At 69.3% G+C, this 48,234-nt stretch carries 49 protein-coding genes and 1 riboswitch (1 of these 50 cut by a window edge); of the genes, 26 read left to right on the top strand and 23 right to left on the bottom strand.

Features of this window, described 5'->3' with window-relative positions; all coding sequences use genetic code 11:
• Positions 1 to 103 precede the first annotated feature (103 nt).
• Positions 104 to 1,540, bottom strand: coding sequence for a type I glutamate--ammonia ligase (gene glnA / locus ACFSJG_RS12835; protein WP_378485603.1), 1,437 nt, complete (start codon positions 1,538 to 1,540; stop codon positions 104 to 106).
• A 190-nt stretch (positions 1,541 to 1,730) separates the two neighbouring features.
• Here glnA and ACFSJG_RS12830 point away from each other — a divergent pair, with 190 nt between their 5' ends.
• A complete protein-coding gene (locus tag ACFSJG_RS12830) occupies positions 1,731 to 2,204 on the top strand; it encodes an RDD family protein (RefSeq protein WP_378485602.1) in 474 nt (157 codons plus the stop codon).
• Positions 2,205 to 2,331: 127 nt separating this feature from the next.
• Here ACFSJG_RS12830 and ACFSJG_RS12825 read toward each other — a convergent pair whose 3' ends face one another.
• The 4 genes from ACFSJG_RS12825 to sucB all read right to left on the bottom strand — a co-directional run bounded on the left by ACFSJG_RS12825 (position 2,332) and on the right by sucB (position 6,905).
• Positions 2,332 to 3,087: a DUF4191 domain-containing protein gene (locus ACFSJG_RS12825; protein WP_378485601.1), complete on the bottom strand. Its 756-nt coding sequence runs from the start codon at positions 3,085 to 3,087 to the stop codon at positions 2,332 to 2,334.
• 59 nt (positions 3,088 to 3,146) lie between these two features.
• Entirely contained in the window at positions 3,147 to 4,178 is a 1,032-nt protein-coding gene (lipA, locus tag ACFSJG_RS12820; RefSeq protein ID WP_378485969.1) for a lipoyl synthase, read from the bottom strand.
• Positions 4,179 to 4,222: 44 nt separating this feature from the next.
• A complete protein-coding gene (gene lipB, locus ACFSJG_RS12815) occupies positions 4,223 to 4,987 on the bottom strand; it encodes a lipoyl(octanoyl) transferase LipB (protein WP_378485600.1) in 765 nt (254 codons plus the stop codon).
• Positions 4,988 to 5,156: 169 nt separating this feature from the next.
• Positions 5,157 to 6,905: a 2-oxoglutarate dehydrogenase, E2 component, dihydrolipoamide succinyltransferase gene (gene sucB, locus ACFSJG_RS12810; protein ID WP_378485599.1), complete on the bottom strand. Its 1,749-nt coding sequence runs from the start codon at positions 6,903 to 6,905 to the stop codon at positions 5,157 to 5,159.
• A gap of 270 nt (positions 6,906 to 7,175) precedes the next feature.
• On the opposite strand from sucB, the gene ACFSJG_RS12805 reads away from it, so the two are divergent.
• Complete coding sequence (locus ACFSJG_RS12805) at positions 7,176 to 7,511, top strand: oxidoreductase (protein ID WP_378485598.1); 336 nt, start codon at positions 7,176 to 7,178, stop codon at positions 7,509 to 7,511.
• A 71-nt stretch (positions 7,512 to 7,582) separates the two neighbouring features.
• Here ACFSJG_RS12805 and ACFSJG_RS12800 read toward each other — a convergent pair whose 3' ends face one another.
• A complete protein-coding gene (locus ACFSJG_RS12800; protein ID WP_378485597.1) occupies positions 7,583 to 9,094 on the bottom strand; it encodes a leucyl aminopeptidase in 1,512 nt (503 codons plus the stop codon).
• A gap of 151 nt (positions 9,095 to 9,245) precedes the next feature.
• Here ACFSJG_RS12800 and gcvT point away from each other — a divergent pair, with 151 nt between their 5' ends.
• Positions 9,246 to 10,346: a glycine cleavage system aminomethyltransferase GcvT gene (gcvT, locus tag ACFSJG_RS12795; RefSeq protein ID WP_378485596.1), complete on the top strand. Its 1,101-nt coding sequence runs from the start codon at positions 9,246 to 9,248 to the stop codon at positions 10,344 to 10,346.
• 88 nt (positions 10,347 to 10,434) lie between these two features.
• Positions 10,435 to 11,538, top strand: coding sequence for a branched-chain amino acid aminotransferase (locus ACFSJG_RS12790; RefSeq protein ID WP_378485595.1), 1,104 nt, complete (start codon positions 10,435 to 10,437; stop codon positions 11,536 to 11,538).
• A 7-nt stretch (positions 11,539 to 11,545) separates the two neighbouring features.
• Here the strand turns inward: ACFSJG_RS12790 and ACFSJG_RS12785 are convergent, their stop codons facing one another.
• From ACFSJG_RS12785 to ACFSJG_RS12770, 4 genes are all read right to left on the bottom strand, one after another.
• Positions 11,546 to 12,307 carry an adenosylcobinamide-GDP ribazoletransferase gene (locus ACFSJG_RS12785; RefSeq protein ID WP_378485594.1) on the bottom strand — a complete coding sequence of 254 codons (762 nt, stop codon included), beginning with the start codon at positions 12,305 to 12,307 and terminating at the stop codon, positions 11,546 to 11,548.
• A gap of 3 nt (positions 12,308 to 12,310) precedes the next feature.
• A complete protein-coding gene (gene cobT / locus ACFSJG_RS12780) occupies positions 12,311 to 13,414 on the bottom strand; it encodes a nicotinate-nucleotide--dimethylbenzimidazole phosphoribosyltransferase (RefSeq protein ID WP_378485593.1) in 1,104 nt (367 codons plus the stop codon).
• 31 nt (positions 13,415 to 13,445) lie between these two features.
• Positions 13,446 to 13,907, bottom strand: a complete 462-nt coding sequence (locus ACFSJG_RS12775) for a bifunctional adenosylcobinamide kinase/adenosylcobinamide-phosphate guanylyltransferase (RefSeq protein WP_378485968.1) — start codon at positions 13,905 to 13,907, stop codon at positions 13,446 to 13,448.
• A gap of 78 nt (positions 13,908 to 13,985) precedes the next feature.
• Positions 13,986 to 14,966: a GlxA family transcriptional regulator gene (locus tag ACFSJG_RS12770; protein ID WP_378485592.1), complete on the bottom strand. Its 981-nt coding sequence runs from the start codon at positions 14,964 to 14,966 to the stop codon at positions 13,986 to 13,988.
• An 84-nt stretch (positions 14,967 to 15,050) separates the two neighbouring features.
• On the opposite strand from ACFSJG_RS12770, the gene ACFSJG_RS12765 reads away from it, so the two are divergent.
• Positions 15,051 to 15,239, top strand: coding sequence for a hypothetical protein (locus tag ACFSJG_RS12765; RefSeq protein WP_378485591.1), 189 nt, complete (start codon positions 15,051 to 15,053; stop codon positions 15,237 to 15,239).
• Between the two features lie 238 nt (positions 15,240 to 15,477).
• Here the strand turns inward: ACFSJG_RS12765 and ACFSJG_RS12760 are convergent, their stop codons facing one another.
• On the bottom strand, positions 15,478 to 16,143 hold the full coding sequence (locus ACFSJG_RS12760) for a DUF3043 domain-containing protein (protein ID WP_378485590.1): 666 nt from the start codon (positions 16,141 to 16,143) through the stop codon (positions 15,478 to 15,480).
• Between the two features lie 103 nt (positions 16,144 to 16,246).
• Between ACFSJG_RS12760 and ACFSJG_RS12755 the strand changes: the two genes are divergently transcribed.
• From ACFSJG_RS12755 to ACFSJG_RS12745, 3 genes are all read left to right on the top strand, one after another.
• A complete protein-coding gene (locus ACFSJG_RS12755) occupies positions 16,247 to 17,308 on the top strand; it encodes a glycerate kinase family protein (RefSeq protein ID WP_378485589.1) in 1,062 nt (353 codons plus the stop codon).
• A 96-nt stretch (positions 17,309 to 17,404) separates the two neighbouring features.
• A complete protein-coding gene (locus ACFSJG_RS12750; RefSeq protein ID WP_378485588.1) occupies positions 17,405 to 17,785 on the top strand; it encodes a HesB/IscA family protein in 381 nt (126 codons plus the stop codon).
• A 127-nt stretch (positions 17,786 to 17,912) separates the two neighbouring features.
• Positions 17,913 to 18,878, top strand: a complete 966-nt coding sequence (locus ACFSJG_RS12745; RefSeq protein WP_378485587.1) for a carbohydrate kinase family protein — start codon at positions 17,913 to 17,915, stop codon at positions 18,876 to 18,878.
• Positions 18,879 to 18,947: 69 nt separating this feature from the next.
• On the opposite strand, the gene asnB is transcribed toward ACFSJG_RS12745, so the two are convergent.
• Complete coding sequence (gene asnB / locus ACFSJG_RS12740) at positions 18,948 to 20,873, bottom strand: asparagine synthase (glutamine-hydrolyzing) (protein WP_378485586.1); 1,926 nt, start codon at positions 20,871 to 20,873, stop codon at positions 18,948 to 18,950.
• 213 nt (positions 20,874 to 21,086) lie between these two features.
• Here asnB and ctaC point away from each other — a divergent pair, with 213 nt between their 5' ends.
• Both ctaC and ACFSJG_RS12730 read left to right on the top strand, forming a co-directional pair.
• Positions 21,087 to 22,157: an aa3-type cytochrome oxidase subunit II gene (gene ctaC, locus ACFSJG_RS12735; protein WP_378485585.1), complete on the top strand. Its 1,071-nt coding sequence runs from the start codon at positions 21,087 to 21,089 to the stop codon at positions 22,155 to 22,157.
• A 75-nt stretch (positions 22,158 to 22,232) separates the two neighbouring features.
• Positions 22,233 to 22,649 (top strand): cytochrome c oxidase subunit 4, encoded by a 417-nt coding sequence (locus ACFSJG_RS12730; protein WP_378485584.1) that lies wholly within the window; start codon positions 22,233 to 22,235, stop codon positions 22,647 to 22,649.
• 89 nt (positions 22,650 to 22,738) lie between these two features.
• On the opposite strand, the gene ACFSJG_RS12725 is transcribed toward ACFSJG_RS12730, so the two are convergent.
• Entirely contained in the window at positions 22,739 to 23,134 is a 396-nt protein-coding gene (locus tag ACFSJG_RS12725) for a tautomerase family protein (RefSeq protein ID WP_378485583.1), read from the bottom strand.
• A 149-nt stretch (positions 23,135 to 23,283) separates the two neighbouring features.
• Between ACFSJG_RS12725 and ACFSJG_RS12720 the strand changes: the two genes are divergently transcribed.
• Complete coding sequence (locus ACFSJG_RS12720) at positions 23,284 to 23,520, top strand: RNA polymerase subunit sigma-70 (RefSeq protein ID WP_378485582.1); 237 nt, start codon at positions 23,284 to 23,286, stop codon at positions 23,518 to 23,520.
• 391 nt (positions 23,521 to 23,911) lie between these two features.
• Here the strand turns inward: ACFSJG_RS12720 and qcrB are convergent, their stop codons facing one another.
• From qcrB to ctaE, 4 genes are all read right to left on the bottom strand, one after another.
• Positions 23,912 to 25,600, bottom strand: coding sequence for a cytochrome bc1 complex cytochrome b subunit (gene qcrB, locus ACFSJG_RS12715; protein ID WP_378485581.1), 1,689 nt, complete (start codon positions 25,598 to 25,600; stop codon positions 23,912 to 23,914).
• Entirely contained in the window at positions 25,597 to 26,739 is a 1,143-nt protein-coding gene (qcrA, locus tag ACFSJG_RS12710; protein ID WP_378485580.1) for a cytochrome bc1 complex Rieske iron-sulfur subunit, read from the bottom strand. Before qcrA ends, qcrB begins: the two co-directional genes overlap by 4 nt.
• Complete coding sequence (gene qcrC, locus ACFSJG_RS12705; protein ID WP_378485579.1) at positions 26,736 to 27,587, bottom strand: cytochrome bc1 complex diheme cytochrome c subunit; 852 nt, start codon at positions 27,585 to 27,587, stop codon at positions 26,736 to 26,738. Before qcrC ends, qcrA begins: the two co-directional genes overlap by 4 nt.
• Before the next feature lie 63 nt (positions 27,588 to 27,650).
• The gene (gene ctaE / locus ACFSJG_RS12700) at positions 27,651 to 28,262 is read right to left on the bottom strand and encodes an aa3-type cytochrome oxidase subunit III (RefSeq protein WP_378485578.1); all 612 of its coding nucleotides are present in this window, start codon (positions 28,260 to 28,262) and stop codon (positions 27,651 to 27,653) included.
• A gap of 126 nt (positions 28,263 to 28,388) precedes the next feature.
• Between ctaE and ACFSJG_RS12695 the strand changes: the two genes are divergently transcribed.
• Together ACFSJG_RS12695 and trpD are read left to right on the top strand one after the other, a co-directional pair.
• Entirely contained in the window at positions 28,389 to 28,838 is a 450-nt protein-coding gene (locus tag ACFSJG_RS12695; protein WP_378485577.1) for a hypothetical protein, read from the top strand.
• Between the two features lie 44 nt (positions 28,839 to 28,882).
• Complete coding sequence (gene trpD / locus ACFSJG_RS12690; RefSeq protein WP_378485576.1) at positions 28,883 to 29,917, top strand: anthranilate phosphoribosyltransferase; 1,035 nt, start codon at positions 28,883 to 28,885, stop codon at positions 29,915 to 29,917.
• A gap of 45 nt (positions 29,918 to 29,962) precedes the next feature.
• On the opposite strand, the gene ACFSJG_RS12685 is transcribed toward trpD, so the two are convergent.
• A complete protein-coding gene (locus ACFSJG_RS12685; protein WP_378485575.1) occupies positions 29,963 to 30,238 on the bottom strand; it encodes an Lrp/AsnC family transcriptional regulator in 276 nt (91 codons plus the stop codon).
• Between the two features lie 7 nt (positions 30,239 to 30,245).
• Positions 30,246 to 32,003, bottom strand: a complete 1,758-nt coding sequence (locus tag ACFSJG_RS12680; RefSeq protein ID WP_378485574.1) for a DEDD exonuclease domain-containing protein — start codon at positions 32,001 to 32,003, stop codon at positions 30,246 to 30,248.
• 530 nt (positions 32,004 to 32,533) lie between these two features.
• A riboswitch (cyclic di-AMP (ydaO/yuaA leader) is annotated at positions 32,534 to 32,698 on the top strand.
• 12 nt (positions 32,699 to 32,710) lie between these two features.
• Between ACFSJG_RS12680 and ACFSJG_RS12675 the strand changes: the two genes are divergently transcribed.
• The 4 genes from ACFSJG_RS12675 (at position 32,711) to ACFSJG_RS12660 (ending at position 37,105) form a co-directional block, all read left to right on the top strand.
• Positions 32,711 to 33,280 carry a C40 family peptidase gene (locus ACFSJG_RS12675; protein ID WP_378485573.1) on the top strand — a complete coding sequence of 190 codons (570 nt, stop codon included), beginning with the start codon at positions 32,711 to 32,713 and terminating at the stop codon, positions 33,278 to 33,280.
• Positions 33,281 to 33,506: 226 nt separating this feature from the next.
• Complete coding sequence (locus tag ACFSJG_RS12670) at positions 33,507 to 34,550, top strand: C40 family peptidase (protein WP_378485572.1); 1,044 nt, start codon at positions 33,507 to 33,509, stop codon at positions 34,548 to 34,550.
• 74 nt (positions 34,551 to 34,624) lie between these two features.
• Positions 34,625 to 35,902, top strand: a complete 1,278-nt coding sequence (locus ACFSJG_RS12665; RefSeq protein WP_378485967.1) for a peptidase MA family metallohydrolase — start codon at positions 34,625 to 34,627, stop codon at positions 35,900 to 35,902.
• Between the two features lie 78 nt (positions 35,903 to 35,980).
• Positions 35,981 to 37,105: a glycosyltransferase family 4 protein gene (locus ACFSJG_RS12660; RefSeq protein WP_378485571.1), complete on the top strand. Its 1,125-nt coding sequence runs from the start codon at positions 35,981 to 35,983 to the stop codon at positions 37,103 to 37,105.
• 71 nt (positions 37,106 to 37,176) lie between these two features.
• Here ACFSJG_RS12660 and ACFSJG_RS12655 read toward each other — a convergent pair whose 3' ends face one another.
• On the bottom strand, positions 37,177 to 38,985 hold the full coding sequence (locus ACFSJG_RS12655) for an AMP-dependent synthetase/ligase (protein ID WP_378485570.1): 1,809 nt from the start codon (positions 38,983 to 38,985) through the stop codon (positions 37,177 to 37,179).
• Between the two features lie 115 nt (positions 38,986 to 39,100).
• Between ACFSJG_RS12655 and ACFSJG_RS12650 the strand changes: the two genes are divergently transcribed.
• From ACFSJG_RS12650 to ACFSJG_RS12625, 6 genes are all read left to right on the top strand, one after another.
• Entirely contained in the window at positions 39,101 to 39,493 is a 393-nt protein-coding gene (locus tag ACFSJG_RS12650; RefSeq protein ID WP_378485569.1) for a polyketide cyclase / dehydrase and lipid transport, read from the top strand.
• A gap of 44 nt (positions 39,494 to 39,537) precedes the next feature.
• Positions 39,538 to 39,975, top strand: a complete 438-nt coding sequence (locus ACFSJG_RS12645) for an SRPBCC family protein (RefSeq protein ID WP_378485568.1) — start codon at positions 39,538 to 39,540, stop codon at positions 39,973 to 39,975.
• 29 nt (positions 39,976 to 40,004) lie between these two features.
• On the top strand, positions 40,005 to 41,255 hold the full coding sequence (locus ACFSJG_RS12640; RefSeq protein WP_378485567.1) for an ArsA family ATPase: 1,251 nt from the start codon (positions 40,005 to 40,007) through the stop codon (positions 41,253 to 41,255).
• Positions 41,252 to 41,674, top strand: coding sequence for a hypothetical protein (locus ACFSJG_RS12635; RefSeq protein ID WP_378485566.1), 423 nt, complete (start codon positions 41,252 to 41,254; stop codon positions 41,672 to 41,674). Before ACFSJG_RS12640 ends, ACFSJG_RS12635 begins: the two co-directional genes overlap by 4 nt.
• Entirely contained in the window at positions 41,671 to 42,633 is a 963-nt protein-coding gene (locus ACFSJG_RS12630) for an ROK family protein (protein ID WP_378485565.1), read from the top strand. The genes ACFSJG_RS12635 and ACFSJG_RS12630 overlap by 4 nt, the downstream gene beginning before the upstream one ends.
• 96 nt (positions 42,634 to 42,729) lie before the next feature.
• On the top strand, positions 42,730 to 43,443 hold the full coding sequence (locus ACFSJG_RS12625; RefSeq protein ID WP_378485564.1) for a lysophospholipid acyltransferase family protein: 714 nt from the start codon (positions 42,730 to 42,732) through the stop codon (positions 43,441 to 43,443).
• On the opposite strand, the gene ACFSJG_RS12620 is transcribed toward ACFSJG_RS12625, so the two are convergent.
• Entirely contained in the window at positions 43,444 to 44,808 is a 1,365-nt protein-coding gene (locus ACFSJG_RS12620) for a glycosyltransferase 87 family protein (protein WP_378485563.1), read from the bottom strand.
• A gap of 64 nt (positions 44,809 to 44,872) precedes the next feature.
• Here ACFSJG_RS12620 and ACFSJG_RS12615 point away from each other — a divergent pair, with 64 nt between their 5' ends.
• The 3 genes from ACFSJG_RS12615 to ACFSJG_RS12605 all read left to right on the top strand — a co-directional run bounded on the left by ACFSJG_RS12615 (position 44,873) and on the right by ACFSJG_RS12605 (position 47,731).
• Positions 44,873 to 45,364, top strand: a complete 492-nt coding sequence (locus ACFSJG_RS12615) for a polyadenylate-specific 3'-exoribonuclease AS (protein WP_378485562.1) — start codon at positions 44,873 to 44,875, stop codon at positions 45,362 to 45,364.
• Positions 45,365 to 45,447: 83 nt separating this feature from the next.
• Positions 45,448 to 46,833, top strand: a complete 1,386-nt coding sequence (locus ACFSJG_RS12610) for a class II 3-deoxy-7-phosphoheptulonate synthase (RefSeq protein ID WP_378485561.1) — start codon at positions 45,448 to 45,450, stop codon at positions 46,831 to 46,833.
• Positions 46,834 to 46,969: 136 nt separating this feature from the next.
• Positions 46,970 to 47,731 carry a VOC family protein gene (locus ACFSJG_RS12605; protein ID WP_378485560.1) on the top strand — a complete coding sequence of 254 codons (762 nt, stop codon included), beginning with the start codon at positions 46,970 to 46,972 and terminating at the stop codon, positions 47,729 to 47,731.
• Between the two features lie 2 nt (positions 47,732 to 47,733).
• Here ACFSJG_RS12605 and ACFSJG_RS12600 read toward each other — a convergent pair whose 3' ends face one another.
• The gene (locus ACFSJG_RS12600; RefSeq protein WP_378485559.1) at positions 47,734 to 48,150 is read right to left on the bottom strand and encodes a hypothetical protein; all 417 of its coding nucleotides are present in this window, start codon (positions 48,148 to 48,150) and stop codon (positions 47,734 to 47,736) included.
• A gap of 71 nt (positions 48,151 to 48,221) precedes the next feature.
• Positions 48,222 to 48,234: the final stretch of a Stk1 family PASTA domain-containing Ser/Thr kinase gene (pknB, locus tag ACFSJG_RS12595; RefSeq protein ID WP_378485558.1), read on the bottom strand. The gene runs 2,000 nt beyond the window's last position; only the last 13 of its 2,013 coding nucleotides appear in the window; its start codon lies beyond the right edge, outside the window — the gene reads right to left on this strand; it ends in the stop codon at positions 48,222 to 48,224.

The raw sequence follows: 48,234 nt of genomic DNA, 5'->3' as shown, positions 1-48,234 counted from the left end.
TCGACCCGCCCGACGATCGTCGGGCGGGTCGACTCGTTGACTGTTCACCGGACCGAATCAGGTCCCGTGAGCCGAAGCCACATGACCTGATTCCGTTACCGACTTACACGTCGTAGTACAGCTGGAACTCGTAGGGGTGCGGCCGCAGGTTGACGGGCGCGATCTCCTGCTCACGCTTGAGCGAGATCCAAGTCTCGATCAGGTCGGACGTGAACACGCCACCCTCGGTGAGGTAGTCGTGATCCTGCTCGAGCCGGTCGATGACGGCGGACAGGCTGGTGGGGGCCTGCGGGATGTTCTTGGCCTCCTCCGGCGGGAGCTCGTAGAGGTCCTTGTCGACCGGAGCCATCGGCTCGATCTTGTTCTTGATGCCGTCCAGGCCGGCCATCATCTGCGCGGCGAAGTTCAGGTACGGGTTGCCCGAGGAGTCCGGCGCGCGGAACTCGAGGCGCTTGGCCTTCGGGTTGTTGCCGGTGATCGGGATGCGGACCGCGGCGGAACGGTTGCGCTGGCTGTACACCAGGTTGATGGGGGCCTCGTAGCCCGGCACCAGGCGGTGGTACGAGTTGATCGTCGGGTTCGTGAACGCGAGGAGCGACGGCGCGTGGTGCAGGATGCCGCCGATGTACCAGCGAGCCAGGTCGGACAGGCCCGCGTAGCCGGCCTCGTCGTGGAACAGCGGCTTGCCGTCCTTCCACAGCGACTGGTGGACGTGCATTCCCGAGCCGTTGTCACCGAACAGCGGCTTCGGCATGAAGGTGGCGGACTTGCCGTGCTGCCATGCGGTGTTCTTGACGATGTACTTGAACAGCTGCAGGTCGTCGGCCGCCGCGAGCAGGGTGTTGAACTTGTAGTTGATCTCCTGCTGGCCGCCGGTGCCGACCTCGTGGTGGCCGCGCTCGAGCTCGAAGCCCGCGTTCTGCAGGTTGGTGGAGATCTCGTCGCGCAGGTCGACGTAGTGGTCGTACGGGGCGACGGGGAAGTAGCCACCCTTCGGGCGAACCTTGTAGCCGAGGTTCGGGCTGCCGTCGGCGTTGCGCTCGTTGCCGGTGTTCCAGGCGCCGGAGACCGCGTCGAGCTTGTAGAACGCGCCGTTCATGTTCGACTCGTAGGAGACGTTGTCGAAGATGTAGAACTCGGCCTCGGCACCGAAGAAGGCGGTGTCGGCGATGCCGGTCGACTTCAGGTACTCCTCGGCCTTGCGCGCGACGTTGCGGGGGTCGCGGCTGTAGGACTCGCGGGTGAACGGGTCGTGCACGAAGAAGTTGATGTTCAGCGTCTTCGCGGCACGGAACGGGTCGATCTGCGCCGTGGTGACGTCGGGGAGCAGCATCATGTCGGACTCGTGGATCGACTGGAAGCCGCGAACCGACGAACCGTCGAACGCCAGGCCGTCCTCGAACACGTCCTTGTTGAACGCCGAAGCCGGGATCGAGAAGTGCTGCTGGACGCCCGGCAGGTCACTGAATCGGATGTCGACGTACTCGACCTGTTCGTCCGCGATGTACTTGATGACCTCTTCGGCCGTGCTGAACGCCACGCTTGTGCTCCTTCACTTGGGTCCCAGCCAATGTTGATGCGGCGGGTTCGTCGAGGTGACGGTAAGGACTCGGTGTTGCCCAACAATCAAGTCCATGTTTCGCCGGTGTTACGCGTCCCGTATTACAACCTAGGTCACATCGGCGGAGTGGTCGCGGTGAGTAGGTTCGCGCACCGCCTATCCTGGACACATGGCGCGCATGACTGGTTCCTGGCTCTCCGGCCCCACGGCCGCACTCCCGCTCGACGACGACGGCACGCCCAAGTATCGGGGTGAGCGTCTCGGGCTGCCCGAGATCGGACCCGGATCGCTCGTCGGCACCGGCCGGCGACTCGGCGCACTGATGCTCGACTGGCTGATGGCGGGCGGTGTCTCGATCCTGATCCTCGGCGGCGATGCGCTCGACAGCAGGCTGTCGAGCGTCGTGCTCCTGGTGTGGTTCGTCGTGGGTGTCGTCACCGTGACGCTGTTCTCGTTCACTCCGGGGCAGTACATCGTCGGGTTGCAGGTCGCACGCATCGACAAGCCGGTTGGCGTCGGCATCGTGCGCGCACTGGCCCGTCAGGTGCTGCTGGTGTTCATGGTGCCGCCGCTGATCACCGACATCGAGGGGCGCGGCATGCACGATCGTGCCACCGGTACCGCCCTGGTCCGTTCCCGCTGACCCTCGCTGCGCCACCTCCCAGAACAGGCCGAAGGGGGCCTTCGTGCGATCGGATCGCACGAAGGCCCCCTTCGGTCGTTCAGGGTGCAGCCTCGGTGTGAGTGCCCGGGGACGCCGGGTGGGTGACTCAGCGGCGGCGGATGGTGCGCTGCACGCCCTTCATCTTCGCGCCGCCGGGGAGCGGGCCCTTGGGCATCGCCGGGCCGCTGCGGGAGCCGAGCGCCGACAGTCGCGACTCGATGGAGTCCATCCGCTTGGTGTCGATGTTGCGCGGCAGCTTCGTCAGGTACTTCTGCAGCTGTGCGAGCGGCACCTGGCCCTCGTCGTTGCCGACGACGATGTCGTAGATCGGGGTGTCGCCGACGAGCCGTGCGGTCTTCTTCTTCTCCTGGGCGAGGAGCGGCTTGACCCGCTGCGGTGCACCCTCGGCGACGAGGATGACGCCGGGACGGCCGATGACGCGGTGCACGGCGTCGAGCTGCGTGGTGCCGGCGATCGTGTTGGTCACCCGCCAGCCGCCCTGCAGGTTGTCCAACGCCCAGGCTGCCGCGCCGGCCTGGCCGTCCGCCTTGCCGTACACGGTGCGCTGCACGCGGCGACCGAAGATCACGAACGCGGCGAGTGCACCGAGCAGGATGCCCACGGGCAGCAGGAACCACTGGAGGCCGAAGATCAGGCCGATCAGGAACAGCACGACGGTGATGCCGACGACCGCACCGATCATCAGGGGCAGCAGCAGTTTGTCTTCCTTGCGCTGCAGCTGGAACGCCTGCCACAGCTGGCTGCGCCGCTCCTTCGATGCCGCCCTGCGCGCCGCCTTCGCGGCGGCCTTCGCTTCCTTCGATGCCTTGCCCGCTTTGCCGGACCTACTGCCGTTCGCCATACCTCACAGGATACGACCAGGCCCGATCACCGATCGCACCCGACCGGCACCCATCCACGTCAGGCACGCGCGAGACGCGCGAGCAGCGAACCCGCCTCCTGCGATGCGGTGCCCTCTTCGGCGAGATGCGCCTGACCGGCGGGGAGCGGGCGGCCGTGCTTGGCCATGGCCTGCGCGTAGAGGCGACCGGCCCGGTACGAGGACCGGACCAGCGGCCCGGCCATGACTCCGGCGAACCCGAGCTCGGTCGCGAACTCGGAGTGGTCGACGAACTCCTCCGGCTTGACCCAGCGCTCGACCGGATGGTGCCGCGGCGAGGGACGCAGGTACTGGGTGATCGTGATGATGTCGCACCCGGCCTCGTGCAGGTCGACCATCGCGGACTGCACCTCCTCGGGGGTCTCACCCATGCCGAGGATCAGGTTGGACTTGGTGACCAGGCCGAAGTCGCGGGCCGCGGTGATCACCTCGAGGGAGCGCTCGTAGCGGAACGCGGGCCGGATCCGCTTGAAGATCCGGGGCACCGTTTCCAGGTTGTGCGCGAGGACCTCGGGGCGGGCGTCGAACACCTCGGCGAGCAGGTCCGGGTGCGCGTGGAAGTCGGGGATCAGGTTCTCGACGCCGGTGGTCGGGTTCAGGGCGTGGATCTGCCGGACGGTCTCGGCGTACAGCCAGGCGCCCTCGTCGGGCAGGTCGTCGCGGGCGACACCGGTGATCGTCGAGTACCGCAGGCCCATCGAGCGGACGGATTCGGCGACGCGGCGGGGTTCGTCCCGGTCGAGGGCTGCGGGTTTGCCGGTGTCGATCTGGCAGAAGTCGCATCGGCGGGTGCACTGGTCGCCGCCGATGAGGAACGTCGCCTCCCGGTCCTCCCAGCACTCGTAGATGTTGGGGCAGCCGGCCTCCTCGCACACCGTGTGCAGGCCTTCGGATTTGACCAGCGATTTCAGCTCGGAGTACTCCGGGCCCATCTTCGCTCGGGTCTTGATCCAGTTCGGTTTCCGCTCGATCGGGGTTTCGGCGTTACGGACCTCGATGCGAAGGAGCTTGCGCCCTTGTGGGGCGGCGGCGGGAGAGTTCTCGGGTGCCACAGTCACGAAACCGATGCTACGCCCGTCGAATCACCGGCCCGCGGTCAGCCGAACCGGTGCGCCGTGAACACCGGCGCCGCGGTACCGGCGTCGGGCACCGTCACGCGATCGATGTCGTGGTCGGTCACCGTGATCGTGCCGTCGAGCGCGGCCGTGACCGCCGCGACCACGGCGGGTGTCACCTCGGAAACCGTTACCCGCCTGCCCAATTCGCGGGTGAGTGAGGTGACGCCTGCATCGGCGATGCCGCACGGGATGATGTCGTCGAACCGGTCGAGCTCCGCATCGCAGTTGAGGGCGAACCCGTGCAGCGCGACTCCGCGCTGGACCCGGACGCCGATCGCGGCGATCTTGCGCTCGGGGAGCCACACCCCTGCACGCTGCTGCGCGGCGAGCCACACGCCGGATCGACCCTCGACGCGACCGCAGTCGAGTCCGAGGTCGGTGCAGACCGTGATCAGGGCCTCTTCGAGGCGCCGTACGTAGTTGACGACGTCGACCGGCTGTGCGAGGGCGACGATCGGGTAGCCGACCAACTGCCCGGGACCGTGCCAAGTGATCTTGCCGCCCCGATCGACGTCGATGACCGGGGTGCCGTCGGTGGGGCGGTCCTCGGGCTGGGTGCGACGTCCCGCGGTGTAGACGGACGGGTGCTCGAGGAGCAGCAGGGTGTCTCGGCCGTGACCGTCGGCGCGCTCGTCCGCGAGTCGACGTTGCACGTCCCACGCCTCGAGGTAGTCGATCGTCCCGAGTTCGCGGATGTCGAACGGTTGGCTGTCGACGCGGGCTGAAGCGGTGGCCGTGGTCATCCTCGACACGCTACGCCGGTGGCCTGCCGCCCGGACGGGGAGGTGAGCGCCGCCGGGCCGTGCAGCGCGCCCGGGCGGCCGGATCATGTTGCGATGGAACACGACATCGGGGTGTCGCCGATGTGCGGCGACACCCCGATGCGGTGTGCGGTGGCCTTGCGGCCGGTGCCTACAGGCCGAGGTCCGCGTCGAACGCGGCTTCCTCGAGACGCTGTTTGATCGTCGTCAGGAACCGACCGGCGTCGGCGCCGTCGATGAGGCGGTGATCGTAGGTCAGCGGCAGGTAGCACATCGACCGGACGCCGATGGACTCGTTGCCCGCGGCGTCGGTAATCACGGCCGGACGCTTGACGATCGCGCCGGTGCCCAGCATCGCCGCCTGTGGCGGGACGAGGATCGGCGTGTCGAACAGCGCGCCCTGACTGCCGATGTTGGTGATCGTGAAGGTACCGCCCGCCAGCTCGTCCGGCTTGAGGCCACCGGAGCGCGCACGCTTGGCGATGTCCGCGATCGCCCGTGCGAGACCCGCGAGGGACAGGTCACCGGCGTTGTGGATGACGGGGGAGAGCAGGCCCTGATCGGTGTCCACCGCGATGCCGAGGTGCACGGCAGCGTGGTAGGTGATCTCCTTCGCGTCCTCGTTGTAGCTGGCGTTGACGTTCGGATGCGCTCCGAGCGCCTCGACGACGGCCTTGGCGAAGAACGGGAGGAAGGTCAGGTTGACGCCCTCGCGCTCGGCGAAGCCCGACTTCGCCTGCGACCGCAGTGCTGCGACCTTGGTGACGTCGACCTCGAAGGTCTGGGTCAGCTGCGCGGTGGTCTGCAGCGACTCCCGGGTCTTGGTCGCCGTGATCTGGCGGATCCGGTTGGCCTTCTGGGTGGTGCCACGCAGGTGGGCGAGCTCCGGGCGCACGCCTGCGGCCGGGGCCGAGGGCGCGGCAGGTGCGGCGGCAGCGGGCGCGGCGGACGCCGCCGGGGCCTTCTTCGCCTCGGCTGCGGCGAGCACGTCCTGCTTGCGGATCCGGCCGCCGACGCCGGTGCCCTTGACGGTGGCGAGGTCGACGCCGTTCTCCGTTGCGAGCTTGCGCACGAGCGGGGTCACGTACGGCGTTGCGTCACCGCTTGCGGCCGGGGCCGGGGCCGGAGCGGCAGGGGCCGGAGCAGCAGGAGCCGGAGCGGCTGCCGCGGGAGCCGGCGGCGCCGGAGGTGCTGCCGGAGCCGGAGCGGGAGCCGGGGGCGCGGGCGGTGCCGGGGGTGCGGGCGGAGCCGAGGGCGTTGCCGGTGCGGCGGCCGGGGTGCCGGAGCCGATGACGGCGAGCTGGGCGCCGACGGCAATCGTGTCGTCCTCCTGCGCGTTGATCTCGAGCAGGGTGCCGGCGACCGGTGAGGGGATCTCGGTGTCGACCTTGTCGGTCGAGACCTCGAGGAGGGGCTCGTCGACTGCCACGTCGTCGCCGACGGCCTTGAGCCAGCGGGTGACCGTGCCCTCGGTGACGGACTCGCCGAGTTCGGGCATCGTCACCGGGGTGCCGGAAGCGGGAGCCGAGGGCGCGGCCGGGGCGGGCGCGGGCGCTGCTGGTGCTGGTGCTGCGGGCGCGGGAGCCGCGGGTGCCGGCGCCTCGGCGGCGGGGGCTTCCGCAGCGGGTGCGGCAGGCGCGGCGGGTGCCGCGGGAGCGTCGTCGGCGCCACCGATGACACCGAGCTCGCCGCCGATCTCGACGGTGTCGTCCTCCTGCGCGACGATCTTGGTCAGAATGCCGGCAGCAGGCGAGGGGATCTCGGTGTCGACCTTGTCTGTGGAGACTTCGAGCAGGGGCTCGTCGAGTTCAACCGTGTCTCCCTCCTGCTTGAGCCACCTCGTGACGGTTCCCTCGGTGACGCTCTCACCGAGAGCCGGCATCTGGACGGAGAAGGCCATTTCTTTTGACTCCTCGACAGTTGTGTTCGGGTTTGTGAGTTTGTCGACTTGTGGTCGAAGTTCATCTTGCAATACCGGCGCTGCCGCGGGGCTGGTCGCAATGGACGAACACGCCGTCGGAACAGCCACACCGCAGTGCGTCACTCATCCTTACACCTACTCGGTTTCGCCGTCCGATGAGGTCGGCATCACACGGTCTCACCAAGCTCACAGCAATCGCTGGCAGACTGCAATCCCACACGTGTGCGCGAGGGTGACGAGGTGAGTGCGATGGGGCTGCGCGCGAGATTGTTCGGCTCTTCACCGGGGAAGGGTGAGCGCGTCCGCGACGAGGACGCCGCACACCTGGCGAACTGGGCGCGGTCGCATGTCGGGGTGGAGGCATTCGTCGAGCCGAAGACGACGGTGACGCCGACGACCGTCGTCCTGGTGGCCAACGACGGCGCCTGGACGCGCCGCGCCGTCGGAGGTGAGCGCGGCGCCCGCAAGCTCGGCCACGACCTGCGCATCCCCGTGTACGACGTGCGCAAGACCGGCTACCCGCAGCGGATGCGCGACTACGACGCCCGGCAGAGGATCCTGCGCAAGCGAGCCCGCGAGCTCTGAGCAGCTGCGCTGCCTGTGCGTGATTTTCACCCCGGTCGGGTGAAATCACGCACAGGCGCGTCAGCGCACGGCTAGCCGTTGGCGGCGATGTCCTCGAGGACGCTGATCATCGTCCGGACCGGGACGCCGGTCCCGCCCTTCGGGGTGTACCCGAACGGCCCGCCCGTGTTGTACGACGGTCCCGCGATGTCGATGTGCGCCCACTGGACGCCGTCCGCGACGAACTCCTTCAGGTACACCGCGGCGGCGAGCATGCCGCCCCACCGGTGGCTGGTGACGTTCATCAGGTCCGCGACCTTCGAGTTCAGGTCGGCGCGCAGCTCCTTCGGCAGGGGCATCGGCCAGGCGTTCTCGCCGACCTCCTGTGCGATGCGGGCGACGCGGTCGCGGAAGTCGTCGGTGCCCATCACTCCGGAGGTGCGGGTTCCCAGCGCGACCATCTGCGCGCCGGTCAGCGTCGCGGTGTCGATCAGGTAGTCGGGCTCCTGTTCGCACGCCTTGACGATCGCGTCGGCGAGGATCAGCCGGCCCTCGGCGTCCGTGTTGACGACCTCGACGGTGGTGCCGCCGTACTGGGTGAGGACGTCGCCGGGTCGCTGTGCGGTCGAGGACGGCATGTTCTCCGCCATCGGTGCGTAGGCGTCGACTGTGACCTTGACTCCGAGTTTCGCGGCGAGCACCACGGTCGCGATGACGGCGGCGGCGCCGCCCATGTCGGAGGTCATGTTCTCCATGCCCGCGGCGGGCTTGATGGAGATGCCGCCGGTGTCGAAGGTGATGCCCTTGCCGACGAGGGCGACCTTCTTGGCGCCGCGGCCCCCGGAGTGGGTGAGCCGGACGAGGCGGGGGCCGCGCGACGATCCCTTGCCGACGCCGAGGATGCCCCCGTAGCCGCCCTTGGTGAGAGCCTTCTCGTCGAGGACCTCGACCTTGAGGCCGGCCGCCGTCCCGATGGCCTTGGCTCGGGCCGCGAACTCCCCCGGGTACAGGTGGCTCGGGGGAGTGTTCACGAACTCGCGGGCGGTCGCGACGGCCTCGGCGATCGCGGTGCTGCGCGCGAGGATCTTCTTCGGCGCGGCGGCGCGTGGCGAGTCGACCAGGAGTTCCACGCGGCCGAGGGGGCCGGATCCTGCCTTGGGTGCGGACTTCGACTTGAACTCGGTGAACGTGTACGCGCCGAGGTAGAAGCCTTCGGCTGCGGCCGCCAGATCGATGGAGGACAGCGTCGTCGCGGCGACGGTGGTGCCGCTCAGCGACCGTGCCGCGGCACCCGCCGATGCGCGGACCTGTTCGGCGTCGACGGCGTCCGGTGCACCGAGCCCGACCGCGACGACGCTGGCGACGGACAGCCCGGCCGGTGCGGGGATGCGGGTGACCTCCTCGGCCTTGCCGGTCGCCCCGACGGCGAGCAGCCCGGCGAGGACCGCCTCCGCGGCGGCGTCGTCGAGGGCTTCGCCGACCGAGACCTCCGGTCCGTCGGGGCCGGTGGTGAGGCCGACGACGAGCACCTCGACCCGGGTGGTGATCGAACCGGCGAGGGCGAGTTCCGGGCCGATCGGCGCATCGGACGTGGCAGGGCTCACGGTCAACTCCTGAAGTGTGGGTGATTGCGTTGTCCGCAACTGTAGTTCGCGGTCCGGCGGTACGACCGGCGCCGTCCACGACGCGATACCACCCGCGGTGCCCGTGATTCGGCGGCGAGGATCGCCCGGCAGGTCCGATAGCGTGGGGGCCATGAGCACTGCGGAGCACCAGCACGGACCCCTGCACGATCTCCACGTGGAGCTCGGCGCGACTTTCGCGCCGTTCGGTGGATGGGAGATGCCCGTGTCCTATGCGGGCGTCGTCGCGGAACACACCGCGGTCCGCGAGACGGTCGGCGTGTTCGACGTCAGCCATCTCGGCAAGGCCTCGGTCGTCGGCCCCGGTGCCGCGGACTTCGTGAACGCCTGCCTGACAAACGATCTCGGTCGCATCGGGCCCGGCAAGGCGCAGTACACGCTGTGCGCCACCGACTCCGGAGGCGTGATCGACGACCTGATCGCGTACTTCGTCACCGACGACGAGGTGTTCCTCGTCCCGAACGCCGCGAACACGGCCGCGGTGGTCGCGGAACTGGCGGCGCAGGCGCCGGATGGTGTGACGGTCACGGATCTGCACCGCGACTACGGTGTGCTCGCCGTGCAGGGCCCGCGGTCGGCGGACGTCCTCGGGGCACTCGGGTTGCCGACGGACATGGACTACATGGCATTCGCCGACGCCGACTTCGAGGGTGTGCCGGTCCGGGTGTGCCGGACCGGGTACACCGGTGAGCGCGGATTCGAGCTGCTCCCGCGCTGGGACGACACCGCGGCGGTGTTCCGGGCCCTGGTCGCAGCCGCGGAGCAGGCCGGGGGGCAGGTCGCGGGACTGGGTGCCCGCGACACGCTGCGGACCGAGGCGGGCTACCCGCTGCACGGCCACGAACTGTCCACCGAGATCTCGCCGCTCGAGGCACGATGCGGGTGGGCGATCGGATGGAAGAAGCCCCGGTTCTGGGGCCGTGACGTTTTGCTCGCACAGAAGGAGGCCGGCCCGGCGCGCACCATGTGGGGACTGCGCGCCCTCGACCGTGGTGTCCTGCGGCAGGGGCTGTCGGTGCTGCGCGACGGCGTCGTCGTCGGGGAGACGACGTCCGGTACGTTCTCGCCGACCCTCAAGGTGGGGATCGCGCTCGCCCTGCTCGACTCGTCGGCGGGACTGGCTGCCGGTGACGAGCTGACCGTCGACGTACGCGGCCGTGCCCTCCGATGCGAGGTCGTCGCGCCCCCGTTCGTGCCGGTGCGGACGAGGTGAGCAGCCGCGCCGCACACACGAGTTGTCGGAGCACGAATTTCCGTGGTCGCGCAATGTCGTGCACGGCCGGTTCGATAGGATTCGCCGCATGACTGGTGTCCTCGAATTCACGCGCGTTCCGCATCCCTCACCCGTGTCGGAGCAGGACCGCGCGCGAGTACTGGCCGCCCCCGGGTTCGGTGTCCACTTCACCGACCACATGGTGACCATCGACTACACCGAGGGACGCGGCTGGCACGACGCCACCGTCGGGCCGTACGCGCCGCTCCGGATGGACCCCGCGACGATGGTGCTGCACTACGGACAGGCGATCTTCGAGGGCTTGAAGGCGTACCGGCAGCAGGACGGGTCGATCGCGTCGTTCCGGGTGTCGTCGAACGCCGAGCGCCTCAACACGTCGGCGCGGCGGATGGCGATGCCCGAACTGCCCGAGGAACTGTTCCACCGGTCCATCACCGAGTTGCTCGCCGTCGACGGCGACTGGGTTCCCGCCGCGGGCGGCGAGGACGCCCTGTACATCCGGCCGTTCATGATCTCGACGGAGGTCGGCCTCGGAGTCCGGCCAGCGAACAGCTACAAGTACCTGCTCATCGCGTCTCCGGCCGGCGCCTACTTCCCGCAGGGCGTCAAGCCGGTGAGTGTGTGGCTCTCGACGGAGTACGTGCGCGCCGCACCCGGCGGGACCGGTGCCGCCAAGTTCGCCGGCAACTACGCGGCGTCGCTCGTCGCGCAGGCGCAGGCTGCCGAGAAGGGCTGCGACCAGGTCGTCTGGCTCGACGCGATCGAGCGCACGTACGTCGAGGAGATGGGCGGGATGAACCTGTTCTTCGTCTTCGGCTCCGGCTCCGATGCGCGTCTGGTCACCCCCGAGCTGTCGGGTTCGCTGCTCCCGGGCATCACCCGCAACTCGCTGCTCACGCTGGCCGCCGATGCCGGATACACCGTCGAGGAGCGCCGGATCAGCACCGCCGAGTGGCGGGAGAAGGCGGCGTCGGGTGAGATCACCGAGGTGTTCGCCTGCGGCACCGCAGCGGTCATCACTCCGGTCGGCTCCGTCAAGTCCGCCGAGGGCGAGTTCACGATCAACGGCGGTGAGCCGGGCGAGGTGACGATGGCTCTGCGCGACACCCTCACCGGCATCCAGCGCGGCACCTTCGCCGACACGCACGGCTGGATGACCACCCTGGCCTGAGCCCCGGTCAGCCGCCGAGCAGGAATCCGATCGCGGTCACGGTGACGGTCACCTCGATCGCCGCACCCAGGACGTCGCCGGTGACGCCGCCGAACCTGCGAGAGCAGTGCCGGGTCAGGGCGAGAGCGAGCAGTGCCGCAGCGGCGGCCACCGCCGGGCCCTGCCACCAGCGGTCCGGGACCGCGAACACGCTGCCCGCGAGGAGGATCACCGCCCACAGTGCGCACACCCACACCTTCTGGGTTCCCGCGACGAGTGCGCCGAATCCGGTCGGTGTGGCGGGTGGGAGCCCCCTCCGGCACGCGAGTACCGCGGCCACCCGGCCGGCGGCGACCGCCGTGATCACCGCCCACCAGAGTCCGCCGCTCGCCAGTGCACCCAGTGAGAGTGCCTGCCCGCCAAGGCAGATCAGCAGGGCGACGGCCCCGAACGGGCCGACCCCGCCGCTGCGCATCACCTCGAGGGCGCGCTCGGGCGGTCCGTAGCAACCGAGCCCGTCGACGGTGTCCGCGAGCCCGTCGACGTGCATGCCGCGTGTGCCGAGGGCGAGCGCTGCCACGGCGATCAGACCCGCGAGCGCCGGGTCGAGCGACGCCTCCAGTGAGATCCAGAGCGTTGCTGCTGCGGCGGCGCCGAGCAGCAGTCCCACGAGCGGGGTCACCGCGATGACGCGGGCCCCCGCCGCACGATCGATCGGCGGTCCGTCCCGCCGTTGCGGGACGGGCAGGACCGTGAGCCAGGACAGCGCCAGCCGAAGCCCGCCGAGCACGGGCTAGTCCGTGGCCGTCGCGTCGGCCGCGGTCGCGTCGTCGCCGGTGCTCACGCCCGCGTCGGCGAACGTCGCCATGTTCGCGAGAGTCGCGACCGCGCCCTGGAGCACGGGGAACGCGGCGAGCGCGCCGGAGCCCTCACCGAGGCGCATGCCGAGGTCGAGGATCGGGTCGAGCTGAAGTTGCCGCAGGGCCACCGAGTGCGCGGGTTCGGTGGACCGATGTCCGGCCACCCACCAGTCGCGGGCGCCGGGCGCCAGCTGCTCCGCGACCATCGCTGCCGCCGTGACGACGACGCCGTCCACGATCACCGGTGTGCGCCGCACCGCCGCCTGCGCGAGGAACCCGGCCATCGCCGCCAGATCGGCGCCGCCCGCGGTCCGGAGCAGCGCCACGGGGGCGTTCGCGTGCGGGCGGACCCGGCGCAGTGCATCCCGGATCGCCGCGGTCTTGCGCGACCAGCCGGCGTCGTCGACACCGGTACCTCGGCCCACCGCCGCAACGGGTTCGGTGTCGGTGAGGGCGGCGATGAGCACTGTCGCCGGTGTCGTGTTTCCGATGCCCATCTCGCCGGCGATGAGCAGGTCTGCGCCCTCGTCGACCTCGGCGTCGGCGATCGCACGCCCGGCGTCGATCGCCCTGACCGTCTCGTCGTGGGTGAGTGCGTCCTCGCGGTCGATGGCGCCGCTGGACCGTCGGATCTTGTACTGGGAGACGGTGGGATCGGTGTGGGCGTCGACCGAGATGTCGACGACGCGGACCCCCGCACCGCAGGTCGCGGCGAGGGCGTTGACGGCCGCGCCGCCCGCGGTGATGTTGGCGACCATCTGCGCGGTCACCTCGGCCGGATACGCGGACACGCCGTGCCGGGCGATGCCGTGGTCACCGGCGAACACGACGACCCGTGGGCGGGCGAAGACGTGCGGAGGGCATTCGCCCTGACACGCCGCGACCCACGCGGACAGCGCCTCGAGGCGCCCGAGGGATCCCGCGGGTTTCGTCAGCTGAGTCTGCCTGTCCGCAGCGGCGAGTCGCACGCGGACCGACGGCGTGACGACCGGGCCGAACGTCACGGACTCGGAAGTCGAGTTCGAATCGGTTGTCACAGACGGCCTTTCGTCGGATGCCGGAGCATGGTCACTTCAATCGGACGGTCAGGCCCGCGACGGCGAGAAGCACCTCGTCGCACACCTGCGCAAGTCGGCCGTTCAATGCGCCGATCTCGTCACGGAACAGCCTGCCCGACCGTGTCTCGGGGACGACACCCAGCCCCACCTCCGGGCTGACCAGCACCAGTGTCCCGGTGTGGTGGGCGACCGCGTCGACGAGATCGTCGCAGCGCGGGCCGATCGTGCCGCGCGGAGCGTCCCAGGCGCCTGCGGTGTCGAGTTCGGTCGTCAGCCACGTGCCGAGATCGTCGACGAGTGTCGGGGGACCACCTGCCCGCAGCACGGCCACGAGCCCGGGGCCGGATGCGGTCTCGACGGTCGTCCAGTGGGCGGGACGGCGCCGGCGGTGCTCAGCCACCCGCGCGGCCCAGTCGGTGTCGCCGGGATCGAGCGACGACGTCGCGACGTACCGGACCTCACCGTCGGGCATCAGCGATTCCGCGTGACCGGACTTGCCGGAACGGGCCCCGCCCAGGACGAGCGTGCGATGCGCGGCGGTGGACACGCGCTAGACGGTACCAACGGCGGCCGAAGCGGCTCCGAAGCGTCGGCGGTAGTCCGCCGGAGCGACACCCCGCACCCGCTGGAAGTGGTGACGCAACAGCGCGGCCGACGCGAATCCGCACCGGCGGGCGACCTCCTCGACCGGCAGATCGGTGCGTTCGAGCAGTTCCTGGGCGCGCAGCACGCGCTGGGTCGTGAGCCACTTCCCGGGGGTGGTCCCGGTCTCGGCGGCGAACCGGCGAGCGAACGTCCGTGGCGACATGGCGGCCCACGCCGCCAGCGAGTCGACGCTGTGCGGTGCGTCCAGGTGATCGCCGAGCCAGTCCAGCAGGGCCGCGACGCCGCTGCCGTCGGGTGCGTGCTCGGCAGCGGGCCGCTCGATGAACTGCCGCTGGCCGCCGTCCCGCTGGGGTGGGGTGACCATCCGCCGGGCGATGGTGTTGGCGACGTCGGAGCCGAGCTCACGGCGCACCAGGTGCAGGCAGGCGTCGATGCCTGCGGCGGTGCCCGCGCTGGTGACCAGCGAGCCTTCGTCGACGAAGAGGACGTCGGGGTCGACCGTGGTCGCGGGGTGCGCGCGGGCGAGTTCGTCGGCGTGCATCCAGTGGGTGGTGCAGCGTCTGCCGTCGAGCAGTCCGGCCGCCCCGGCGAGGAAGGTTCCGGAGCACACGGTGAGGATCGTGGCTCCGGCGTCGGAGGCCGCGCGGATCGCATCGACGACGGCGGTCGGGTAGCGCTCGTGGATCGTGGTCGCGGTGAGCACCACGAGGTCGGCGCCCGCGAGGCCGGACAGGTCGTGGTCGGGGGTGAGGGTGACGCCGGGAACGTTGGTGTGCAACGGAACCCCTGCTTCGGGGCCGCACACCCGGAAGTCGAAGGCTGGGACGCCCGCGTCCGTCCGGTCCAGGCCGAACACCTCGCACACGGTGCCGAACTCGAACATCGCCACACGGTCGAGGACGACGACCGCCACGTGAGACAGCATGCCGTCAGTCTATGGCGCGATTTTTGCGATCATTGTCTTCGCTGCCACTTTTGGCAGAAAATGCTCAGGCGAAGAATTACTGCCATGACCGCACTCGCGCTACTCGCAATCGCAACACTCGCCGTCGGAAGTCTGATCGCATCGCGTCGCCGCGCTGCTGATCCATGTCGGCCGCAGCGTCACGGGTCCGACTCCGTCGACGACCGCGACCTGAGCCGGGAGGCCGCCGACCTCGCGCTGCTGCGCGGACGGGCACGGTGCTCGACGCCCTGAGTGGCGGCACTCGCGGTCGCGCGTTCGGACGTAGGGTGCACCGAGAGCGCGAGCGCGAGAGGACGGATGCCGGTGGCGGTGTGTCTCGGGGTGTGGGAATGGGCACTCGTCCTGTGCCCGGACTGTGAGCGGCACGTGCCCATCAGTCACGGCTGGGCCAGTGCCGACGGATCGATCGAGTACCGCCGCTGCCGGAACGGTCACGTGATCGAAAGTCGGCCCTGGTACCGCTAGTCCGTCAGACGGCGTCGCCGGGGGAGACCCGAGGCTGGGGAGCACGCATCTTCCGGATCTGCGAGGAACGGACGAACGCGTACCAGCCGAGCTTGAACCCACCGTCGAGCGTGTCCGGGAACCGCTCACGGACCTTGTTGTTGACCTGGCGGCCCAGGATCACACCCTCGACAACCATGAACAGCATCATCACGAACATGACGAGCGTGACGATTGCCTGCATCGCCGGAGTCAGGAACATCGCGACGATCAGCAGCACCGCCAGCGGCATGAACATGCCGACCAGGTGACGACGCGAGTCGACGAGGTCGCGCACGTAGGCACGAACCTCGCCCTTGTCGCGCGGCAGGAGGTACTTGTCCTCGCCTGCGAGCATGCGGGCGCGACGGTCCGCCGCGTCCGAGCGGCGCTCCGCCGCCGCGGCCTTGCGCTGCTCCTTGTCGCCGCGACTCGCCTTGCGGCGGGCCCGCGCCTCCTTGGAGGTCAACGGGGCCGGTGCCACCGGACCGCGTTTCTTGCCCTCCGCCTCACGGCGCGACGGTGTGGGCCGGCCCTTGCCGGCGGTCACGGCGGACGACGCGGGCTCGGCCGACGGGGCGACGGTCGGCTCGTCGACCCCGGCGTCACCGTTGTCGGGATTGTCGGGGTTTCCACGGCGCAGCAGTTTCACCCCACCAGGCTACTTGCCGCCACGCCCCGGTTTCGACCCCGCTCTCCGGTTCGGCCCGCTCGCCGGCCGGGCCGACCCCGTGATCCGGTTCTACACTCGCCCGATGCGAGTCCTGATCGCTCCCGATTCGTTCGGCGACACTCTCACCGCGGTCGAGGCCGCCGCCGCGATCGACGCAGGCTGGACGCGGGGACGTCCGGGCGACGAGGTCGTGGTCGCGCCGCGTTCCGACGGTGGTCCCGGGTTCGTCGACGTTCTCGCGGTACACGGCGGACGCGTGCACGAGACCCCCGTCTCGGGGCCACTGGACCGGTCGGTCACCGCGCGCTGGCTCCTGGACGGCGACACCGCCTACATCGAATCCGCGCAGGCGTGTGGTCTGCACCTGCTCCGGCCCGATCCCGCCACCGCACTCGCCGCGCACAGTGCCGGAGTCGGTCAGCTGGTCGCCGCGGCGGTGGACGCCGGCGTCCACGCCGTCGTCGTCGGGCTCGGCGGCAGCGGGTGCACCGACGGCGGGCGGGGGCTCGTCGCCGCACTCGGCGGAACCCCCGACGCCGCCGGACTCGCAGCGGCACGCGAACGACTGGCGGGGATCCGGCTCGTCGCCGCCACAGACGTCGAGAACCCCCTGCTCGGTCCGCGGGGCGCCGCTGCGGTGTTCGGGCCGCAGAAGGGCGCCGACGACGACGCCGTCGCAGAACTCGAACGTCGCAACGCCGAGTGGGCCGACGTTCTCGACGCGGCGCCGGGCCGCCCGGTGTCGACCCTCGTGGGCGCAGGCGCAGCGGGAGGTCTCGGCGCCGCACTGCTCGCACTGGGCGCCGACCGCAGGTCCGGAGCCGAGGTGGTGGCCGATGTCACCGGCCAGGCCGCCCTCCTCCGGGGCGCCGACGTCGTGCTGACCGGGGAGGGGCGGTTCGACAACCAGTCACTCGGGGGGAAGGTGGCCGTCGCGCTCGCCCGCGCGGCCCGCGCCGACGCCGTTCCGGTCGTTGTCCTTGCAGGTCAGGTCGCCGTGGACGCCGGCGATCCCGACCTCCGGGCACTGGGATTGCACGGTGTCCACTCGGTCGCCGAGCACGCCGGATCGGTGCAGCTGGCGATGGACGACGCGGCCGCGCAGTTGGCGGGTCTCGCGGAAGCGATCGCACGATCGTGGTGATCGCCGCCGGAAATGCCACCGGGAGCGGCGGGAATACCGGGTCGAAGAGTACGGTTGACGTGTTCACGGGTTTGGTACGAGCGAACAGGAGAGCCCATGACAGTGCAGAACGAGAGCGCCGCTGCGACCGAAGGCGCGCAGACCGAGGCTGCGCACAAGGTCGTCATGTCCGATGCGGCGGCCGCGAAGGCCAAGGCTCTGCTCGATCAGGAGGGCCGCGACGACCTGGCCCTGCGGATCGCCGTCCAGCCGGGTGGCTGCGCCGGTCTCCGCTACCAGTTGTTCTTCGACGACCGCTCGCTCGACGGTGACCTCGTCGTCGACTTCGGCGGCGTGAACCTCGCCGTGGACCGGATGAGCGCTCCGTACGTCGAAGGCGCGACCATCGACTTCGTCGACTCCATCGAGAAGCAGGGCTTCACGATCGACAACCCGAACGCCACCGGCTCCTGCGCCTGCGGCGATTCGTTCAACTGATCGCACCGCACAGCCATCTCGTCCGGCGCGGCGCCCACCGTGGGTGTCGCGCCGGACGCATGTCCGGGGTGACGTGCGCGGCGGGTAGCGTGTGCACTTCGCCCCCGTCGAACTGAAAGGTCAGCGCGTGACAATCGCGGTCACCGGCTCCATCGCCACCGATCACCTGATGCGTTTCCCCGGGCGCTTCGCCGAGCAGCTGGTCGCCGACCAGCTGCAGCACATCTCGCTCAGCTTCCTCGTCGACGACCTCGTGGTCCGGCGCGGCGGCGTCGGCGGCAACATCGCGTTCGCGATGGGCGTGCTCGGCGGATCGCCGCTGCTGGTCGGTGCGGTCGGTGCCGACTTCGCCGAGTACCGCGGCTGGCTCGAGAAGCACGGCGTGGACTGCTCCGCCGTGCACGTCTCCGAGGTCGCGCACACCGCCCGTTTCGTCTGCACGACGGACGAGGACATGGCGCAGATCGCGTCGTTCTACCCCGGCGCGATGAGTGAGGCACGGGAGATCTCCCTCACCGACCTGCCCACCGGCGTCGAACTCGTCCTCGTGGGCGCTAACGACCCCGCCGCGATGACGCGGCACACGCAGCAGTGCCGCGAGCTCGGCATCAAGTTCGCCGCCGACCCGTCCCAGCAGCTCGCGCGGCTGTCGGGCGCGGAGGCACGTGAACTCATCGGCGGTGCCGAGTACCTGTTCACCAACGAGTACGAATGGGCGCTGCTGCTCCAGAAGACCGAACTCACCGAGGACGAGGTCGCCGCGCAGGTCGGCCTGCGGGTCACGACCCTGGGCGCCAAGGGTGTCGAGATCGTCGACAGCGAGGGCAACTTCGTGCACGTCGGTGTGGTCCCGGAGCGGGCCAAGGTCGATCCGACCGGTGTCGGTGACGCCTTCCGGGCCGGCTTCCTGACCGGCCGCAGCGCGGGCCTCGGCCTCGAGCGGGCCGCGCAGCTCGGGTCGCTCGTCGCGGTGCTCGTCCTCGAGACGGTCGGCACCCAGGAGTGGACACTGGACCGCGCCGACGCCGTCAAGCGGCTCGCCGAGGCATACGGACAGGACGCCGCCGACGAGATCGGCGCACTCCTGACGTAGGCGATACGCCGCTCGTGCGTGGTGTGCGGGTCCAGGGACCCACACACCACGCACGAGTGCGGAGCGACCCTAGATGTGGACCGGGTACGCCGGTTCCTGGATCTGCGGCACGATGCGCTTCTCCACGAAGATGCCGTGCCACACCATGAAGCAGAGCACCGTCCACAGCCGGCGGCTGTGATCCGAGACGCCGTCCCGGTGCTCGTTCAGCATCGACGCGACGGCGGCCTTGTCGAAGATGTGGTCCGTCTGCGACTCCGCGATCTGCTGGTGCGCCCAGTCGAACAGTTCGGTGCCACGCAGCCAGTGCCGCAGCGGGACCGGGAACCCGAGCTTCGCGCGGTGCAGGACGTGCGGCGGAACGATTCCCTCCAGCGCCTGACGCAGTGCGTACTTGGTGGTGCTCTTCGTGATCTTCTGGTCCAGCGGCACCCGCGAGGCGACATCGAACACCTCGGTGTCGAGGAACGGCACCCGAAGCTCCAGCGAGTTCGCCATCGTCATCTTGTCGGCCTTGACCAGGATGTCGCCGCGCAGCCAGGTGAACAGGTCCAGATGCTGCATCCGCGCGACAGGGTCCCAGCCCTGTGACTGCGCGTAGATCGGACCCGTCACGTCCTGATGGGTCCACTCGGGACGGAAGTCGCGCAGGACCGACCGCAACTGGGCGTCGTTGAAGCTGCGCGCGTTGCCGTAGTAGCGCTCCTCGAGCGTCATCGAGCCGCGGTTGAGCAGGCTCTTGCCACGGGTGCCCTCCGGGATCCGCTCCGACAGCCGGCCCGCGGCCCGTCGCAGCGGGGCGGGAAGGTACTCGAACGGCTTGAGGGACAACGGTTCCCGGTAGATGGTGTATCCGCCGAACAGCTCGTCCGCGCCCTCGCCCGAGAGCACCACCTTGACGTGCTTGCGGGCTTCCTTCGCGACGAACCACAGCGGCACCAGCGCCGGGTCCGCGACCGGATCGTCGAGGTACCAGATGATCTCGGGGATCGCGGCGGCGAACTCGGCGGGGGAGACGACCTTGACGACGTGTCGGGCGCCGATCGCCGCGGCCGACTCGGCGGCGACGTCGACCTCGGAGTAGCCCTCCCGCTCGAACCCGGTGGTGAAGGTGATCAGCTTCGGGTTGTGCCGCATGGCCAACGCGGCGATCGCGGTCGAGTCGATGCCGCCGGAGAGGAACGATCCGACGGTGACGTCGGCGCGCATGTGCTTGGCCACGGAGTCCTCGAGCGCCTCCGCGATCTCCCGGTAGCGGGTCTGCTCGGAGCCGGCCGCGAACGGTCGGACCGGGAACTTCGGGGTGAAGTACCGGGTGATGCGTGGCTCCTCGCCGGGACGCACCCACGCGTGGCAGCCGGATTCGAGCCGCCGGATGTCCGCGTGCAGGGTCTCCGGCTCCGGGACGTACTGCAGCACCGTGTAGTGCTCGATCGCCCGCGGATCGAGGTCGGTGTCGACGCCGATGACGTCGGCGAGTTCGAGCAGACTCTTCTTCTCGCTGCCGAACGCCGTGCCCGCCGACCCGGACGCGAGGAACAGTGGCTTGATGCCGAACGGATCGCGCGCGATGAACAGTTCCCGCTTCTCCGTGTCCCAGATCGCGAACGCGAACATGCCGCGCAGTCGGCGCACCGCATCCTCACCCCAGTGGTGGAACGCCGCGACGATCGCCTCGCTGTCACCCTCGGTGCGGAATTCGGCGCCGTGGTCGCGGGCCAGTTCTTCGCGGAGCTCGAGGTAGTTGTAGATCTCGCCGTTGAAGGTGAGCGCGTACCGGTCCGGGTTGTCGGCGGGACCCCAACGCAACGGCTGGTGCGAGTGCTCGATGTCGATGATCGACAGCCGGTTGAAGCCGAAGACGAGGTCGTCGTCGTGCCACGTGCCGTGCTCGTCGGGGCCGCGATGGCGTAGGCAGTGCATCGCCGAGTCGACCCGGGAGACGGCGTCGTCGGAAGTTCCGGCCGAGGTCAGAAACCCGAGCAGTCCACACACAGCGTCCAATACCTCTATTCGCTTCGGGGCACTCCACACCGGCGTGAACAGGCGGGGAGGAAGTTGCCGATTGATTCTGCCGAGTATGCCGCAGTCCCGCAGAACCGCCGGGTGTGACCCGGGAGTGGATACGCGGCAGCTTTGGTCTACGCTGCGTAGTATTCGGGTGGTCCGCTGGGCTGCCCCTATCAATTTTGCGGCGATCAGGAAGGCGTGAACGTGGCGCAGAGTCGGATCCTTCGGCGAGCGGGGCTAGCGGTCTCATTGGGACTGGCCGCCATGCTGCTGTCGGGATGTTCGATCGACAATTCGGTGCTTCGCTTCGGATGGCCGTCGGGCATCACCCCCCAGGCCGAGCGGATGCGCGAACTGTGGACCTGGTCCGTCATCGCGGCCCTCTTCATGGGCGTGATCGTGTGGGGCCTGACGTTCTGGACGGTCATCTTCCACCGGAAGAAGAAGGACTCGCCGGAGTTCCCGCGGCAGACGGCATACAACGTGCCGCTCGAGCTGTTCTACACAGCAGTTCCCTTCGTGATCATCGCGGTGCTGTTCTACTTCACCGTGGTCGTGCAGAACTACGTCCACGAGAAGAAGGAAGACCCGAACGTCGTCGTCGACGTGACCGCCTTCCAGTGGAACTGGAAGTTCGGCTACCGCTCGATCGATCTCGGTGACGGCGCGGCCAAGTACGACGGCGTCGACGCCGAAGCCCAGGCTGCGGCCGAGGCTCCGGCCGAGGAGCAGGTCATCCACGGTCACGAGGTTCCGGGTCCGCTGGCCGGCAAGGGTGAGCACGACCTGTCCTACCTGCGTTACGACACCATCGAGACGGTCGGGTCGAGCACCGAGATCCCGATTCTGGTCCTGCCGACCGGCAAGCGGATCGAGTTCGTCCTCGCGGCGTCCGACGTCATCCACGCCTTCTGGGTTCCGGAGTTCCTCTTCAAGCGGGACGTCATGCCGAACCCGAAGGAGAACCACTCCGACAACGTCTTCCAGATCAGTGAGATCCAGAAGGAAGGCGCGTTCGTCGGCCGCTGCGCCGAGATGTGCGGCACCTACCACGCGATGATGAACTTCGAGGTTCGCGCGGTGAGCCCGGAGAAGTTCGCGGAGTACATCGAGCTGCGCAAGCCGGTGGACGAGGGCGGCAAGGCCATGACGACCGCCGAGGCTCTCGCCGAGATCGGTGAGTCGCCCGTCGCGACCTCCACCACGCCGTTCAACACCGACCGCACCTACCGCCAGGCCACCGAAGTTCTCGAGGGCGAGTACCAGTAAGCGGGTGCCCACGGCACTCAACGACCTCCCGGGCCGCACGGCTTCCGACGACCTCGCTACAAAGGACGAGCTGATATGAAGATCGAAGCGAAGCTCTTCGAGATCTTGACGGTGTTTTTCATCTTCATCGCCATCGTGTACGCCATCTTCACCGCCGTCTCGCGGACCGGCGTCGAGTGGGCGGGTACAACCGCGCTGGTACTGACCGGCGGGCTGAGCCTCATCATCGGCACGTACTTCCGGTTCGTCGCTCGCCGCCTCGACACCCGTCCCGAGGACTACGAGGACGCCGAGATCTCGGACGGCGCAGGCGACCTGGGCTTCTTCAGCCCCGGTAGCTTCTGGCCGATCCTGGTCGCCTTCGGCGCCGCGTTCACCGCTGTCGCGCTCGCGTTCTTCCAGCCGTGGCTGATCGTGGTCGGTGCCGTGCTGGTCATCGCCTCCGCTGCCGGCCTGGTGTTCGAGTACCACATCGGTCCCGAGAAGCACTGACACCGTAGGTTTTCGCGCCGAGGGCGCCGCACTCCCCGTGAGTGCGGCGCCCTCGGCGTTTCTGCTGTGGTTGTTGTGTCGAGCGAGTCCTACACGTGCACGTCGAACCCGAGATCGACGTCGGCGGCGGAGAGACCGCCGCGGATTCCCCAGTTCTCCGGAGGTACTTCCCGGAGCGTGATGGTGACGTGGTCGCGGGGGATTCCGAGCGCCGCGAGGCGGTCCACGACCTCGGTGTAGAGGTTCCGCTCGGCCTGACCGGATCTGCCCGCGAAGCAGTCGATCGACACGATGGTGCAGAACTCCGGTGCCGAGAGGTTCGGGGGAGTGGCGAATCGGTGCGGCGCATGGACGACGAGCCGCACGTGCTTGTCCTTGGCCGGGATGCGGAACGCGGCCACCAGCGCGCCGTGAACGGCGTCGACGATCGACACCTCCTCGGCTACCGAGTACTCGCGACGGACCTCGATCGTTGCGGTGGGCATGCGGCACACCTTGTCAGGCATGGACCGGGGAGGCAACGGTAGTTCGCCGGCGATGCGCGGCTCCATCCGTCCGGGCGGGACGATTCCTCCCGACCGCCCGGGACATCGGCCCCTTCCTCCCGGGACGATGCGTTCGACAGGATCGGTGTGTGACCACCGCACCACGCAACGCGAGCGCGCTCGCCGAGTTGCCGGAGCACCTGCGGTACGTGCTGCACCTGCGTGTCGTGTGCGGGCTCTCCGTCGACCGGGTTGCTCGGCTTCTGGACACCGATCCGAATCGTGTACTTCTTCTCCAGCACGAGGCGCTGAACGTACTGAGACGCATCCTGAGGCAGTCGGAGACGGTCGGCCAGGGCGCGCAGTTGCGGAACGCCACCGCCTGACGGGTGCGCAGCTCGGCCGTCGAGACGCGGGAGCGTCGTCGCGAGCCGGGGGAGTCGTTCGGGGCTGCTGCACGTCGGCGTCCGATCCCTACCGGGGTTGTCTGGGGCGCGGCCCGGCTTGTACAGGACGGACATACGGCGGAGTCACTCATGCCCGGCGTCACGACTTGATCTCCGTCGCGACGGCCCTCGTGCTGCTGATGACAGCCACTTGCCCATGCCCGACGGTTGAGGACGCCGCAGGGACGTCACGTAACAGTGTTCTCACCCGTGGGCGCGTACGGCGTCTCGTCGACAGCCAGGGTCGTGAGGTCGGTGGTGGGACAGCGAAACGGGGAAGGCCCCGAACCCGTGGTGGGTTCGGGGCCTTCCCCGTTTCGCGTGGACGCGATCAGTGCTTCGCGTCGCCGTCGGCAGACTCGATGCCCTTCGCATCGGAGTCGGTGCCGTGCACCTTGTCCTGGTACGCCTTGAGGATCGCGAGCTGCTCGTGTTCCTTCTCGTGCTCGGCGGCGAGGAGCGCGGCTGCCTCGTCCGCCGGGTCGGCGTACATCAGGCTGCCGAGGCCGGGCTTGCCTGCGGATCCCAGCTTGTTCATCTTCTTCGGAATCGCAGCACCCTGGTACTCCAGCGGGATCGGGTGGCCGTGGTCGTCGACCGGTCCGAGCGGCTGGTGCACCTCGATGTACTCGCCGTGCGGGAGGCGCTTGATGACGCCGGTCTCGATGCCGTGCTCCAGCACCGCGCGGTCGCTGCGCTGGAGACCCAGGCAGAACCGGTAGGTGATGAAGTACATGATCGGAGGCAGAATCACGATTCCGATACGGCCCATCCACGTCGTCGCGTTCACCGAGATGTCGAACTTGAACGCGATGATGTCGTTGATGCACATCAGGGTGAGAATCACGTAGAACGTGATCGCCATGGCGCCGAGCGAGGTGCGGACCGGCACGTCGCGGGGACGCTGCAGCAGGTTGTGGTGCGCATCGTCCTTGGTGAACTTCTTCTCGATCCACGGGTACGCGATCAGCACCGCGAAGACCAAGCCCATGATGACCGCGACGGCGAACACCGCGGGCACCGTGTAACGGCCGAACGGGTAGATCTCCCAGGCCGGCCACAGTCGGGCCAGGCCGTCCGTCCACATCATGTAGATGTCGGGCTGGACGCCCGCGGACACCTGGGACGCGTTGTACGGGCCGAGGTTCCAGATCGGGTTGATCTGCAGCACGCCACCCATGACGGCGAGGATGCCGAAGGTGAAGGCGAAGAACGCGCCACCCTTGAGGGCGAAGACCGGGAGGATACGGACGCCGACCACGTTGTTCTCGGTCCGGCCGGTGCCGGGGAACTGGGTGTGCTTCTGGTACCAGACCAGCGCCAGGTGGGCACCGATCAGGGCCAGGATGATGCCCGGGACGAGCAGCACGTGCGCGACGTACAGGCGCGGGATGATCAGCGTGCCCGGGAAGTCGCCGTCGAAGATCAGGAACTGCAGCCAGCTGCCGACGATCGGCACCGACAGGGTGATGCCGGACAGTGCGGCACGGAGGCCCGTGCCGGACAGCAGGTCGTCGGGGAGCGAGTAGCCGAAGAAGCCCTCGAACATCGCCAGGATGAGCAGCAGGCAGCCGATCACCCAGTTCGCCTCACGCGGGCGACGGAACGCGCCGGTGAAGAAGATGCGCAGCAGGTGGATGATGATCGACGCGGCGAACATCAGCGCAGCCCAGTGGTGGATCTGCCGGACGAACAGACCGCCACGGACCTCGAACGAGATGTCCAGGGTGGTCGCGTAGGCCCGCGACATCTCCACACCGCGCAGCGGCTGGTAGGCGCCGTTGTAGACGACCTCCGCCATCGACGGGTCGAAGAACAGGGTCAGGTACACACCCGAGATCAGCAGGATCAGGAACGAGTACAGCGCGATCTCGCCGAGCATGAAGGACCAGTGGGTCGGGAAGACCTTGTTGATCTGCTTCCGCATCCCGGCTGCCAGGTGGTAGCGCGAGTCCAGGTTCTCGCCGGCTTTTGCGGCGTGAGCTGCGGCCTTGGTCTGGCCGCCAGTGATGGTTGTCATGAACGACGCTCCCAGAATCCGGGGCCGACGGCTTCGATGAAGTCACCGTTGGCGACGAGGAAGCCCTCCTCATTGACTGTAATAGGCAACTGGGGCAGGGCGCGAGCAGCAGGACCGAAGATCGGCTTGCCGTACTGCAGAGCGTCGAACTGCGACTGGTGGCACGGGCAGAGGATCCGGTTGGTCTGCTGCTCGTACAGCGAGGTCGGGCAGCCCAGGTGCGTGCACAGCTTCGAGTACGCCCAGTAGTCGCCGAAGTTGAAGCTCTCCTGGCCCTTGCGGCGGACCGCACGTTCGCTGTCCTCGGTACGCAGGCGGATCAGCATGATCGGGTTGTCGGCGCGCTTGAGCGCGTGGGCGAGTGCCTTCTCGTCTCCACGCTCGGACTCGCGGAACGGGAAGACCGTCTCCATCGCGCCCGCGTCGAGATCCTCCGGGCGAACCAGGACGATGTCGTGCGGGCGGCCGGTGTAACGCCGCAGGTAGATGGTCTCGCCAGGGAACGTGGGGGTCCAACCGGTGGTCCACAGGTCGGACTTGTCGCCCTTGGCCCACGGATTCTTGATCAGGCCACCGAGCGGCATGATCGCCATGACGCCGAGCGCGCCGGCACCGAAACCGAGGGTGCGCTTGATGATCTTGCGACGACCGATCGTCGAGGTCTCGAGCGAGTCGCCGAGCTGCGCGACGATGGTCTTGCGGTCGACCTCGGCGGATCCGCCCTGGTCGTGCCGATCCTGGATCGACACCTCTTCGGGCACGAACTTCTTGGTGAACAGCACCGCGCCGATACCGAGCGACAGGATGGCAGTACCCATCGTCAATCCGATGAGCGGCGTGTACAGGTTGTACATCCCGTAGCCCTCTTCGCCGATGCCCTTGTACTCCCAGGGCCAGAAGAGGTAGATCGCGATGAACGCGATCGCCGAGATGCCCGCGAGCGCGAACCAGTAGGCGACGGCGCGCTCGGCGCGCTTCTCCGCCTTGGTGCCCTCGACGGACCAGCGCTCACGACGGAACGCGACGTCGACACCGTCGAGATTGGTGCCGAGCGTGACGAGCTCGTCGCGACTCATCGCGTCGAGTTCTTCCTTCGTGTAGTCCTTCTTCGGCGTGTCGCCGTGGCCGGCGTCGCTCATGACCTTGCTCCGATCCACAGCGCCGCACCGACGACCGCGACGATTCCGATAGCCCACATGGCAAGACCCTCGGGACCGGTGCCGAGGCCACCGAGGCCGTAGCCACCGGGGTTCGCCACCTCCGCGGAGTGCTTGATGTAGGCGATGATGTCCTGCTTCTCGTCCGGGCTCAGCTGACGGTCGGAGAACTTCGGCATGTTCTGCGGGCCGGTCACCATCGCCTGGTAGATCTGCTGTTCGTTCGCCGGCTCGAGCGGCGGTGCGAACTTGCCGGAGGACAGCGCGCCGCCCTGACCGGTGAAGTTGTGGCAGGAGGCGCAGTTCAGCCGGAACAGCTCGCTGCCGCGGGCGACGTCGTCGCCGCGCAGGGAGGTCGTCGCGACCTCACCGTTCTCGTCCCGCACGACGGTCGGGCCGCCGCCGTTGGCCTGGATGTAGGCGCCGATCGCGTCCGTCTGACGGGCGTCGAACTTCGTGGGCTTGCGCAGGGCCTGTGCTTCGTTGCGGACCATCGGCATACGGCCGGAGGACACCTGGAAGTAGACGGCGGCCTCGCCGACGCCGATGAGGCTGGGGCCGCGGTCCTGAACACCCTGCAGGTTCGCGCCGTGGCAGGTGACGCAGGAGGTGTCGTAGAGCTGCTTGCCCTCGCGGATCAGCGCGGACGCATCATCGGATGCGGTGGCGACCTGCGGGGTGGGCGTGAGGGCCGAGGCGAGGAAGCCGGCGCCGACAAGTCCCATCATCAGGATCAGCGCGCCGGTGATCCGGCGGCGGAACTTGCGCTGACGACGGGCTCTTGTTGCAGTCGCGCTGTCGGCGGCTGCTGAAGGGGGGGATGAACTCATCTGTATCCCTTTGGTCTCGCGGGACGGACTGAACGGGCTGGGGCTGGGTACTGCGTTCAGCTGCTAACGGATGAAATAGATGGTGGCGAACAGGCCGATCCACACGATGTCGACGAAGTGCCAGTAGTAGGACACGACGATGGCTGCCGTCGCCTGCGCGGGCGTGAACTTGCTGACCTTGGTTCGCACGAGCAGGAAGACGAAGGCGACGAGACCACCGATCACGTGCAGGCCGTGGAAGCCTGTCGTGATGTAGAAGACGGAGCCGTAGGCGCTGCTCGACAGCGTGGTTCCGTGCTCCACGAGGTGGATGTACTCGTACGCCTGACCGAGCACGAAGAAGGTGCCCATCGCCAGGGTGAGGATGTACCAGCGGCGCAGGCCGAAGACGTCGCCCTTCTCGGCGGCGAAAACGCCCATCTGGCACGTGAACGACGACGCCACGAGCACCGCGGTGACCGGCACGGCCAGTGCCAGGTTCAGCTCGGTGGGCTCCGGCGGCCAGTTGCCGTTTGCCTGTGCCCGCGCGACGAAGTACATCGCGAACAAACCAGCGAAGAACATGAGCTCGCTGGACAGCCAGATAATGGTGCCGACGCTGACCATGTTCGGCCGGTTCAGCGAGTGCACGCGCTGGGTGATTGCGGATCCTTGGGTCCCTACTGCGCTCGTCACAGAAGGAAGTATGACGCGTTGTCGTACGCGAGGACCACCCGGGTCCGCTGTTGGCGCGTCGTGCCCGAATTTCAGTATGCCCGAAGCGACGATTGTGCAGGTCGGTGATCGTGGCAGGCTGAACCCATGACTGGGGCAGCGTGGTGGCGGCAGCTTTTCGGGCGGCGTAAGAAGGTGTCGCTGAGCACCGACAGGACCGATCTGGTGGTGGTCGTGTCGAGCTTCGACGACGTCGAGGCGTGCAGCACCGCGCTCGACCGCGGTGCCGCGGCGGACCCCGCGTGGGCAGCGGACGAGCACGCCGTCCTGCGGCACCATCTGCGTCTGCCCGCCGCCGAGATCGACCGGGCGGTGGAACTCGCGGCCCAGGACGGTTACACCGTCGCCGCCGATCCGGTCGACGTGCCGCCGGTGTCGGCGGACGAACTGACGGCTGTGGTGTTGCAGCGCGTCCAGATCCTCGACGCGCTCCACTGCTCCCAGGAGAAGTCACGGATGGCGGGCCTGGCGCAACGGGCCGGTGGCACGGTCGTCGGTTGGGACGCCCTGCAGCCGTCGCCGAGCGGCGGCCACTGACTAAGCTGCGTTCCGGATTGCAGCGACGACAAGAGGCGGTTGGTATGGCGACGTGGCCCGAGGTGCTTGGCGCTCTGACGGACGGACAGGATCTCGACGCGGCAACCGCCAACTGGGCGATGAGCGAGATCATGTCCGACAACGCCACCTCGGCCCAGATCGCGGCATTTGGCATCGCGCTGAAGATGAAGGGACCGACCCCGTCCGAACTGGCAGGGATCGCCGACGCGATGCTGGCGAACGCCCGGACCCTCGACGTGGACGACGACGCCGTCGACGTGGTCGGCACCGGCGGCGATCGTCAGCACACGGTCAACATCTCGACGATGGCGTCGGTGGTGGTCGCCGCGGCAGGTGTCCGGGTGGTCAAGCACGGAAACCGTGCCGCGTCCTCGAAGAGTGGAGGTGCCGACGTCCTCGAGGCGCTCGGTGTCCGCATCAGCCTCGACCCGGCCGGGGTCGCGCAGTGCGTCCGCGAGGTCGGCATCGGATTCTGCTTCGCGCCCACCTTCCATCCGGCGTTCCGGTTCACCTCCGGTCCGCGCAAGGAGATCGGCATCCCCACCGTCTTCAACGTCCTCGGGCCGCTCACCAACCCGGCCCGGCCGCGAGCCGGGCTGATCGGTTGTGCATTCGCCGATCTCCAGCCGGTGGTCGCGGGCGTGCTGGCGAGGCGAGGAGTGTCCGCGCTGGTCGTCCGCGGGGACGACGGGCTCGACGAGATCACCACCTCGACGACCAGCACCGCGTTCGTGGTCGACGGTGGGTCCGTGCGTGAGGCCCGGATCGATCCGACCGCACTGGGGATCGAGCGGGTTCCGCTCGACGCGCTGCGCGGTGGTGACGCCGAGGCCAATGCCGCGATCGCCCGATCGGTGCTGGCCGGCGACCGTGGCCCGGTGCACGACGCGGTGGTGCTGAACGCCGGTGCGGCGATCGCCGCGCATCGCGGGCTCGGCGGAAACCTGGACGACGCGCTTCGGGCAGGCATCGCGAGCGCCGTCGAGGTCGTCGACAGCGGTGCCGCCGCCGATCTGCTGGCCCGCTGGGTGGAAGTGAGCAGCCGCCTCGCCGGGTAGTGGTGGGCCTGGCCCCGGCCACAGATCCGGCCGGGGCCCTCACGATCACTCGCCGATGGAGAAGGCCGCCTCGACGTCTGCGCTCGCATAGGAACGGAAGGCGATGTGGGTGGTGGTCCGCAGGACGCCGTCGACCTTGTTTATCGCGCCGGTGACGACGTCGGCGATCTCGTCGTGGCTTCGCACCTTGACGACGGCGATGAGATCGACGTCGCCCGCGCAGGAGTACACCTCCGACACGCCGCCGATGTCGGCGACGGCCTGGGCGGTCTCGGGGATCCGGTTCGCCTCGGCGTGAATGAGGACGATGGCGTTGATCATCTCGCTCCTAGTGACGGGGGTGCGGTGCCCGTTCAGCGTATTCGCCCGCACCTCGGGCAAGCGCGCACCACTGCTGCCAGGAACCGGCGCCGTGCGCGGGTTCCCGGTAGCCGTCGCTGGTTCGGACGATCCTGACGCCGGGTGCGTCGAGCCAGTTCGCGACCAACCGCACCTCGTCGGCCATGGCGCCGCGCAGCGGTGACTCCTCGGGAAGGACCGTCTCGGCGGCGAGGACGAGCGCGTCGACCACGGGCATCGGCGCGACGCCGCGCTGCGCGACACCGGCGGACGCGAGCCGCCCGGACCTGATCACCGCGAACTCCCATCCACCTTCCTCTCTCGGGCGCGCGGCGACGAGTTCCTCGATCGCGGCGACCGACGCGAGTCGCTGACAGCGGCGCAGCGCGCTCGCGAGGGCGGCGGTCCGGTCGCGGAGCCGGGCCGCGTTCTCGAACAGTTCGGCGAGCGCGAGGTCCTCGATCCGTGTGCGCAGGTCCCGCAGCGGGGCATCGGTTGCGCCGCGGATCAGGTTCCGCGTCAGCGCGACCGCCGTCGCGTAGGCGGCAGCGGACTGGGGAGTGCTGCCTGCCGGGCAGCCGCCGACGGCGTCGTCGGGGCAGTCAGGGCCGTGAACGGCGTCCTGTCTGATCTTTCGGGTGCAGTGCCGCAGACGGCACGCCTCGGTGATCGTGGCTGCGACGTCGGCGGCGTCGGATCGGTTGCCGAACGGTCCGAGCGCGTCGGGACCTGCGCGCCGGGTCACCGAGAGCCGGGGGAACGCCTCGTCGGTGAGGGTGATCCACCAGGCGCGCTTCGGGAACTTGGAACGGCGGTTGTACGGCGGCGCGTGCGCCGCGAGCAGTCGGAGCTCACGGACACCGGCTTCGAGACCGTGTGCGCACTCGACGTGGTCGACGCGCGTGGCGAGCGCGACCATCTCCTTCATTCTCGGGCGGGTCTCGGAACCGGTGAAGTAGCCGCGGACCCGCCGTTGCAGGTTGACGGCCGTCCCGACGTACAGCGCCTCGTCGGAGGGCCCGCGAAAGAGGTAGACACCCGGCGTTCGGGGCAGGTGCGCGGCGAGGCCGCGCTTGCCGCGCTGGGCGGCGGAGACGTTCGGGAGGTAGTCGACCAGTTCCGGATAGCTGTGCACACCCAGGTTGCCCACCCGCTCGATCAGGGCGTGCAGGACGTCGACGGTGGCTCGGGCGTCGTCGAGTGCCCGGTGTGTGGGCCGGGTGGACACCCGGAACAGGTCTGCCAGTGCGGACAGCTTGACCGAGGGTGCCTCCTCGCGGGAGAGGACCCGCCTGGCCAGGCGCACGGTGCACAGGACCTGGAACGGCGGCCAGGAGAGATCGCACCGGGTGGTCGCGGCGCGGAGGAAGCCGATGTCGAACGGTGCGTTGTGAGCCACCAGGACTGCGCCGCGCGCGAACTCCAGGAAACTCGGCAGCACCTGCTCGATGCGCGGAGCGTCGACGAGCATCGCCGAGGTGATCCCGGTCAGGCGCACGATGTGGGGCGGCATCGTCCGGCCCGGGTCGACGAGCGTCGACAGCTCTCCGACGACCTCGCCGCCGCGGATCTTGACGGCGCCGATCTCGGTGATCGCGTCGTCACCCGCATTGCTGCCGGTCGTCTCGAGGTCCACGACGACGAAGGTGGTGTCACGCAGCGGGGTGTCCAGTTCGTCGAACGCCAACTGGCGTGCCGTCTCGTCGCGGGAACTCACGGGCCGGACAGTAGGGCGCGGCACCGACATCCTCCGACGGCGGAGTGTCGGGGTGGTCCTCACCGTGGTCGCGTCCCGCGGTTCGTGTCGGACGGCGGCGCTACTTTGCGGGTGTCGAGGCCCGGAAAACGCCCGGGACGACCGAAAGAGACGAGGGTCACAGTGATTGTCGATTGCAGCGAATGCGCCGTGTGCGGCCCCGCGTGCGAGGACTGCGTCGTCACGGTGCTCCTCGGGTACCCAGACGCCGCGGACTCCACGCAGACCCCACGGTCGGGTGTTGTTGCGCGGATGAGTGTTGAGCAGGACGAACGGGTTGCTCTCGGTGTGCTGGCCGACAACGGGCTCGTGCCTCCACTCCGGCTCGTCCGGTCGGCCGAGTGCACGCAGACCAGTCGGTCGTTATCTGTTCGTGATGAAGGTGCTGCCTAGTTGCCGAACGCAGCCCGAAATAGGCGAAATGTCCGCTTTCGGCGGTTCGGTGAGTCGACACCGCCGGGGTGCTTTCGTAATCTTCTCGAGACCTTGCGGAGTCTCGCCGCCCCACACCGGAGCGGCGTCGCGAGGTACCGCCTAATCGAACTCCCGTGAGGGACTCGAATCGGGAACCCACCGTTATCTGGGGTGAATCCCGTCGGAGCGCGCCAGCGCGGGACGACGGGTAGGGCTGATCTTCCCAGCCCGAACCCGTCAGCTAACCCGGTCGGCGGAGGAATGGAAGAAAGGCACCTCCTTTCGTGGCAACACTGAGCTCCAAGGCCCGACGCGCCGCCGTCGCCGGCACCCTCACCCTCGGCGCGCTCACGGCAACCGCCGCACCGGCTATGGCCGAGCCCGTCACCGTTCCCGGCGTCGGCGTCTTCGACATCCCGGGTGTCCCCGCCCAGACGATCGAGATCCCGGGTCTCGAGCAGCTTCAGGCCCAGTTCCCCGACGCTCCCGTGCCCGCCCCTGCCGCCATCATCACCGCAGGTCAGAAGGCTGTCGACGCCGCTGCCAGCAAGATCGGCGCCCCGTATGTGTACGGTGCGAGCGGCCCGGACGCCTTCGACTGCTCCGGACTGGTCCAGTGGGCGTTCAAGCAGGCCGGACTGAACCTGCCCCGCACCAGCTACGACCAGGCCGCCGCGGGCACCCCGGTCTCGGCCAACGCCCTGCAGCCCGGCGACGTCGTCTCCTTCTACGGCGGCTCGCACTCCGGCATCTACGCCGGCAACGGTGAGGTCATCCACGCCGCCACCTCCGGTGTCCCGGTCAAGCGCGTTCCGCTGTCCTCGATGCCGATGGACGGCGCGCGCCGCTACTGACGCACCCGGCATCACGACAGGAGTGCCCTGCGACAGGGGAAGTGTCGCAGGGTGTGTGTCGGCCTCTGTGGGCCCGGCGATCCGAGAAGGATCGCCGGGCCCACAGTCGTTCACGGCCCACACCTGGCGGCGACGTGACGTCGTCCCGGCGGAGTGGACACCGCCGTATGCCGTTCCGTAACCTTGCCGAGACCTTTCCGCGAGGAAGAACAGGAGTACCCGGTTCGTGGCGTCACTGAGAAAGCGGTCGACCGCAGTCGCGACCGGGGTGCTCACCTTCGCACTGATCGCCGGCGTCACCGGACCGGCAGGCGCCGATCCCGCGATCGACAACCCGACTGCTGCACTCGAACGGCTCACAGAGCTCTCCCGGACGTCCGAGCAGACGGCAGAGGCGATGCACAACGCGCAGATCGACCTCGACTCGAAGCTGGCCGTCCAGCGTGATGCCGAGACCCGCCACCAGCAGGACATCGAGCGCCTCGACGCCGCCCGCGCGGAGATGGCCCGATTCCAGCCGGCCATCGACCGGCTGACGGCGGCCAATTACCAGGGCGGCCGGGTGAACCGCCTGTTCGCGGTGATGATCTCCGATTCGCCGCAGCAACTGCTCGACCAGATGTCGACGCTCAGCGTGCTGTCCGCGGACACCGCCGCGCAGGTACGCGAGTTCAAGGACGCCAGCGACGTGGCGACCGCGGCCGAGGAGTCGTCGCGCCGGTCCGCCGACGACGCCAGGACCGCGACAGAACACGCCCGGGTCATCAGCGACGACCTGCAGCGCACTCAGAGCGACCTGAAGGAACAGATCGCCGAGGTGACCGCCGCGTTCGCGGAGCTGAGCAGTGCGGAGAAGGCCCAGCTCGCCGGTTCTGTGTTCCCACCGGGTTACGACCCGTCGATCGTGCTGCAGGGCCTCGTGCCCGGGTCCAACGCGAGCGCGCTCCAGGCGGCGCTCACCCAGGTCGGCAAGCCCTACGTGTGGGGCGCCACGGGTCCCGACGGTTACGACTGCTCCGGCTTGATGGTGTGGGCGTACCGGCAGATCGGCAAGACACTGCCGCGTTCGAGTCAGGCGCAGGCCGCGTCCGGTGTTCCCGTGCGCAAGGCGGACCTCCAGCCCGGCGACCTCGTCCTGTACTACGACGACGCGTCCCACGTCGGCATGTATGCGGGCAACGGCAACATCGTCCATGCGTCGACCTACGGTGTGCCCGTCAAGGTGGCACCGCTGGACGCGTATCCGTTCTACGGCGCCCGTCGGTACTGACCATCGAGCGGGAGGATGCGCCGCGCCCGACGCGGCGGGGGATTCGGCGCTGGGAGGCGGTTGCGCTCGCAGGGCTGCTCGTTGCGGTTGCGGGTGCCGCGGGAACGGTTCTGAATCAGCGGTCCGAGGGTCACTCGGCAGCCGCATCCGAGGTGAGTCCGTTCGAGCAGGCTCGTCGCACCGGAGTCCAGGACCTGCTGAACCGGTGGGCGAAGGCGGTCCGCTCGGGTGACGAGGCGGCACTGGCCGCGCTGTTCGACGCGGGGGCCGCACCGGAGTTCCTGGCCGCCGAGGTGCGCCGCTCGCGCAACCTGACGGGTGTACCCCTGGCCGACTGGGGCTACGAGATCGGTTCCGGGCCCGAGACCCCGGTGCCGAGTGACGTCGCCGAGCGTCTGCAGGCGACGGACGTCTGGGCGCCGCACGTGTTCCTCCGGTACGGGATCGCGGGCGCGGACACCGCGTCGACCCGCAAACCCGTCTCCCTCGTGGTGGCCCGGCGCGGCGACGAATGGAAGCTCGTCTCCGACGCCGCCCTCCCGCAGTACGACCGGAGCACCTGGCGCGGGCCGTGGGACTTCGGTCCGGTGGTGTCGCGCACGGTGGAGACGGACGGCGGCGTCTCGGTGGTGCTCGGGCATCCGTGGCAGCAGGCCCGCATCGACGACATCGCCACCGAACTCGTCGCCGCGGTTCCCGCGGTCACCGAGGTGTGGGGCACGCAGTGGCCACGTCGCGCGCTCGTCATCGTCGCTGCCGACCAGGAGGAGTTCACCCACCAGGTCGGCGAGCAGCACAGCGGCTCGGACATCGCCGCCGTCTCGATCTCCGACGCCGTCGTTCCCGGTGCGGCAGCAGTCACGGGTCAGCGAATCGTGTTCAGCCCCACCGCGGGTGAGCGCCTCACCGAGGCGAGCAGACGGGCGGTGCTGCGGCACGAACTCACCCACGTCGCGGCACGGGCGACGACCGTCGACGGGTCACCGATGTGGGTGCTCGAGGGCTTCGCCGACTATGTCGGCCACCGCGACTCCGGTGCCACCGTCGCCGAGGTCGCACCGACGGTGTCCGCAGCCGTGGCGGCACACGGCCCGCCGTCGCGTCTGCCGTCGGACGCCGACTTCGCGGCGGGCGGGGACCGGTCCCTGGCCGCGTACGAATCCGCCTGGACGGTGGCCGAATTCGTCGCCGACCGGTTCGGCGAGGACGAGTTGCGGTCGCTGTACGGGGAACTGTCCGCCGGGCCCGCGGACGATGCGACGATCGACCATCGGGTCCGGTCGGCGATCGGTGTTCCGACGCAGGAGTTGATCGGCGAGTGGGGGACCTGGCTCGCCGACACCGTGCGCTGAGCGTCGGACGGCAGACCCGACAACGGTCGACCCGACCCCTCCTCCCGCGCCGCGTCGTGTACCGCCTACCGTGATCGCATGCGTCGAACCCTGCTGGTCACGAACGACTTTCCGCCCCGACCGGGTGGCATCCAGTCCTACCTGCAGTCCCTGACGGCGGCACTGCCCGCGCACGAGTTGGTCGTGTACGCGCCCCGCTGGCGCGGCGACAGTCACACCCGGTTCGACGCCGATCAGCCCTTCGAGGTGGTTCGCCATCCGACGACGCTGATGGTGCCGACGCCGCTGGTCGCGCGGAAGGCCGCGAAACTGGTGCGCCGGCACGACTGCGAGACCGTCTGGTTCGGTGCAGCGGCTCCGCTGGCGTTGCTCGGACCTCACCTGCGCCGCGCCGGGGCCGGTCGGATCGTGGCGAGCACGCACGGTCACGAGGTCGGGTGGTCGATGATTCCGGGGGCGCGTCAGTCGCTCCGTCGGATCGGGGACACCACCGACGCCGTCACCTACGTCAGCAAGTACACACGGCGTCGGTTCTCGGCGGCGTTCGGTCCACGAGCCGGTCTCGAACACGTTCCGCCCGGCGTGGACAGCGAGGTCTTCCGGCCCGATCCGGCGGCACGAGCCGAGCTGCGGGCCCGTTACGGGCTGGGGGAGCGGCCCACGATCCTGTGCCTGTCCCGGCTCGTTCCGCGCAAGGGCCAGGACGTCCTGATCCGGGCGCTACCCCGGATCCGGCGCGCCGTCGACGGGGCCGTGCTGGTGATCGTCGGCGGCGGACCCTACGAGGAGAAGCTGCGCGGACTGGCGCGGGCGGTGGGCGTCGAGGACCACGTGGTGTTCACCGGCGGTGTCGCGTCGGCGGAACTCGCCGCGCACCACACGATCGCCGACGTGTTCGCGATGCCGTGCCGCACCCGCGGAGCGGGCCTCGACGTCGAGGGGTTGGGCATCGTGTACCTGGAGGCGTCCGCGTCCGGTGTCCCGGTGATCGCAGGCAACTCCGGTGGCGCCCCGGAGACGGTCCGCGAGGGCGAGACCGGGCACGTCGTGAACGGCCGCTCGGTCGAGGCGGTGGCCGACTCGGTGATCTCGGTGCTCTCGGACCGCGACCGTGCCGAGGCGATGGGGATCGCGGGTCGGGCCTGGGTGTCCGAGCACTGGCGCTGGGACGTCCTCGCGGCTCGCCTCGCCGGGTTGCTGTAGGCCCACATACGGCCGAGTGCGCGGATTCGGTGGCCGGAGCCGGCGAATCCGCGCACTCGGGACGAGACCTTCTACCGGCTGTAGATGGCCTCGATTGCCGCGCCGTGGTTCTGCACGATGATGTTGCGCTTTAGCTTGAGGGTCGGCGTCAGCTCGCCGGTCTCCTCCGTGAAGTCGAGCGGCAGGATCCGGTACTTCTTGATGGACTCGGCCGCCGACACCAGCTTGTTCGCCCCGGCGATCGCCTCGTCGACCTCCGCGATCAGGTCCACGTCGGAGAGCAGGCTCTCGATCGTCGCGTCCGTGGCCTTGCCGTTGCGCTCGAGCCACCCGGGCCAAGCCTCGGGGTCGATGGTGATGAGCGCGGCGATGAACGGCTTCTGGTCACCGACGACGAGCGCCTGACTGATCAGCGGGTGGGCGCGCAGGTTGTCCTCGAGGACCGCGGGGGCGACGTTCTTGCCGCCGGCGGTGACGATGATCTCCTTCTTGCGGCCCGTGATGCTGAGGTAGCCCTCGGTGTCGAGCGAGCCGAGGTCTCCGGTGTGGAACCAGCCGTCCTCGATGGCGTCCTTCGTCGCCGCCTCGTTCTTCCAGTACTCGGTGAACACGACCGGTCCCTGGAGGAGGATCTCGCCGTCCTCGGCGATGCGGACGGAGTTGCCCGCCAACGGCTTTCCGACTGTGCCGATCTTCTGGTGGCCGGGGGAGTTGACCGTGATCGCCGCCGTGGTCTCGGTGAGGCCGTAGCCCTCGTAGATCGTGACGCCGAGTCCACGGAAGAAGTGGCCGAGCCGCGCGCCGAGCGGAGCGCCACCGGAGATGGCGAGCTGGCACTGGCCCCCGAGGGCCGCCTTGAGCTTGCCGTAGACCAGCTTGTCGAAGACGGTGTGCTTGAGGTTCAGCACGAAGCCGGCGCCGCCGGTGTCCTGGGCCTCGCTCCACGCGATGGCGACCTCCGCCGCCGCGTCGAAGATCTTGCCCTTGCCCTCGTTGTGCGCCTTCTGGCGGGCGGTGTTGTAGACCTTCTCGAACACGCGCGGCACCGACAGGATGAAGTCGGGCTTGAACTCGCCGAACGTGGCCACGATGTTCTTGGTGTCGGAAGTGTGGCCGACGGTGGTGCCCGCGTTGAACGCCGCGAGGCTCACGGCCCGGGCGAGTACGTGCGCGAGCGGCAGGAACATCAGGTTGCGGCGGCCGGGCTGGAGCAGTGCGCCGAATCCGGAGGTGGCGATCGCGTTCGACTCGGCGATGAGATTGGCGTGCGTGAGCATGCAGCCCTTGGGGCGGCCGGTCGTGCCCGAGGTGTAGATCAGGGTGGCCGGATCCGAGGCCTTCAGCGCGGCCGTCCGGGCCCGGACCTCGTCGTCGGCGACGTCTGCGCCGCGCTGGACAAGCGTCGCGATCGCGCCGGGCTCGTCGTCCCCGGGTTCGATCTGCAGGACGGTCGTCAGGTCGGGGAAGTCGCCCGTGACACCGGCGACGGTGCTGGAGTGGTCGGCGCTCTCGACGATCAGGGCGACGGCGGCGGAGTCCTGCAGGATCCAGCGGACCTGCTCGGCCGAGGAGGTCTCGTAGATCGGAACGGTGACGCCGCCCGCGGACCAGATCGCGAAGTCGACGATCGGCCACTCGTAACGGGTCCCCGACATGAGGGCGACGCGGTCACCGGGCTTGACGCCGGACGCGATCAGGCCCTTGGCGACGGCGGTCACGGTCTCGGCGATCTCGGCGGCGGACACGTCGATCCAGGCGCCGCCCGAGACGCGCTTGAAGAGTGCGAGGTCGGGATTCTTCTCGGCGTGGGTGTACACCGCGTCGACGGCGGATCCGTCCTCGGGAACGGTGAAGTTGAGGGGGACACTGAACTCACGCACGTGAGGCCTCCGACCTGAAGAATACTGACGAGTAGGTAGTGTGCAACTCCACTGTAAACCCTGGCGGATGCGACCTGCGCCACGCGAGACGAGGGTGATGTGTGAAGCTGTCCGGGTGAGCAGCATTCAGGTCGCGGACCAGACGTTCGTCGCGGCAGCCCCCGAGCGGGTCGCCGAGTCTCTGGCCGCGAGACGCAAATGGGGCCGCTGGTGGCCGGACCTTCGACTCGACGTCCGAGAGGACCGCGCCGAGAAGGGCATTCGCTGGACGGTCGACGGGGCGCTCACCGGCACGATGGAGGTCTGGCTCGAGCCCGAGTTGGACGGCACGATCGTCCACTACTTCCTGCACGCCGAGCCCGCCGGAGTGGCGCCCGCGGACGTGCCCTCGCTCGACCTCGCGGAACTGAACCACGCTCGCCGGCTGGCGGGCAAGGTCGTCACGTTCGAGGTGAAGCGTGAACTCGAGGCGGGTCGTCCCGCCGGGGAGTCCCCCCAGGCCAGCTGACGCCGCGGCGCGCTGACGACGCGGAGGAAAGAGAGCACTCTCGGATGCCGGAGAAGACCAAGAGGTCGATCACGATCGCGGCGCCGCCCGAGCGGGTGATGGACGTGATCGCGGACTATGACACGTACCCCGAATGGGTCGCGGCCGCGAAATCGGTCGAGGTACTCGAGGTCGGGTCGTCCGGTCGCGCCCACCGCGTGCGCTTCGTGCTGGACGCGGGGATGGTCAAGGACACCTACGTGCTCGAGTTCGAGTGGGCGGCGGACGGTCGCGCGGTGTCCTGGGAGCTGGTCTCCGGTGAGATCCAGCGGGCGCAGTCCGGGTCGTACCTGCTCGCCCCGCAGCCCGACGGCTCGACACTCGTCACCTACGAACTGACCGTGGACCTGACGATCCCGATGATCGGACTGTTCAAACGGAAGGCGGAGCGGGCGATCACCGACACTGCGCTGAACGAGCTCAAGAAGAGGGTGGAGGGCTGAGTCCGCGGGAGGCCGACACGCATCCGCGGGTGCAGTTCGTCGTCGGCAAGGGAGGCGCAGGCAAGTCGACCGTGGCCGCTGCGATCGCGGTGGCCGCCGCGCGTTCGGGCACGCGGGTCCTCGTCGTCTCGCTCGATCGGGCGCATTCGCTCGGGACCGTGTTCGGGGTGGACACGACACCGGGCTGCGCGGACGCCGTGCACGACGTGCCCGGGCTGTTGCGTGGCGCGATCTCGATCCTCGAACTCGACACCCGGGCCTTGCTCGAGCGCAGGCTGACGACGCTGGCCGCCCTCGTGCCCGCGGGCGGGGACCACGATCACGCCTCGCCGCTGTCGCTGCCCGAGCCGGAGGAGCTGACGGCGTTGCCGATCGCCGAGGAGCTGATCGGACTCGGTGAGGTGGCGTCGCTCGTGGGCAGCGGCGACTGGGATCTGGTCGTGGTCGACTGCCCCGCGACCGCCGACGCCACCCGACTGCTGACGGTCCCCGATCTCGTGGCCGACGGCGTCGAACGGGTCTGGCCACGGCACGCGCGGGTCACGCTGGGGCAGGGTGCCGCGCAATGGCAGTTGGTGACGGCGTTGCTCGTGGACCGCCTCGTCGATTCCACGGTGCCGATTCGCGAGCTCCTCTCGGACCCCGACCGGTGTGGGGTTCGGTTGGTGACCGAGCCGCGGCGGGTGGCCGCCGACGAGGCGAGGCGCACCGTCACCACACTCGCGCTGCTGGGTCTCCGGCTCGACGAGGTGGTCGTCAACGGTGTACTGCCACAGGACGATCGGGCGGGCTCCGTCGAGTCGGGCGAGGAGGTCCGGTCGAGCCCGCAGCGGTGGTACGCCCGCCGGAGTGCGCAGCAGGCCGAGGTGCTGGCCGAGGTGCGGGATGCCCTGGGAGGCACGGCGGTTCGGGTGATTCACGACGACGGCGGAGAGCCGGTAGGGTGGGACGCTCTCGGCGCCGTCGTCGACGACGCCTTCCCGGCCGGGATCGATCCCGCGTCCGTGGGCGAGTCGGAGCGCACCGCGCCGACCGTGGAACTCGAATCGGGAACGGGGGTCGACTCTGTGTACGCGTTGCGGATTCCGCTTCCCCTCGTCGATCCCGCGTCGGTGACCCTCGGGCGGGTCGGCGACGACCTCCTCGTCGGGGCCGCGGGAATCCGGCGGCGCTGGCCGCTGGCGTCGGTGCTCAAGCGATGCGACGCGGTCGCCGCGGACGTGGAGGGCGACGACCTGGTGGTGCGGTTCCGGCCGGACCCGGAGGTGTGGCCGCAGTGACCCCGGACCACGCCGCGTTGATGGCGGAACTGCGGTCGCTCGCCCTGGCCGCCCTCGATCGGATCGAGCCGATCCTCGAACGCGCCGCGCAGGGTGTCGCGGAGTCCGCAGGTGACACCGCCGACGACAGGTCCGAGTCCGCCGCCGACCGGGACGGGCAGGCGTCCACCCCGTCGGGTTGCGCGTGGTGCCCGGTGTGCGCGCTCGTGGCCCTGGTCAAGGGGGAGCCGCACGACCTGGTCACCCTGCTGAGTTCTCAGATCGCAGCGCTTCTCGCTCTGCTGCGGGCCCTGCTGGCAGAGCACGACGGCCACGACGGCCCGGGCGGCGGAGCCGGAACGGACGGGGAAGCGCCGACGACGCGGACCCGCGCCTTCGTTCCGATCCAGGTCCGGATCGAGGACAATCCCGAGACATGACGACTGCGCGCGGGTCCGGCCTCACGATCGGTGTCGACGTCGGTGGCACGAGTATCCGCGCAGCCGTCGTGGATCGCGGCGGGGACGTCCTCGACACGGCGCAGGCTCCGACGCCGCGGTCGGCGCCCGCGCTGGAGGACGCGCTCGATCGAACTCTGCGCGAACTGATGCGCCGCAACGACGTCGACGCCGTCGGTCTCGCCGTCGCGGGGTTCGTCTCGCAGGATCGCAACCTCGTCCGGTTCGCCCCGCACCTGCCGTGGGTCGAGGTGGAGGTGGCCCGCGAGCTGGGTGCCCGACTGGGGTTGCCCGTCGTCCTCGAACACGACGCGAACGCGGCGGCCTGGGCCGAACGCCGCTTCGGTGCCGCCACGGGTGGAGGCAACGTGGTCACGGTCGCGATCGGCACGGGCATCGGCGCGGCGTTGCTCGTGGACGGCGAGCTGTATCGCGGAAGCTACGGGGTTGCGCCGGAACTCGGTCATCTGCAGGTGGTGCCCTTCGGGCGACCGTGCTCCTGCGGGAAGCGCGGGTGCTGGGAACGGTATTGCAGCGGAACGGCGTTGGTGGAGACGGCGATCGAGTTCCTCGCCGCTGACCCGTCGGAGTCGACCGTGCTGGCGGCGGAGGTGGCCCGTGATCCCGGTTCGCTGACGGGACGCAGGATCGCGGGCGCGGCACGGGACGGTGACGTCCTGGCGGTGCGGGTCATGGCCGAGTTCGCCCGCTGGCTCGGCATCGGGCTGGCGATGGTCGCCGACGTCTTCGACCCGGAGCTGATCGTGATCGCCGGTGGCGTCGCGAGCTCGGCCGGCCTGTTCCTCGACGACGCGCGGGAGCAGTACGTCCGTTCGCTCACCGGGTCGGGCCATCGCCCGCTCGCCCGGATCCGGCCCACGCAGCTCGGCGAGGCCGCGGCGATGGTCGGGGTCGCGGACCTCGCCGCCACCCGCATGTGACAGTCGGCACAGCGTGCGTGTCGTCGTGTGGTCGCGCACACCGGGCGTCGGTACAGTGCGGAGCACGGGACGCGTAGTCCGGGTCGGGAGGCGCGCATGTGGTACTGGCTCTTCAAGTATGTCCTGCTCGGACCGCTGCTGTTCGCCCTCGGCAGGCCCCGAATCGAAGGCGCGCAACACCTTCCGTCGCACGGCCCGGCGATCCTCGCAAGCAACCACCAGGCCGTGATGGACTCGTTCTATCTGCCGCTGCGGGCCCCGCGGCGCATCACCTTCCTCGCGAAGAGCGAGTACTTCACCGGCACCGGCCTGACCGGACGATTCCAGAAGTGGTTCTTCACGGCTGCCGGTCAGGTGCCCATCGACCGCACCGGTGCCGACGCGGCGGCGGATGCGCTCGCCGCGGGGCTGCGGGTGCTCGGCGACGGCAACCTGCTCGGCATCTACCCGGAGGGAACGCGGTCCCCGGACGGGCGGCTGTACAAGGGCAAGACCGGGATGGCCCGGATGGCGCTCGCCTCCGGAGTGCCGGTGATCCCGGTCGCGATGATCGGTACGGCGAAGCTCAACCCCATCGGCTCGCGCCTGCCGCGGCCGGCGAAGATCGTGGTCCGGATCGGCGAGCCCATCGACTTCTCCCGGTTCAACGGGATGGCAGGAAACCGCTTCGTCGAACGTGCCGTCACCGACGAGGTGATGTACAAGCTGATGCAGCTCTCCGGCCAGGAGTACGTCGACGTCTACGCGGCATCGCTCAAGGAACCCGCGCCGAACGCACCGATCCGATCCGGGGCCGCCGCGTCGGGATGATCAGGACACCGGGACCGGAACGGCCTCGGTGTGTGGCGCGGTCCGGTCCGGCCGTACGGGCAGACGCATCAGCGCGATCAGACCCAGCGTCGCGGTGCCCCACCAGACGTAGGAGGACGCGAGCACCTGGTCCGCGATCGGCCAGTCGAGGCCGCTCGACCGGCCCGGGGTGAGCCGCCAGTGCGGGGCGACGACGAACAGCGCGACGCCGCCGAGTGTCCACGCGGTCCAGACGGGCCGCTGCCACGGCATCTGTTCCGCCCGGCACAGCGCCAGATGGCCGAACGCCATCAGCAGCGGCACCGCCCACACCCAGTGGTGCGACCAGGAAACCGGCGAGACCAGCAAACCGAGCACCGCGACCGAGCCCAGGGCGAGCACCAGGTGGCCGGCAGCCAGCGCGCGCCGGACCGCGACCGCCGCGAGGACCAGCAGCAGCCCGCAGCACACGAGCCAGACGACCGACCGCGTCGCACCCTCGAGGCCGAGGCGAGCGAGCATGCCGGTGACGGACTGATTGGCCGGGTAGGCCGGCCGGCCGATGCGGTTGGAGTCCAGGAGGGTCTCGGTCCAGTACTGCTTCGCGTCGTCGAACGTCACCAGGAACCCGAGGGCGGTGCCGGCGAGGAATCCGATCCCGGTGGTCACGGTGGCGCGGAAGTCCTTGCGCAACAGGAAGAACAGCACGAACACCGCGGGCGTCAGTTTGACCGCCGCGACCAGTCCGACGAGCAGCCCGCGTGGCCACGGTGTGCGGGGCAGCAAGCAGTCCAACGCCACCAACACCATCAGCACGATGTTGATCTGCCCGTAGTCGAGCGTCGAGTACACCGGCTCGAGGACGAGTGCACCTGCGAACACGGCCACCGCCGTCCACGCCGCCGTCGCGCGGTCCACGATCCCGAGCGAGCGCAGCGTCAACGCGATCGTTCCGAGCAGGGCCGCCAGCGTGACGACCGTCAGCACGGCGCTCGCCTGGTCCAGGCTGATCAGGGACAGCGGGCTGAACACGATCGCCGCGAGCGGGGGATACGTGAACGGCAGCGCGTTCCCGATCGCGGTCGGAGGCATGGCGCCGTACAGAGCGGCGCCGTCCGCGAGCGCGCTTCCGCCGAGTCGGTAGACGTCCAGGTCGATGCGGTAGTACGCACCGAACTCACGGAGGTACGGGAACCCGACGAGGTTGTAGGCGATGCCGACCAGCGCGGCGACGGCCGCCGTCACCCGCAGAGCCGCGCCCGCGGGGGTCGACGCCGGGGGCAGCCAGCCGCGACGGGGCGTCGTAGTGGCGGCGTCGCCGACCGGCGGAGCAGTCGCAGAATCACCGACCGGCCGAGCGGTCGCAGAATCGCGGGGAGTCGACACCAGTGCATCCTTCGGTTCGGGGGCGGTCGCATCACCAGTGTGACGGGCGCATAGGGTGCCCGTCGTGCGCTACTTCTACGACTGCGAGTTCATCGAGGATGGTCGCACAATCGACCTTGTCTCCATCGGCGTGGCCGCCGAGGACGGCCGCGAGTTCTACGCGGTGTCCACCGAGTTCGACGAGTCCCGGGCAGGCAAGTGGGTCCGGGGCAACGTGTTGCCGAAGCTGCCGCCGCGCACGTCCCCGGCGTGGCGTAGCCGTGACAAGATCCGGGACGACCTGCTGAAGTTCCTGATCCCGCGGCCCGGCATCGTGCCGGAACTGTGGGCGTGGGTGGCCGCGTACGACCACGTCGCGCTCTGCCAGTTGTGGGGTGACATGACGGCGTTGCCGCAGTCGATGCCGCGGTTCACGAGGGAGCTCAAGCAGCACTGGGAGGACGCGGGCAGGCCGGCGCTGCCGCCCGCCCCGAGCGACGCGCACGACGCACTGGCCGATGCGCGCCACAACCTCGTCAAGTTCGAGGCGATCCGCCGAGCGCAGACCCTGCGCTGACGGGCCCCGATGTGACGGTCACGACAGGGCGTCAATCACACCCACCCGTGACGGCCACCCCGGTGACCGAATATCCTGGATCGGTGAACTGGACCGTCGACGTGCCGATCGACCGCTTGCCCGAACTGCCGCCGCTGCCCGCGGCGCTGCGAACGAAGCTGGACGAGGCGCTGAGCAAGCCCGCCGCGCAGCAGCCGTCGTGGCCCGCCGACCAGGCCGCCGCGATGCGCACAGTGCTCGAGAGCGTCCCGCCGATCACGGTGGCCAGCGAGGTCGAGGACCTCCAGAACCAGCTCGCGAGCGTGGCCCGCGGCGAGGCGTTCCTCCTCCAGGGCGGTGACTGCGCGGAGACGTTCGCCGACAACACCGAGCCGCACATCAAGGGCAACATCCGCACCCTGTTGCAGATGGCCGTCGTCCTCACCTACGGCGCGTCGCTCCCGGTGGTGAAGGTCGGCCGGATCGCCGGCCAGTACGCGAAGCCGCGCTCCTCCGACACCGACTCGCTCGGCCTGCAGTCCTATCGCGGTGACATGGTCAACTCGCTGGTTGCCGACCCTGCAGTCCGCGTCCACGACCCGTCACGCCTCGTCCGCGCCTACGCGAACGCCAGCGCGGCGATGAACCTGGTCCGCGCGATCACCGCAGCGGGCGAGGCGGACCTGCACCGGGTGCACGACTGGAACCGCGAGTTCGTGTCGTCCTCGCCCGCGGGAGCGCGGTACGAGGCACTCGCCGCCGAGATCGACCGTGGTCTGCGATTCATGGACGCATGCGGTGTCGTCGACCCGAATCTCAAGGCGGCGAAGATCTTCGCCAGCCACGAGGCTCTCGTCCTCGACTACGAGCGCGCGATGCTGCGGCTCGACGAGACCGGCGACCACCCCAAGCTGTACGACCTGTCGGCGCACTTCCTCTGGATCGGTGACCGCACCCGTCAGCTGGACGGCGCGCACATCGCGTTCGCGGAGCTGGTTGCCAACCCGATCGGCCTGAAGATCGGGCCGTCGACCACCCCGGAGATGGCCGTCGAGTACGTCGAGCGCCTCGACCCGACCGGCAAGCCCGGCCGGCTGACGCTGATCTCGCGGATGGGTAACGGCAAGGTCCGCGACCTGCTGCCCGGGATCATCGAGAAGGTCCAGGCGACGGGCCACCAGGTGATCTGGCAGTGCGACCCCATGCACGGCAACACGCACGAGTCGTCCACCGGCTACAAGACCCGCCACTTCGATCGCGTCGTCGACGAGGTACAGGGCTTCTTCGAGGTGCACAACGCCCTCGGCACCCACCCGGGTGGCATCCATGTCGAGCTGACCGGCGAGAACGTCACCGAGTGCCTCGGCGGCGCGCAGGACATCTCCGACCTGGACCTGTCCGGACGCTACGAGACGGCGTGCGATCCGCGCCTGAACACCCAGCAGTCCCTCGAGCTGGCGTTCCTCGTGGCGGAGATGCTGCGCGGCTGAGCAGTGCCCAACGCCACCTCGGCCCGTCGCGGAATCCTCCGCGGCGGGCCGAGTCCCGTTGTGGGGTGACCGTGTCGGTGTCCGGCGCTACGGTCGGGGTGATCGATGAACCCACACCCACAGTGAGGCACGCATCATGAAGATCACCGAACCGCAGCTCGGCGCACCGTGCTGGGCGGAACTGGGCACCACCGACATCAAGGCGGCCGAGTCGTTCTACGGCTCCCTGCTCGGCTGGGCGCCGGAGGAGAATCCGCATCCCAAGGCAGGTGGGTACACCCAGCTGCTGCTGGACGGCGATCCGGTCGCCGCGGTGAGCCCGCTGTACCAACCCGGTCAGCCGGTGTCGTGGACGGTGTCGATCGCCGTCGCGGACACCGACGCGACCGTCGCAGCCGTGACGGCGGCCGGAGGATCGGTCCTCGCGGAACCGATGGACGTGTTCGACCTCGGCCGGTTCGCGGTCGTCGCGGATCCCACCGGTGCCGTCTTCACACTGTGGCAGGCGCGGAAGTTCACCGGCGCCGCCCGGCTGAACGAGCTGGGAACCCTGTGCTGGATCGAGCTGCGCACCCGGGACACCGCCGCCGCACAGAAGTTCTACACCGAGGTGTTCGGCTGGACCGTGACGGCGGGCGAGGGATACACCCAGTTCGGGCTGGGCGGTTCCGATTTCGGGGGCATGATGCCGATGGGTCCGGACTTCCCGGAGGGTATTCCGCCGCACTGGGCGCTGTACTTCGGGGTCGAGGACGTGGACGCCTCGGCCGCGCAGGCGACCGAACTCGGCGGGCTCGTACATGTTCCGGGCACCGACATCCCGGGCACCGGACGCTTCGCAATCCTGACGGACCCGCAGGGCGGTGCGTTCGCGCTGTACCAGGAGACGAAGGGCTGACCTCAGCTGCCGGCGTCCCAGAACGGGTACACGAAGTGGCTCGGGCTGTTCACCATGCCATTGCCGACGATGCTCGGAAAGTTGAACGGTAGGCTCGTCAGCTTGTGCGGGTTTCCGTCGCGGTCTGCCTGCCAGCACGCGAACGTCGTACCGTGGAACGACTGGCAGACGATGCGGGTGCTGGTTCCGTACGGGGAGCTGAGCCGTGGACTGTTCACGAGCGGGTTCCAGTAGTCCAGATCCGTCGGGGTGAGGAAATTCTTCGTCTCGAAGGTGGACACGGGTGTCGGGTAGTCGGGAACCTGGGGCCACTCGTCGGCCGCCGCGGGCGGCGCGGACACCACGGTTGCCGCGACCAGCACGCCGAACGTGGCACCGAACAGGGACTTAAGGGTGACGCGGCGGCATGACGCGGACATCGGACCTCCTCGGTTCGTGTGACCTGTCTGTCGGGTCCGGTGACGCTCGCGTTACCCGCCTCGGCGGGCGCTCAGGGGAGTGCG

Source organism: Rhodococcus gannanensis, from assembly GCF_042681175.1.
GTDB lineage: Bacteria > Actinomycetota > Actinomycetes > Mycobacteriales > Mycobacteriaceae > Rhodococcus_G > Rhodococcus_G gannanensis.
This window is presented reverse-complemented; position numbering and strand designations above follow the sequence as displayed.

Excerpts from the sequence above, each read along its gene's own strand:
- ACFSJG_RS12830 (WP_378485602.1), top strand. The coding sequence starts at position 1,731 with ATGGCGCGCATGACTGGTTCCTGGCTCTCCGGCCCCACGGCCGCACTC.
- ACFSJG_RS12825 (WP_378485601.1), bottom strand. The coding sequence starts at position 3,087 with ATGGCGAACGGCAGTAGGTCCGGCAAAGCGGGCAAGGCATCGAAGGAA.
- lipB (WP_378485600.1), bottom strand. The coding sequence starts at position 4,987 with ATGACCACGGCCACCGCTTCAGCCCGCGTCGACAGCCAACCGTTCGAC.
- sucB (WP_378485599.1), bottom strand. The coding sequence starts at position 6,905 with ATGGCCTTCTCCGTCCAGATGCCGGCTCTCGGTGAGAGCGTCACCGAG.
- ACFSJG_RS12805 (WP_378485598.1), top strand. The coding sequence starts at position 7,176 with ATGGGGCTGCGCGCGAGATTGTTCGGCTCTTCACCGGGGAAGGGTGAG.
- gcvT (WP_378485596.1), top strand. The coding sequence starts at position 9,246 with ATGAGCACTGCGGAGCACCAGCACGGACCCCTGCACGATCTCCACGTG.
- ACFSJG_RS12790 (WP_378485595.1), top strand. The coding sequence starts at position 10,435 with ATGACTGGTGTCCTCGAATTCACGCGCGTTCCGCATCCCTCACCCGTG.
- ACFSJG_RS12775 (WP_378485968.1), bottom strand. The coding sequence starts at position 13,907 with ATGCCCGACGGTGAGGTCCGGTACGTCGCGACGTCGTCGCTCGATCCC.
- ACFSJG_RS12770 (WP_378485592.1), bottom strand. The coding sequence starts at position 14,966 with ATGCTGTCTCACGTGGCGGTCGTCGTCCTCGACCGTGTGGCGATGTTC.
- ACFSJG_RS12765 (WP_378485591.1), top strand. The coding sequence starts at position 15,051 with ATGACCGCACTCGCGCTACTCGCAATCGCAACACTCGCCGTCGGAAGT.
- ACFSJG_RS12755 (WP_378485589.1), top strand. The coding sequence starts at position 16,247 with ATGCGAGTCCTGATCGCTCCCGATTCGTTCGGCGACACTCTCACCGCG.
- ACFSJG_RS12750 (WP_378485588.1), top strand. The coding sequence starts at position 17,405 with ATGACAGTGCAGAACGAGAGCGCCGCTGCGACCGAAGGCGCGCAGACC.
- ACFSJG_RS12730 (WP_378485584.1), top strand. The coding sequence starts at position 22,233 with ATGAAGATCGAAGCGAAGCTCTTCGAGATCTTGACGGTGTTTTTCATC.
- ACFSJG_RS12725 (WP_378485583.1), bottom strand. The coding sequence starts at position 23,134 with ATGCCCACCGCAACGATCGAGGTCCGTCGCGAGTACTCGGTAGCCGAG.
- qcrB (WP_378485581.1), bottom strand. The coding sequence starts at position 25,600 with ATGACAACCATCACTGGCGGCCAGACCAAGGCCGCAGCTCACGCCGCA.
- qcrA (WP_378485580.1), bottom strand. The coding sequence starts at position 26,739 with ATGAGCGACGCCGGCCACGGCGACACGCCGAAGAAGGACTACACGAAG.
- qcrC (WP_378485579.1), bottom strand. The coding sequence starts at position 27,587 with ATGAGTTCATCCCCCCCTTCAGCAGCCGCCGACAGCGCGACTGCAACA.
- ACFSJG_RS12695 (WP_378485577.1), top strand. The coding sequence starts at position 28,389 with ATGACTGGGGCAGCGTGGTGGCGGCAGCTTTTCGGGCGGCGTAAGAAG.
- trpD (WP_378485576.1), top strand. The coding sequence starts at position 28,883 with ATGGCGACGTGGCCCGAGGTGCTTGGCGCTCTGACGGACGGACAGGAT.
- ACFSJG_RS12685 (WP_378485575.1), bottom strand. The coding sequence starts at position 30,238 with ATGATCAACGCCATCGTCCTCATTCACGCCGAGGCGAACCGGATCCCC.
- ACFSJG_RS12680 (WP_378485574.1), bottom strand. The coding sequence starts at position 32,003 with ATGTCGGTGCCGCGCCCTACTGTCCGGCCCGTGAGTTCCCGCGACGAG.
- ACFSJG_RS12660 (WP_378485571.1), top strand. The coding sequence starts at position 35,981 with ATGCGTCGAACCCTGCTGGTCACGAACGACTTTCCGCCCCGACCGGGT.
- ACFSJG_RS12645 (WP_378485568.1), top strand. The coding sequence starts at position 39,538 with ATGCCGGAGAAGACCAAGAGGTCGATCACGATCGCGGCGCCGCCCGAG.
- ACFSJG_RS12630 (WP_378485565.1), top strand. The coding sequence starts at position 41,671 with ATGACGACTGCGCGCGGGTCCGGCCTCACGATCGGTGTCGACGTCGGT.
- ACFSJG_RS12625 (WP_378485564.1), top strand. The coding sequence starts at position 42,730 with ATGTGGTACTGGCTCTTCAAGTATGTCCTGCTCGGACCGCTGCTGTTC.
- ACFSJG_RS12605 (WP_378485560.1), top strand. The coding sequence starts at position 46,970 with ATGAAGATCACCGAACCGCAGCTCGGCGCACCGTGCTGGGCGGAACTG.
- ACFSJG_RS12600 (WP_378485559.1), bottom strand. The coding sequence starts at position 48,150 with ATGTCCGCGTCATGCCGCCGCGTCACCCTTAAGTCCCTGTTCGGTGCC.